Source organism: Streptomyces sp. SAI-135, assembly GCF_029893805.1.
Taxonomy (GTDB): domain Bacteria; phylum Actinomycetota; class Actinomycetes; order Streptomycetales; family Streptomycetaceae; genus Streptomyces.
The window spans coordinates 7940756-7997049 of the sequence record NZ_JARXYP010000002.1 but is presented as its reverse complement, the minus strand read 5'-3'; the positions used below and the strand labels follow the sequence as shown (position 1 = coordinate 7997049).

The following is a 56294-nucleotide window of genomic DNA, read 5'->3' as shown; positions in this document are numbered from 1 at the left end:
CGGTGCAGTGCGCGCCGACGAGGGCGGCGCCGACCGCCCGGCCCGCGTCCGTGTCGACGGTCCTGGCCGCGAGTGCCTCGCTCAACCGGCGGGCGAGCGGCAGCAGTTGCTCCTCGAACTCCGGCCGGGTCGCGGACGTCGACGTCACCGGGAACACGGCCCGGCTCCAGATCGTCGCGAACCGGCGCAGTCTGTCCTCCGGGCCGTCCGGCTCCGCGCTCACGCCGTCCGCCCCACGCCGCCGAACTGGGAGAAGGCCCACGGATCCTCGTCGTCGGGGTTCCAGTTCTCCGACTCCGGCCGCCACCGCGGCATCGGCACCAGTCCGGGTTCCACCATGTCGTACCCCTCGAAGAACCGTGCGATCTCGTGGTGCGAGCGCATGATCAGCGGGTTGCGGATGTCCTCGTACACGTCCATCGCGCCCTGGACCTGCTCCTGCGACAGCGGGATGCCCTCGTAGGCGGCATGGGTGAGCACCAGCAGGCTGCCGGGCGCGAACGCGTCGCGCAGCTCGGCCACCGCTCCCTGGGGGTCGTCCGTGTCTTCCACGAAGTGCAGTATGGCAACGAGAAGCACCGCCACCGGACGGTTCGGGTCGATCAGCCGCCGGACCTCGGCGCTCTCCAGGATCTCCTGGGGCTTGCGGAGGTCGGCCGCGACGACGTCGGCGTCCGGGTTGTCCGCGATGACCGCCCGGCTGTGCGCGACCGCCACCGGATCGTGGTCGACGTACACGACCCGGGCGCCGGGACTGGCGCTCTGGGCGACCTCGTGGACGTTGCCGAAGGTGGGGATGCCGGAGCCGATGTCGAGGAACTGCGTGATGCCCTGGTCGACCGCGAAGCGCACGGCACGGCGCATGAACGCCCGGTTCGCCTGCATGATCTTCGGCAGCCCCGGTACGTGCTCCATGGCCTTGCGGGCCGCCGCCCGGTCGGCCTCGAAGTTGTGCGAACCGCCCAGGTAGAAGTCGTAGATACGCGCCACGCTCGGCACCGAGATGTCGATGCTCCGGGGAGCCCAGGCGGGACGCTCCATGTATCTCTCCAAGGCGTAGGCGATCCGGTGTTCGAGCTGAGGCTACTGATCGCCCGCCAATGGAGCGAGCGGAAACGGAAATTGACCGTCCGTTCCCGGTCACTGCCTGCGGCACGTGCCGTCCAAACATGGCTGCGGATTCTCTACGGAACGACGGCAAACCGGTCCGACCCCTCCGTGCGGCGCGGAGGGGTCGGACCGGTGGATCGGTGGGGCCGGTGTCACTTGTCGGAGACGCCGACCATCTCTCCGTTGGGGCGGACGGCGTACCAGGTGCCGCCGACGCCCTGGCCGTTGGTGTCTCCCGGCTGCTTGTCCGCCGCGAAGGTGTAGATGGGCGAGCAGTTGACCGTCTGCTGCTTGACGCCGTCGGAACGCGTGAAGCTCATCAGGCCCTTCTTCTGCACACCCTTGGTGTCGTTCGCCGACACGGGCGCCACGGCCGGCCACTTCTCCAGGCAGGCACCGGTGCAGTTGGACACCGGCTCGGGCCAGGCCTTGTCCTTGGCGAAGCGGTAGACCGTCATGCCGTTCTTGTCGACGACGATCTCGCCCAGGTCGGGGTCGTTGCGCGTGGACAGTCCGGGCAGGCTGGCGACGGACGCCTTCTTGCCGGTGGGCGCCAGCGCGTACCACTTGCCGCCCACGCCCTGACCGGTCAGGTCACCGGCCTTGGTGTCCTTGGCGTAGCGGTAGGCCGGCCAGCCGCCGATGGTCAGCTGCTTGCTGCCGTCGGCCCGGGTCACCTCACCGAGCAGCGCCTTGTCGATCCCGGCACCGGCCGAGGCGTCGTCCGCGGGCACCGGGGGCCAGGCCGTCGCACAGTCGCCGTTGCAGTTGGACTTCGGCGGCTCGGCGGTGTCCTCGTCGAAGCGGTAGAGAGTGAGACCGGTGGCATCGGTCAGCACGTCCCCGAGCTCGGCGTTCGCGGACACCTGCAACTTTCCGGCCGAGGCCGACTGGGCGCCCAGGTTGCCCTGGCCGATCGCGGTGGACGTCGCGGTGGGGCTGGGGCTGGTGCCCGTCCCGATTCCGGAGCCGACACCGCCGTAGCCGCCCGCCGCCGCCGTGGCGCCGACGTTCTGGCTGCCCACCGACGACGTGCCGCCTTCCTGACCGCACGCCGTCGTCAGCGCCAGCACCGCCGCGGCGCTTGCCACGAGTGAGGCGTTCCGCCAGGAGGTCTTCATCGTCAACTCCCCATAATTCAAAAGGGTGTTGCAGCGCCCTGCTGCGCCGCCGCACGACCATGGATACGCAGCGGAGCAGGGGTTGTGTTCAACCGTCCCGCATATTTCTTTCCGGCAGCTGTGACCACACCCGCCCCGGACCGCACAGAGGTTCGCCTCATCGGACGGACAAGCGCCCAGGAGTCAAACATCGGGCGACCTTTCATCCCTCCTTCGGAGCAATCTCTTCGCGCCCGCGCGTGAGATCGCCCGACAGGCCTCATGATCTCCGTCGTGCATCGACCCGAATCACCCCAATCCGCCACCGCCATACGTGCGTTGGCCCTGCTGACCTTGGCGTGGGCGCTCATCGGCCCCACGGCGGGGGTGGCCGAGGCGGATGCCTGCGCCTACGCCTCGGCCGGTCCCGGCGGCGCCGAGGTGGTGGCGGTCGCCGGAAGCCTCACCTGGCCCACCCTCCCGCCCTGCCCGAAGCCCACCCCCACTCCAACCCCCACTCCCACAGAGCCTCCTTGCACTCCGACGCCGTCTCCCGACCCTCCGCCGAAGCCGCCGCCGACGCACAGGCCGCCGAAGCCCCGGCCCACTCCGACGCCGGAGCCGCCGGCTCCGCCGCCCGCACCGGTCCCCGAGCCGGCGCCACCGCGAGCGCGGCCGGCACCACCTCCCGCCCCCGCTCCGCCCCCTCCCCCCACTCCCACCCCCACACGGACGCCGCCGCCCGAGCCGGCCCCGGGTCCCTCCGCACCCCTGGTGAGCTATCCGGCCTACCGCCACGCGAAGGCGCCCGACCGGCCCACGCACAGCACGACCTCGCCCGTGATCTACGTCCTGCTCATCACCGCGCCCGCGGTGGTCGCCGTGGCCGCCCTGCGGCCCCGCTAGTGCCGATCCTGGAGGCATCCCTTGCCGGAATGGCTTGTTCTCATCCTCGCGATGCTGGCCGCGTGCGCGGTGGTGGTCGTCATCACGCTCATCCGCCACAAGGCGGCACCCGTGGACGAGGATCCCAGCGAGACCCCGGACGTCATCGAGTACATGACGATGTGGATCGGTGTGGTGTACGCCATCGTCCTGGGCCTGGCCATCGCGGGCGTGTGGGAGGCCCGCAGCGCCGCCCAGGACCACGTCCAGGCGGAGGCGCAGGCGCTGCACGAGATCTCGGAGCGGGTCCAGGTCTATCCGGCCGGCGTCCGTGACCGCATTCGCGCCGATGTCAACGCCTATGTCGGACACGTCGTCACGACGGAGTGGAAGGAGATGGCCGACCACCGCCGTATGACCGAGGAGGGCACCGAGCTCCTCGACCGCCTCCGCACGGACGTCACCTCCTACGAGCCGAGGAGCGACTTCGAGGCCCAGGCCTACCAGCCGCTCGTCGACCAGGTGGCCGCGGTGGACCAGGCCCGCAACGCCCGGGCGGACTCGGTCGAGCCCACCATGCCCGGGGTGGTCTGGTTCGGTCTGCTGGGCGGTGCCGTCGTCACGATCGGAATGGTCTTCGCGCTGCAGATCCGGCGCACGACACGCGAGCTGATCCTGGCCGGCCTGTTCTCCGCGCTGATCGCCTTCCTGCTCTTCCTGATCTGGGACTTCGACGCCCCCTACAGCCGGGGGATCACGGCGTCGGCGGATCCGTTCTTCGCCCTCTTCCCCGACGTCAAGGGCTGACGGCACGCACCGCGGACACTCCCCGGGGGACTCCGGCGCCCGACACGCCGCCGGTGTCCCCTGAGCGGCCCACATGTGTGCCCCATTCGGAGCCACAGCGATCGCGCGGACGTACCCCCGTTCCTAGCGTTTCGGTCATCGAGGCGCATTTCTGACCCAGGCGGAACAGATCCGCAGTTGCTCCTCGGGGACCGGAGGAACCACCATGCGCGCGATACGCGTCGCTTCGGCCGCACTGCTGGGCGTGACCGCCCTGACCCTGTCCGCGCCGGCCGCCGTGGCGAAGGGCGACAACATCACGCCCTTCGGCTTCAGCGTGCTGCCCTCGACCATCGCCCCGGGCGGGGAGGTGGCGCTGCTGCTGGAACGCAACCACGGCGGCTGCACGGGCTCCGCCACCGTGACGTCCGGCGTGTTCGACACCGTCGTCATCCCGCCGCACAAGAGCCAGGCGACGGTGGTGGTCGACTGGGACGCCAGGCCGGGTGCGGTCTACCAGGTGACGTTCACCTGCGACGGTGTGAGCGGCAGCACGGGCCTGGCCATCGCAGGCGGCCGCCCGGTCGGTCCCACGCCGGTGCCCCTCAACCCCGACCGGGGCGTGCACGCCGGTGAGGGCGGCAGCTTCGCCGGGCTCGACGTGAAGGAGCTCGGCATGGGCGCCCTGCTGATCACGGGCTCGGTCGGGGCGGCGTACTTCTTCGCCCGTCGCCGCACCGGCGACGACGGCGCCTGACTCCCGGGCGCGCAGACCTCCGCCCCGGGTCCTCGTCAGGCCGGGGCGGAGGTCTCCTCCGAAGGGGCGGAGATCAGATGTGGCGCTCGGACCGCCTGCGCATCCAGAACACCCCGCCGCCGATGACGGCCAGCGCCACCAGACCGCCGCCGATGGCCATGTCGGTCGGGGTGGCCCCGCTGGAGGTGCTGCCGCCGAGACCGCCCCGGACGCCCCCGATGACGGTGAAGGCCGTGGGGTTGATCACGGTGCCGTTGCCGCAGACGACGCTGATGCTGTGCGAACCCGTGGCCGCGTTCCGGTTGACCGTGGCGCGTCCCGTCGCCAGGTTGTTGGCCCCCGTCGTGAGCCTGATCGTCCGGAACGCGTCCGAGCTCGCGGTGGCGTTGCCGGTGCAGTTGTTGACGGTGATGGTCAGCTGGCCGCCCCGGGCGATGACGTTGGGAAGGGCCACGACGTTGCTCGGGTTCAGGTTCATGCCGTCCCGGGCGACGGCCGCCGGGGCGGTGAGTCCGAGCACGGCGACCGCGGCGCCGGCGGCTGCCAGGGCACGAGTAGTACGCATGTGAATCCTCCGCGGGAGACGCCCCGGGAACGGTCCCCGGTGGATCGGCGAGAGAACGCCTCCCAGAAAGACCCTCAGACGCCTTGCGCGCGCCCGCATTTCGAGAATGGTCCGTCCTGGTGAGAGGACACGCCGAACGAAAAGCGCACAATCGGATATCTTCGCAGGTCACGGACCGTCAGAAAATTCCTGTTCACGGCAACTCGGATGGCTCACCACCCGCGTTCGGGGGCCACCCGTTCGCCGTTGCCCCGTCGCCGGTTGCGCGCGCGGGACTTAGCTTTCTCGTATGCGCGAATGACGTGGCGACGGCCGCGTCGAGAGGGGAAGTCAATGTCTGCGTCCGAGCTGGCCGATCTGGCCGAAGAGGAGGAGCAGCGGAAGAAGCGCGCTCCCTGGGGCGTGATAGCGCTTGTTCTGCTGACCGGCCTCGCGCTCATCCGGAACGGTTCGGGGGAGTTCGACGTCGGGCCGCCGCAGCCCGCGTCGGCGGCCGCGGCGGACAGCCGGGTGCACGGCACCGTCTTCGGCGAGGCCCCCGCTCCCCTGCCGTTCGCCGCGCCCGACCGGGTCTCCATCCCGGCCATCCGGGTGGACGCGCCGATGGTGCCGGTCGGCCTGGACCCGGACGGCTGGGTCGGCGCGCCGCCGCCGGAGGACCCGAACCTGGCCGGCTGGTTCACCGGCGCGGTGTCCCCCGGCGAGAAGGGCACCGCGGTCGTCGTCGGCCATGTCGACAACAAACAGGGCCCCGCCGTGTTCTACGGCCTCGGGGCTCTGAAGAAGGGAAATCGCGTCGAGATCAGACGCACGGACGGAAAGACCGCGATCTTCGAGATCTACGGCATCGAGGTCTTCGAGAAGAACAATTTCCCCGGCGACCGTGTGTACGGCTCCAAGGGGACCCCCGAATTGCGGGTCATCACCTGCGGGGGCGGTTTCTCCAAGCAGAGCGGCTATGCGGGAAACGTCGTCGCTTTCGCCCGCCTGGTCGAGGTCCGCTGAGCGTTCCCCGACCCGGCGGGCGTATTCCGGCTATGCGTACTGCCGTCGCGGAACGGTGATGTGATAGCCGGAATCGATGAGGTGCGGCAGATAGTCGCGCAGGGCCCGGACGCTCTGGGAGCGGTCGCCCCCGGCGTCGTGCGAGAGCACCACGACGCCGGGGGCGGCGCCGTTCTCCACCCGGCCGACGATGCGGCGGGTGCCCGGGGTGGTCCAGTCGAGGGTGTCGACGGTCCAGGCGAGGGGTTCCATGCCGAGGTCGGCGCCCAGCTGGAACGCGGCCCGGTTCCAGGCGCCGTAGGGGGCCCGGAACCATGCCGGACGTTCGCCGTAGGCGTCCTCGATCACGTCGCTGGTGCGTTCCATCTCGGAGCGGATGCGGGAGCGGGTCAGGCGGGTGAGCAGCGGGTGGGACCAGGTGTGGTTGCCGACGACGTGTCCCTCGTCGGCCATCCGGGCCAGCAGGTCCTGGTTGTCGACCGCCATCTCCCCGCACACGAAGAACATCGCGCGGACGTCGTACTCGGCGAGCGTGTCGAGGATGTGCGGGGTGTAGCGGGGGTCGGGTCCGTCGTCGAAGGTCAGCACCATGGTCCGGCCGCGTCCGGACACCTTCAGCAACGGCTCGTGGCGGACGAGCGTCTTGCGGGGGGCGGTCTGCGGTGGGCCGTATCCGGTCAGGGGCTGGAGGCGGTAGGCCGAGGACTTGACCGCGCGACGGGCGGGCGGGCCGGCGGCGGGGAGCGCCGGGCGTACCGGGTCCCGGCCCGTGAGGGCCGCGAACACTCCGGCCGTGCCGGCGGCCCCGGCAGCGGCGGCCCCGGCCAGCAGGGCCCGGCGCCGCGTGAGCACCGCCGCCGCCTTCGACGACAGCCGTGTGAGCAACTGATCCTTCGTCATGACTCATCAGTCGCCCGGCGGAGCGCCGACGCACCTCAGCAACACCGGTGCGGCGGCACGAATACACCCGCCCGGCCCAGCGAAAGGCCCCGGAGCTGCGTGGCAGGGCGTCAGGACGACGTCGCAGGGGGGCGATCGGCGTCGGCCCCGGCCTCGTCCCCTCCGTCGAGGCCGGGGTGCCGAGGGCGGCGACGGGCCTCGGTGAACGGCCCGTGCGCAACCCGCCCTTCGGGTGCCCTTTTTCGGCAAAGTGTGCACACCGCTGCCGACGGGCCCCGAATGCCGTCCGGACCTGCGGCTTCCGATAGCCTCACAGCCGTGACGGAACAGCACTCGCACCAGTTCGAGCGGGGCACGGACGGGCCCAAGGTCATCGTCGTCGGCGTGGACGGCTCCGACTCCTCGCTCCGCGCCGCGGCTTACGCCGGTGGTCTGGCCCGGCGGCAGAACGCGCTTCTCGCCGTGGTGTACGTCCAGCCGGTGATCGCCTCGGGAGCCGCGCTCGGCGCCCCGGTCGCCGAGACGACGGACGAGATCGCCGAGGACCTGGTCGCCCAGATCCGGCTCGCGACCGAGCAGAACAAGGGGATATTCGATGTGCGCTGGGAGTTCCACACCTTCCGCGGCGACCCCTACAGCGGGCTGACGAAGGCGGCGGACGAGCTCAAGGCCGACGCGGTGGTCGTCGGCGCCTCGGAGCAGGCCGGCCACCGGATCGTCGGTTCCGTCGCGGTACGCCTGGTCAAGGCGGGCCGTTGGCCGGTGACCGTGGTGCCGTAGCGGGCGGGCCGCACCGCCGCCCCGGGCCCGCGCGGGGTCAGAGCGAGTGCAGGAAGTCCAGCACGATCGCGTTGAACTCCTCGGGCTTCTCCAGGTTGGGGAAGTGCGAGGTGCCCTCCACCAGGACCGAGCGGCCGTTTTGCGCGGTGCTCGCGAAGCGTTCGGCGTCGGCGAGCAGGTCCGGGGAGTCGAGCGTGCCGTTGACGGTGAGCACCGGTACGTCGATCTCGGGGACGCGGGCCCAGGTGTCGGTCATGGGCACGTGCCAGTTCCGTTCGCCCGGTGTGTGTTTGGCGATGGTGTGCAGGGCCATCTCGCGCAGGTGGTCCAGGATCCGCGGGTCGATGTCCCCGGCCTCGCGGAAGGGGCCCGCGACCGACCGGAGGAACACCTTCAGCCAGCCCTCGATGTCGCCCGAGTGCAGGGTCCGTTGTGACTCGGCCACGATCTGCCGGGTCCACTCGTGGGTGTACTGGAAGTCGCTGACCGAGGCGCCGCTCAGCACGATCCCCCGGACCAGTTCCGGATATTCCATCGCCGTGTCGCCTGCGACGGCCCCGCCCATGGAGACACCGACCAGGACGGCGGGGCCCGCGTCGAGATGACGCAGCAGGCCTGCGAGGTCGTCGGCCCAGCGGAAGGGCTGGGTGGCGTTGGCGCTCCAGCCGTGGCCGCGGATGTCCACGGCGATGACGCGGTGTCCGGCGGCCAGTGCGGGTGTCTGAGCCTCGAAGAGCCGGTGGTCGACGTAGCCGGAGTGCAGGAGGACGACGGGGGCGCCGGTGCCGGTGTCCAGACAGGCGATGTCCCCGTCGGCGGACGCGTGGTAGCTCAGTTCCGAAGCGACTGTCATGACAACCAAGGTGTCATCTTCGCGGGAGTTTGACAACCAGGTTGTCATGATGGATCGCGGTGCATGATGAGCGGGTGAACGACATCGACGAGCCACTGCCACCCGACGATCTCGGCCACCGGGTCAGCGAGGTGTTCGACCTGGTCGGCGCGCTCTACCGGCGCGGCCTGCGCACACTGGAGCAGGACGAGGCGGACCGCGGGATGTCCGTCGGCGTGCGTTCGGTCCTCGTCCTGCTGCACAGGTACGGGCCCATGACGGTTCCTCAGATGGCCCGGATCATGGCGCTGACCCGGCAGTTCGTGCAGCGCATGACCAATGAGGCGATCGACCGGGGCTGGACGCGGGCCGTGCCCAACCCCGCCCACCAGCGGTCCTCGCTGATCCGGATCACGGACGAGGGCACGGCCGTCATCACCGCGGTCCTCGCGCGTGAGCACGCCCTGAACCGGCAGGTCGGCGGCGGTGAGCTGACCGACGCCGAACTCCGGGCGTGCGTACGTGTGCTGAAGGAGATGCTGCGGACCTTCGACCACGGGGACGTGGACTGACCTACTGCCCCATGGTGAGCCCGTCCTTCGCCGCGCCCCGGCTCAGCACCACCTCCCGGATCCGGTCGCGGACGCCCTGGACGTCGGCGCCCTGTGCGATCGCCTGGTTGAGGTTCACCACCCGGCCGGCGTCCACGTCGAACATCTGCGGCACGAACTCGGCCTTCGCGACCCGCCAGCGCCCGCCCGGCCGGCCGGGCGGGGCGAACGTGAAACGGCCGAGGGTGGACTGGTTGCCGCGCGGGTCCTGGGCGCCCTCGTGGTTGGACATCTCGCCGGCGATCTGGTCGCCCATGCCGTAGACCACCCAGGTGCCGTTGACCTTCTCGTACGCCTGCGGGACATGGGCGTGGGTGCCGAGGATCAGGTCGACGTCGGGACGTCCGCCGGTGCGGGCGGCGGTCAGGTCGCGGGCGAGCGCCAGCTGCTGCTCGTCGGGCGCGTCCTGCCATTCGGTGCCCCAGTGCAGCGACACGACGACCACGTCGGCGCCCGCCTTCCGGGCGGCCCGCGCGTCCGCCAGGATCTTGCTCTCGTCCATCAGGTTCACCGCCCAGGGTTGTCCCTGGGGCAACGGGAAGCCGTTGGTGTCGTAGGTGTAGGAGAGATGAGCGAGCTTCGCGGGACCCGCGCGCAGGACGGTGACCGTGCGCGCCTCGCCCTCGGTCCGGGCCGAACCGGCATGCCGTACACCCGCGCGGTCCAGGGCGTCGAGCGTGCGGCGGATCCCCTCGGAGCCGTCGTCGAGGCTGTGGTTGGAGGCGGTGGAGCAGCCGTCGTAACCGGTGACGGCGAGGGCCCGGGCCACCTCGGGCGGTGACTTGAAGGTCGGGTAGCCGGTGTAGTCGCCGTTCGCCCCGTAGACGGTCTCCATGTGACACAGCGCCAGATCGGCGCGGGAGACGACGGACCGGATTCCGGCCAGCATCGGACGGAAGTCGTAGCCGTTCCCGCCCGCGTCGAAGCGGGCCCGGTCGATGATCGAGCTGTGCGGCAGGACGTCCCCGGAGGCGACGAGTGTGAAGCCGCGCGGTGCGGCCGCGGCCGGGGCCGGATGCCCGGATGTGTCGTGGTCGTGCGCCTGGCAGGCCGCTCCTGCGGCCAGAAGGGCCGTGAGGGCCAGGGCAACCTGCCGTCTGCGTGCAATCATCAGCTCACCCCACTCAGGTCATATTTACTGACGAATGGGTATGAACTTGTCCCTGTCGGCAAACGGCCTGGCCGCCTTGTTGACCCGTCCGGGGCGGAAGGGACCGTTCATCGAACCGTTCGTCGACGCGATCGACCGTCCGCCGCAGATCCTTGTGCGCGCCCTGTCCCCCGGCCCCGCACTGAGGTGCCATACGGCCATGACGGCCGGAACCACCCTCACGAACGGGACGACCGCCGAGCACGAGCTCGCCGCACTGCAGCGGGAGCACGGCCGGCCCCTCTTCGCGCTCCTCCTCCGGCTCAGCGACGGCGACCGGCAACGCGCCGAGGACCTGGTGCAGGAGACCCTCGTACGCGCCTGGCAGCACCCCGAGGCGCTGCGCGCCGACGACTTCGAGTCCGTACGGCCATGGCTGCTGACCGTGGGACGGCGGCTCGCGATCGACGCGCGGCGGGCCCGGCAGGCGCGTCCCGCCGAGGTCGGCGACGCGGTGCTGGAGAACGCCCGGGTGTGCGCCGACCACGCCGAGCGGGCCGCCGCCGCCCTCGATGTCCGCGAGGCTGTGAAGACACTCACTCCGGAGCACCGTGAAGTCCTGGTGCTGGTGTATTTCCAGGGGGCGAGTGTGGCGGAAGCCGCCGAAATACTGGGAATTCCACCCGGTACCGTGAAGTCCCGCGCGTACTACGCGCTGCGCGCCCTGCGCCGGGTGCTTCCCGGATACGCGGCCGACCTGCGGTGAAACCAATGGGAAAGTCAAACCTCCGTAAAGCGCCTTGCTGAGGACCCCGGTTGAGTAATCGGCTGTCCCTATCCGTGTTCCGGACTGGGAGCCCGGGGTCGGGCGACGCGCACGCACCGGAGGAAGGCAGGAAGGGATGCTGCACAGAGGTCAAGAGAGCACGGACGGCACCGGCGGCGGCGAACTCGTCGTTCCCATGGCCTGGTTGTACGCCGAGTACATCGCCGACGAGCTGCTGCGGTCCGGCGATCTGATGCCGCCGACGTCCTTCGAGTTCCGGGCCGGGCGGGACGCGTTGGCGCTGACCGTCTTCCTCGCCGACACCGAGGGGGAGCTTTCCGGCATCCAGGTCGTCTCGCAGCTGGAGAACTGGCTGTCCCTGACGGCGTACGACCAGCCGTGGCAGGACTGGGTGTGCGAGCGGATGGCCGCGCTGACCGCCGAGGCGGTCGCCACCGGCGAGCCCGCCGCGGACCTCGAACTCGCGGCCGCGGCCTGGCGCTGGCTGGAGGAGACGGAGCTCTTGGCACCCGATCTGAACGCCGTGCCGGGCGGCGGGGCCGGGGGCGGCGAGGACGAGGGTCCGAAGGTGTGGACACCGGCCTGGCAGCTCGGTCTGCCGCTCGGCCATCTCGCCATCCACCTTTTCTAGATTCCTTTCGATCCGGACCAATCCGCGGGGCCGACCGCTCCGAATCCCTTCATCACGATTCAGTGCATGCCTTGAGTGATTCGGCGGGCTGGTGCGTACCGGTGGGAGCAAGGAGTAACCCCACCCACACCCAACGGCACGAGGTTTCGGCATGAGGTCCTTGGAGAGGCATCGCGACGTCGGCGCGTACGCGCTCGGCGTGCTGGACGAGGCGGAGGCCTTCCGCTTCGAGGACCACCTCATGGAGTGCCCCAAGTGCGCGGCACACGTGACCGAGTTCGGTCCAGTGACCCGCCAGATGATGCTGTACCGCCGGGCCACCCCGCGGGTCGTGCACCCGATGGCCCAGCCCGGCCCGCAGCTCCTGAACCGCCTCCTCGCCGAGGTCGCGACCCGCCGCCGGGCACACCGCAGGCGGCTGTTGTACGCGGTGGCCGCCTCGGTGGTGCTGACCGTGGGCGGTTCCACCCTCGCGATGACGACGGGCGCCGACGCGGCGCGGGCCACCAGCGTCCAGGCCACCGACGCCCGGTCCGGTGTGTGGGCGCAGGTCACCACCGAGGACGAGGACTGGGGCACCCAGGTGGAGCTCAAGGTCAAGGACGAGTCGGGCCCGCGCTCCTGCCACCTCGTCGCCGTCAGCCACGACGGCACGGAGGAGACCGTCACCGGCTGGAACGCCACCGGGCACGACACCGGCGACAACACCATGATGGGCAGCTCCACCTTCCACGCCGACCAGATCGACCACTACGAGGTCAGGACCTCGGGCGGGGAGCATCTGGTGACGCTGGAGCCGGGCTGACGGCGTCCGGTCACTTGAGCAGCCGCGACAACCGCCGGTCCGCCAGCAGCTTCCCGCCCGTCTGGCAGGTGGGGCAGTACTGGAGGGAGGAGTCGCTGAAGGAGACCTCCCGGACGGTGTCGCCGCAGACCGGACAGGGGTCACCGGTGTGGCCGTGCACGCGCAGGCCGGACTTCTTCTCCGCCTTCAGCCGGCCCGCCGCCACTCCCCGCGAGCGTTCCACCGCCTCGGTGAGGGTCGTGCGCAGGGCCCGGTGGAGGGTCTCCGTCTCCTCGGGGGTCAGGGAGGCCGCCAGTTTGAAGGGGGACATCCTCGCCGCGTGCAGGATCTCGTCGCTGTAGGCGTTGCCCACCCCGGCGATGAGGGTCTGGTCGCGCAGAGCGCCCTTCAGCTGCCGGCGCTCGCCCTTCAGCAGGGCCGCGAGGCTCGCCGCGTCGAAGTCCTCGGCCAGGGGGTCCGGGCCCAGACGGGCGACACCCGGGACTTCCCCTGGGTCGGCCACCACGTACACCGCGAGGCGCTTCTGCGTACCCGCCTCCGTGAGGTCGAAGCCGGCCCCGGTCTCCAGCGCCACCCGCAGGGCGAGCGGGCCCTTGCCGGGCCGGGGCGGGCCGTCGGGCAGGCGGTCCTTCCAGTGCAGCCAGCCCGCACGGGCCAGATGGGTGACGAGGTGCGGTCCGCCGCCCGTCTCCAGGTCCAGGAACTTGCCGTGGCGGTGCACGGCGACCACCTCGCGGCCCTCGAGGGCGGAGAGCGGAGGGTCGTACGTCTTCAGGACGCTGATGGCCACCGGCAGCACACGCACCATCTCGTGGCCGACCAGGTTCTCGGTCAGGAAGTCCTTGAGCGCTTCCACCTCGGGGAGTTCCGGCATACGTCAAGAGTGCCACCGGGGGCCGCCGTGGTCAGGTCAGGTGCGCTCGGGCACGACGAACTCGCACCACACGCACTTCCCGCCGCCCCGCGCCTCCACGCCCCACACGTCGCACAGCAGGTCCACCAGGAGCAGTCCGCGGCCCGAGACCCCGGACTCGCCCGCCTCCCGGCGGCGCGGCAGGGCGCTGGAGGAGTCCTCGACCTCGACGCGCATCCGCCGGTCGGAGCCGGTCAGCACGCGCAGGGTGACGATCGCGGAGCCCTCGGTGTGCATGAGCGCGTTGGTGATCAGTTCGTCGGCGACCAGTTCGATCTCGTCGGAGCGCTCCCGTGCGCCCCAGGCGCCGACCGCGGCCCGGATCATGTGCCGGGCCTGGGTGAGGGCCTCGGGGTCCCCGGGCGCCACGTGCTGCTGGAGGCGGCCGCCGGACTGGGGGGCGTCCAGGGCGCGGCGACGCAGCAGGAGAAGGGCCACGTCGTCGTCGCCGCCGCGCTCCTCGGCGACGTCGATGAGCCGGTCGGCGAGCTCCCAGACGTCGGCAGGGCCCAGGGCGATGTGACGCGTCAGGCTCTGCATGCCGTCGTCGAGGTCGGCGCCGGGCTGCTCGACCAGCCCGTCGGTGCACAGCAGCAGGGTGCCCCCGGGATCGAGTTCGAGGGTGGACACGGGGTAGTCGAGCTGCCCGAACTCGGCGGACAGACCGAGCGGCAGCCCCCCGTGGACGGTCACCCGGCGGCAGCTGCCGTCGGCGTGCCGGACCAGCGGGTCGATGTGGCCGGCGCGGACGACCTGGACGACCCCGGTGGCGAGGTCGGCCTCGGCGTACAGGCAGGTCGCGAAGCGGTCGGTGTCGAGTTCGTGGAGGAAGACGGAGGCCCGGGCCATCACCGTGGCCGGGGTGTGGCCCTCGGCGGCGTAGGCCCGCAGCACGATCCGCAGCTGGCCCATGACGGCGGCGGCGTGGGTGTCGTGGCCCTGGACGTCTCCGATGACGGCACCGACACGGCCGCCCCCGGAGACGGTGCCCCCGGGCAGCGGGATCAGGTCGTACCAGTCGCCGCCGATGTCCCGGGCGAGGGAGCCCTCGGCGCTGGCGGCCCGGTAGCGGACGGCGACGTCGGCACCGGGGACGCTGGGGATGGTGCGGGGCAGCATGGCCTGCTGGAGGCCGGTGGCGAGGTCCTTCTCCTGCTCGTAGAGCATGGCCCGCTGGAGGCTCTGGGCGATGCTGCTGCCGAGGGCGATGAGGACGTTGCGGTCCTCGGGGGTGAAGCCGTACCGGTCGCTGTAGAGCAGGCCCATGGCGCCGATCGGGCGGGCCTCGGCGATCAGCGGGAGGTAGGCGGCCGAGGTGATCTTGAGGCCGGTGAGGTGCGGCCACAGGATCGGGTAGCGGTCCGCGAACTCCTCCGGCGACTCGATGAACCGGGGGGTGAGCGTGCGCACGGCCTCGCTCATCGGGTACGGCTCGTCGATCCGGGTGATGTCGGTGCCGGGCACGAAGCTGCCCGCGGGGCCCTCGGCGATCAGCCGGATGCGGCCCGCCTCGACCAGGCCCATGACCAGGCTGGTGGCGCCGAGGTGGGTGAGCCCGTGGGTGTCCTTGAGGACGTCGATGACGTCCTGGACGGTCCGGGCGTGGGCGAGGGCGGCCGTGGTGAGCTGGACGACGTTGGTCTGCCGGCGCCGGGCCTCGTCCTGGGCGGCCTGCTCCCGGCGGGCCTCCAGCTCGCCCATCTCCTGGGTGGCGTCTCGGAGGATCCCGATGATCCGGCGCGGGCGCCCGGTCTCGTCGCGCCGGATGTAGCCCTGGGTGTGGGTCCAGCGCAGGGTGCCGTCGCGGCAGCGGATGCGGAAGTAGGTGCCGTAGTTCTCGCTGCCGTCCTTGATCGCCTGGGAGACCAGGGCGTCGAGCCGGTGGGCCTCGGTCCTCGGCACCCGTACGGCGAGGGACACGGGGTTGTCGTCGTACTCGTCGGGGCGCAGGTCGAAGACCTCGTGGGCCTGAGCGTCCATGTGGAACAGACCGCTGTCGAGGTCCCAGTCGAAGCTGCCCATGCGGTTGAGCGCCAGGATCGGGTCCGGGTGGGCGGGCCAGTCGTCCGGGAGTGACAGGGCGCTCGCTCCCCGATCAACCATGGAGCCACCTTGCCAGGATTTGCCCGATTCTTCGACTGGGGGGCGGGGTGTTGTTCGGCCGGGGGGTGTGGGGGCAGGCCGGTGCCGGGGGGGGGCGACCGGGTGCCACCGTGGGCGAGATCGAGTGGTCCGGGACGGCCTTGGGGCCGGGGGCGGTGTCGGCGCCGGTCGGGGCAGCGGGACCTTCGGGGGTCCGGCCCCCGTTTTCAATGCCCCCGGCCCCCGGCCCCCGGATGAGCGTGGGCGGGGTGACGGCTCCAGCCGGGGGGGCACGCCGTCGGCAGCCCTCAGGTGACGCCGGCGGGGGTACCCGGGACGGCACCGGTGGTGGCCTCGGGATCGTCGGGGATCAGGCCGCCGCCGTCGGGGAGGTCGGGGGTGTCCGGGACGGTGTCGGGACCGGGTTCAGTGTCGGGGTCGGGTTTGGTGCTGGGGGCCGGGTCCGGGTCGGTCGGTGGTGCCACAGGGACCGGACAGCTCTCGTCCGTCCCGAGGACCGTCGTGGGCCTGCAGGCGGGCGCGGCCTGCCCGGGGGGCGTCTCCGAAGCGGGTGCCGGGCTGTGCGGGGCGGGTGCGCGGGGGGCGGTGCTGTCGCCCGGGAGGCCGGTGGGGGCGGGTGGGGGTGGCGCCGGTGGGCGCAGGACGTGGTCGTGTCGGCAGTCGTGGTCGATCCGGCGTTCGATCCAGGAGTGGTCGACCAGGTCGATGATCGTGATGTCGGTGATGACCTGTTCGCTGGGGGTCACCACGATCACCTGGCCGGGCCGGTACCCGGGCCACGGCCGCCCGCCCAGGACCGCGCCGCCCCGCAGCGGCACCGGCGGCGCCAGGGGGCTGCCGCCGGCGCAGCGGACGCGCGGGACGCCCCGGTCGTCGACGAGGACGGCGGTGCCCGCCTGGAGGACGGCCTGGTGGCCGCTCGCCCGGCCGCCGCGGTAGCCGTGGTCGGTGACCCGGGTGTCGGCGCGCAGGACGACCGGGGCGAGTCCGCGCAGACGGCCGGGGACCGAGGCCGGGGAGACGCCCGCGATCCGCGCGAACGCGCCCGTCCGCGACCGGTCGGCGCTCAGGTCGCCGATCAGGCGTTCCACGTCGCAACTGCCGACGCGCCCGGTCCCGCCGTAGAGGCCGGGCGTCCCGCCGGAGACGGTCCGCGGGGCGGTGGCGTCCCGCTGCGGCGTTCGGGTGACGGGCGGTGGCGCGGTCGCCGCGGAGCGGGTGAAGGGGTGCGGTCCCCGGGCCGCCGCCGGTTGCAGCACAAGTTCACCGGTCGCGTCGGCGGTGTTCCCGGGGGCACCGCCGCATCCCGTGACGAGCAGTGCCGTGGCGAGCGCGCCCGCCGTCAGGAGGGTTGTGGTGGATGTCCGCACCGCGTTCTTCCGTTCGTCCCGGGCAGTTCGTCACTACTGTCTGCTGCACTCCCCGGGGTTACGCAAGCGGAAGGAAGGTACACGGAGCGTCACGCAGGGGTCGGCTGGACAATGGAGGCAGGAGAGCACGGCCGTGGACTGGTTCACCGCACCCGAGTACTGGATGAGCCGGCTGGTCTTCCAGCGGGCTCTGGCCGGGCTGTACTTCGTCGCGTTCCTGACGGCGGCCCTGCAGTTCAGGGCGCTGCTCGGGGAGCGCGGCATGCTGCCGATCCCCCGGTTCGTCGCCCGGGTCCCCTTCCGGCGGGCACCGAGCCTCTTCCAACTCCACTACTCGGACCGCTTCTTCGCCCTGTGCGCGGGGACGGGCTGCGCGGTGGCCGTCGCGCTGGCGGCGGGCCTCGACTCCCGTCTGCCGCTGTGGGGCGCGATGCTGCTGTGGCTGGTGCCGTGGCTGCTGTACCTGTCGATCGTCAACGTGGGCCAGACCTGGTACGGCTTCGGCTGGGAGTCCCTGCTGCTCGAGGTCGGCTTCCTCGCGGTGTTCCTCGGCAACGACGACGTGGCCCCGCCGGTCCTGGTGCTGTTCCTGCTGCGCTGGGTGCTGTTCCGGGTCGAGTTCGGCGCCGGGCTCATCAAGATGCGCGGCGACGCCTGCTGGCGCAAGCTCACCTGCCTGGACCACCACCACGAGACACAGCCGATGCCGGGACTGCTGAGCTGGTTCTTCCACCATCTGCCGAAGCCCGTGCACCGGGTGGAGGTGGCCGCGAACCACGTCACCCAACTCCTCGTGCCCTTCCTGCTGTTCACCCCGCAGCCGGTCGCCACGGCGGCCGCGTCACTGATGATCGTGACCCAGCTGTGGCTCGTGCTGTCGGGCAACTTCGCCTGGCTGAACTGGGTGACGATCGTGCTGGCGGTGCCGGCGCTGGATCTCCCGGGTGACGCCCCGCGCCTGCCCGTCACCCCGCTCTGGTACGAGGTGACGGTCCTCGCCGTCGCCGCGCTCCTCCTCGCCCTGAGCTACCACCCGGTCCGCAACATGATCTCCCGGAGCCAGATCATGAACCGTTCCTTCGACCCGCTCCACCTCGTCAACACCTACGGCGCGTTCGGCAGCGTCAGCAGGATCCGCTACGAGGTCGTGGTCGAGGGCACCGCGGACGACGCGCCCCGCAGGGATTCCGAGTGGCGGGAGTACGAGTTCAGGGGCAAGCCGGGCGATCCCCGGCACTGGCCGCGCCAGTTCGCGCCCTACCATCTGCGCCTGGACTGGATGATGTGGTTCGCCGCGCTGTCCCCGGCGTACGCGGGGGCGTGGTTCGGCACGATGGTGGAACGGCTGCTGGAGAACGACCCCGCCACACTGCGGCTGCTGCGCCGCTCCCCGTTCCCGGCGGACGCCCCGCCCCGCTACGTGCGAGCCCGTCTCTTCCGCTACCGGTACACGACGTGGCGGGAGCTGCGGGAGACGGGGGCGTGCTGGGAGCGGACCTATGTGCGGGAGTACCTGCCGCCGACACGGCTGACGGAGACGGTTCAGAGGCCGTAGACACGGACAGCGGTGCCCTCGAAGATCTGCGCCCGGTCGTCGGCGCCGGTCAACTGGCCGGCCGCCTCCAGGACTTCGCCGTAGGTCGCGGCAAGCGTGCACACCGGCCAGTCCGAGCCGAACAGGAGGCGGTCCGGGCCGAAGGCGTCCAGGACCGTGTCGGCGTACGGGCGCAGGTCGTCGACCGTCCAGGCGGCGGGGTCCGCCTCGGTGACCATGCCGGAGAGCTTGCAGACGGTGTTGGGGAGGGCGGCGAGGCCGCGCACGGCCGAGGCCCAGGGTTCCAGGGAGCCGGACGCGATGGGCGGCTTGCCCAGGTGGTCGAGGACGAAGGTGAGGTCAGGCAGGGCGTCGGCGGCCTTCGCGCAGGCCGGCAGCTGGTGTGGGAGGACGACCAGGTCGTGGACGAGCCCGGCGTCGGCCACGGCGGCCAGTCCCCGGCGTACGTCCGGGCGCAGCAGCCACTCCGGGTCGGGCTCGCTCTGGACCTGGTGGCGGATCCCCTTGAGGTAGGTGCCTCCGGGCAGTTCGCGCAGGCGGGCCAGTTCGTCGGCGACGTCGGGGCGAGTCAGGTCCGTCCAGCCGACGACACCGGCGATCAGCTCGTGCTCGGCCGCGAGGGCCAGGAACTCAGGGGTCTCCTCGGGCACGGTGACCGTCTGCACGAGGACCGTGCGGCCGACTCCCGCCGCGGCGGCCTGCGGTGCCAGGTCGGCCATCGTGAAGGTGCGCCGCAGCGGGCTGTCGGCGGCGATCCAGTCCTGGTCCCGTACCGACAAGTCCCACACGTGGTGATGGGCGTCCACGACGTTCACGGCAGCTCCCACACGACGGGCAGGCCGGCGTCGGCGCCCTCGCCGGAGTAGTCGTGCACCACGTCGAGGAGTTCGGCCATGCGGGCCTGCCAGGTGACGTTCACCGGGAGCTTCTCCAGTTCGGCGAGGAGACGGCCGTAGTCCGCGCACTCCAGGACGTGGAAGAGGTCGCAGCCGCTGCGCCAGATCGTCCAGGAGGTGGCCCCGGCGGCGCGGATCGCGTCGGTGAGTTCGGCCGGGACCTCGCGGTGGGCGGCCTCGTACTCCTCGATGCGGTCGGCGCGGACCTTGGTGTGCAGGGCGACTCTCATGACGGCTCCTCGGCGCTCAGCAGTCCGGTGTCGCGCAGCTCCTGCCAGAGGGCCGGGGGCACCGGGGTGGCGAACTGGTCCGCCGCGTCGTGGACCTCGGCCGCCGAGCGGGCGCCGACGAGGACGCTCGCGACGGCCGGATGGGCCGCGCAGTAGGCGAGGGCGGCGGCCCGCAGGCTGATGCCGTGCCGCTCGGCGACCTCCCGCATGCGCAGGGCACGGTCCAGCAGGTCACCCGGCGCCTGTGCGTAGTTGTACGTCGCGTCCGGTCTCGGGTCCGCCAGCAGACCGGAGTTGAAGGCACCGCCGACGACCACCGAGACGCCCCGCTCGACGGCGGCGGGCAGCAGCTCGGTGAGCGCGCTCTGGTCGAGCAGGGTGTACCGCCCCGCGCAGAGCACCACGTCGACGTCGGTCTCGCGGACGAAGCGGGTCAGCATCCCGGTCTGGTTCATGCCGGCGCCGATCGCTCCGACGACGCCCTCCGAGCGGAGCTTCTCCAGGGCCGGATAGCCCTCGCGGAAGGCCTGTTCGGCGTGGTCGTCGGGGTCGTGCAGGTAGACGACGTCGACGTGGTCGAGGCCGAGCCGTTCGAGACTGGCGTCGAGGGTGCGCCGTACGCCGTCGGCCGAGAAGTCCCAGACCCGGCGCAGGGTGGCGGGCACCGCGAAGGCGTTGGCCAGGTCGTCGCCGCCCCCCGTGGCCGGCTCCAGCCGCCGGCCGACCTTCGTGGAGATCGTGAACTCGGCGCGCGGGCGGTCCTTCAGGGCCTGGCCCAGCCGCCGTTCCGACAGTCCGAGGCCGTAGTGCGGGGCGGTGTCGAAGTAGCGGACGCCGCGCTCCCAGGCGGCGGTGACCGCCTCGTGGGCCTCCTCGTCGGTCACCTCCGTGAAGAGGTTGCCGATGACCGCGCCGCCGAAGGCGAGTGCGCTGACCGGGACGCCGCTGGTGCCGAGCGTGTTGCTGTTCACCGGCCCACCGGCCTCGGGCGCAGGCCCTGCATGCCGCCGTCGACGGCGAGGGAGGTGCCGGTGGTGGCGCCGGACAGGGGGCTCGCCAGGTAGGCGATGGCGCCGGCGACCTCGTCCGCGGAGACGAGCCGGCCGGTGGGCTGGCGGGCCTCCAGCGCGGCGCGTTCGGCGGCCGGGTCGGGGGCCTTGGCGAGGAGGCGGCCGATCCACGGGGTGTCCGCGGTGCCGGGGTTGACGCAGTTCACGCGGATGCCCTCGCGGACGTGGTCGGCGGCCATGGCGAGGGTCAGGGAGTACACGGCCCCTTTGGTCGCGCTGTACAGCGCCCGCTGCGGCAGGCCCGCGGTGGCCGCGATGGAGGAGGTGTTCACGATCGCCGCGTGGGAGGACTCGCGCAGGTGGGGCAGCGCCGCGCGGGTCACCCGGACCATGCCGACCACGTTGACGTCCAGGACGCGGTGCCACTCCTCGTCGTCGTGGTCGGCCACGGTGCCCTGGGCGCCGATGCCCGCGTTGTTGACCAGGACGTCGAGTCCGCCGAGGTCGGCCGCGGCCGCGGCGACGGCGGTACGCACGGCGGCGTCGTCGGTGATGTCGGCGCGGTAGGCCAGCAGCGGCTTCTCGACGGAGGAGGGGTCCAGGTCGAGGACGGCGACCTGGGCGCCGCGCGCGGAAAGGAGTTCGGCCGTGGCCCGGCCGATGCCGGACGCGCCGCCGGTCACCAGGGCCCTCAGGCCCTCGAAGTCGCTCATGCCGCCTGCCCCTTCCTGGGTGTGTCCTCGGCGAGGTCTTCTGCCCAGAAGGCGCCGCCCGGGAACGTGTACCGCGCGACGGACTGCGGGCGCATGGCCGCCGAGAAGCCGGGTGCGGTGGGTGCCGTGTAGTGGCCGTCCCGGATCACCACCGGGTCGACGAAGTGGTCGTGCAGATGGTCTACGTACTCGATGACCCGGTTCTCGGTGGTGCCGGTGACGGCCACGTAGTCGAACATGGAGAGGTGCTGGACGAGTTCGCACAGGCCGACGCCGCCCGCGTGCGGGCAGACCGGCACGCCGAACTTGGCCGCGAGGAGCAGGATGGCGAGGTTCTCGTTGACGCCGCCGACGCGGGCCGCGTCGATCTGGACGACGTCGAGGGCGCCGGCCTGGAGGAGCTGCTTGAAGACGACACGGTTCTGGACGTGCTCGCCGGTGGCGACCTTCACCGGGGCGACCGCCCTGCGGACGGCCGCGTGGCCGAGGATGTCGTCGGGGCTGGTGGGCTCCTCGATCCAGTACGGGTCGAACTCGGCGAGCGCCCGGGTCCAGCGGATCGCCTCGTCGACGTCCCAGCGCTGGTTGGCGTCGATCGCCATGCGGATGCCGGGGCCGACGACCTGGCGGGCGACGCGGCAGCGCCGTATGTCGTCCTCCAGGTCCGCGCCGACCTTGAGCTTGATCTGCCGGAAGCCGTCGGCGACGGCCTCGGCGGCGAGCCGGGTGAGCTTCTCGTCGTCGTAGCCGAGCCAGCCGGCGGAGGTGGTGTAGGCCGGGTAGCCGTGGGTGAGCAGCTGCGCGGACCGTTCCCGCGCGCCTTCCCGGCCCCGCCGCAGGATGTCCAGGGCCTCCTCGGGGGTGAGCGCGTCCGTGAGGTAGCGGAAGTCGATCTGGCCGACCAGCCACTCCGGGTCGCCCTCGGCGAGCAGCCGCCACAACGGCTTCTCGGCGCGCTTGGCGGCCAGGTCCCACACGGCGTTGACGACCGCGCCGATCGCCATGTGCATCACGCCCTTCTCGGGGCCGAGCCAGCGCAGCTGGCTGTCGCCGATCAGGTCGCGGTTCAGCGTCCCCGGGTCCGCGCACAGTTCGTCGACCGACCGGCCCACCACATGCCCGCGCAGCGCCTCGATCGCGGCGACCTGGACTTCGTTGCCCCGCCCGATGGTGAAGGTGAATCCGTGCCCCTCGTGCCCGTCGGCCGCGTCCGTGCGCAGGACGACGTAGGCCGCCGAGTAGTCGGGGTCCGGGTTCATCGCGTCGGAGCCGTCGAGCTCGCGCGAGGTGGGGAAGCGGATGTCGTAGGTGTCTACCGCGCTGATGCGGGCGGGGGTCGAGGACACGGAGTGCCTTTCAGTCGGGTGCCGGGGGTCAGTCTTGGGCGCGGCCCGTGGTGAGGCGGGCGATCATGAGGGCGAGCAGGATGATTCCGCCGTAGATGGCGTCGATCCAGAAGGACGGCACCTGGGCCATGGTGAGCATGGTCTTGACCACGCCCAGCAGAAGAACGCCCGTCAGGGCCCCGAACATGGTGCCGCGGCCGCCGTCGAGGCTGATACCACCGATGACGGCGGCGGCGAACACCGTGAAGATCATGTTCTCGCCCTGGTTCGCGCCGATCGCACCGACGTAGCCGGTGTACATGAGTCCGCCGATCGAGGCGAGAACGCCGGCGACGACGTAGACCCCCAGCCGGACACGGTCGACTCGGATGCCTGCGGCGCGGGCCGCTTCCAGATTGCCGCCGATCGCGTACAACGACCGGCCGAGACGGTGGTACTTGAGCACCAGCCCGGCGACGGCGAAGGCCGCGGCGGCGAGCCAGACCGACAGGGGGACGTGCAGGAACGTGGTGGTGGCCAGCGAGAAGAACGCGTCCGGCATGCCGAAGAGCGTCTTGCCCTTGGTGGCCCCTACCAGGAGTCCCCGCAGGACGATCAGCATGGCCAGCGTGACGATGAACGCGTTGAGCTTCGCCTTCACCACGAGGATGCCGTTGAAGGCGCCGATGGCCGCGCCCACCAAGGGGATGGAGAACAGAGCCACCGCGGTGGGGAGTTCCGTGCCCCAGCCGGACTGGGCGACCGGCAGCACCAGGAGCGCGGCCACCGCCGGTGCGATGCCGACCATCGATTCGAGCGACAGGTCGAACTTGCCGGTGATGAGCACGAGCGACTCGGCGAGCACCACCATCGCCAGCGGCGCGGACGAGGCCAGAATGGAGATCAGGGTGGCCTCGGTGAAGAAGGAGTCGTTGAGCAGTGCGCCGAGCACGAGCAGCAGCAACAGCGCGGGGACCAGAGCGAGTTCGCGGGCGCGGCGCAGCAGGACCGTCCGGGCCGCCCGCGCCTCGGGCACCCGCACCTGCTTGACCGGCGGAGCCTGGGTGTCAGCCATGGTGGTCCACTCCTTCGATGGAGGCGATCAGCTCGTGGTCGCGCCAGCCGGCCGGGTGCTCGGCGACCACGCGGCCGTGGAAGAGGACGAGGACACGGTCGCAGCGGCGCAGGTCGTCGAGTTCGTCGGAGACGACGAGGACCGCGGTGCCGTCCTCGCGGGCGGTGTCCACGCGGGAGAGCAGGGACTCCTTGGACTTCACGTCGACGCCGGCGGTGGGGTTGATGAGGACGAGCAGGCGGGGGTCGGAGGCGAGGGCGCGGGCCATGACGACCTTCTGCGCGTTGCCGCCGGAGAGGTCGGAGACCGGCTGGTCGGGGCCCTCGGTGTGGATGTCGAGACGGTCGATCAGCTCGGTGGCGAAGCCGCGCCTGCGGTCGGTGCCGACGAAGCCGTGCCGGCCGAGCCGGTCCAGGACGCTGAGGGTGGCGTTGTCGCCGATGGTCATGTCGAAGACCAGGCCCTGGGTGTGCCGGTCGCGCGGCACGAATCCGACGCCCGCCTTCAGGCTGGCCTGCACATCGCCGAACGGCAGTGGCCTGCCGTCCAGCCGGGCCGTGCCGCTCGTCGGTGTGTGCAGTCCGGTGAAGGACTCGGCGAGCTCGGTCTTGCCGCTGCCGCTGATGCCGGCGAGTCCGACGACCTCACCGCGGCGCACGGTGAGGTCGACGTCCTGGTAGGCGTCGGAGGTGAGGCCGCGGGCGTCGAGGAGGACGGGGGCGTCGGCCTCTGCCGTGCGCACGGCCTGTTCCCGTTCGGTGATGCTCTCGCCGGCCATGGCCTCGATCAGGGCCGCCCGGGGCATGTCGGCGACCGGGGCCGTGGTGATCCAGCGGGCGTCCCTGAGGACCGTCACCGTCTGGCACACCTCGTACACCTCCTGGAGGTGGTGCGAGATGAACAGGAAGGTGACACCGGACTCCTGGAGTGCGCGCATCCTGCCGAAGAGGCGCTCGATCTCCCGTTTGTCGAGCTGCGCGGTCGGTTCGTCGAGGACGATGAAGCGGGCGCCGAAGCTCAACGCCCGTGCGATCTCCACCATTTGGCGGTCCTCGACCTTGAGGTCGGCGGTGCGCGCCTCCGGGTCGACGCGGACGTCCCAGGTGTCGAGGAGTTCGGCGGCCTGCGACCGGAGCGCACGCCAGCTGATGAAACTCCGCTTGAGGGGCTGCCGGTTGATGAAGAGGTTCTCGGCGACGGTCAGCTCGGGGACGACGGTGGGCTTCTGGTAGACGCAGGCGACTTTGCGGCGCCAGGCGTCCCGGTCGGTGAGCGGGGGCGCGGGCTCGCCGTCGAAGCGGACGGTGCCCTCGTCGGGGGCCTGGAGACCGGTGAGGAGGGTGACGAGGGTGGACTTGCCCGCTCCGTTGCGGCCGACGAGGGCGTGGGACTCGCCGGGCAGGACGGTGAGCCGGCCGTCGGCGAGGGCGGTCGTGGGGCCGTACCGTTTGACGACCCCCTGGGCTTCAGCCAGTGGGGTGCTCATTTGACCGTATTGCCCCACAGCTCGGGGTCGTCGACGTTGTCCTTGGTGACCAGGGGCGCGGGCAGCTGGTCCTCCAGGATGCCGCTCGGCAGCTTGACGATCGTGGAGTCGTGGTCGGTCGGGCCGGGCCGGAAGGTCTTCCCCTCCATCGCCGCCTTGATGTAGTACATGCCGTACTTGGCGTACAGGTCGGCGGGCTGGGAGACGGTGGCGTCGATCTCGCCCTTGCGGATGGCGTCGTACTCCTGCGGGATGCCGTCGTTGGAGACGACGACGATGTGGCCCGCGGTGCCCGCCTTCTTCAGCATCCCCTTGGACTTGAGGGTCTGCAGGGTCGGCGCCAGGTAGACGCCGCCGGCCTGCATGTAGATGCCCTTGAGGTCGGGGTTGGCGTTCAGGAGGGTGCTCAGCTGCGAGGCGGCGGCGTCGGACTCCCACTTGGCGGGGATCTCCAGCACCTTGAGCTTGGGGAAGTTCTTCTTCACACAGGCCCGGAACGCCTCGGAGCGGTCGCGGCCGTTGACGGAGGCCAGGTCGCCCATGATCTGCACGACCTTGCCGGAGGTGATGTGCTCACCGAGGTACTGGCAGGCCTTCTCGCCGTACGCCACGTTGTTCGCCCGGACGACCATGGCGACCTTGCCCTTGTCGGGGGCCACGTCGACCGCGACGACCGGGACGCCCTTGCGTTCGGCCTGGTCTAGGCCGGCCTCGATGGCGGCGCTGTCCAGCGGGGCGACGACCAGGCCTTTGACGCCCTGGTTGAGCTCGTTGTTGATGTCGGTGATCTGCTGGGAGGGATCGCTGTTGGAGTTGACCGTCTTCAGCACGTCCACCCCCTCGGACTTGGCCGTCTTCGGCACGTAGTCGTTGTACGACTGCCAGAACGGCGAGGTCAGCAGCGGCAGGATCACGCCCACCTTGCCGGTGCCGTCGCCTCCCGCACTGCCGGCGCTGCCGGTGTCCTTGGTGCTGCCGCACCCGGCGAGCACGAGCGAGGCGCTCGCCGCCACGGCGACCGCGCCGACGATCCGCAATCCGTTGCGCTTCCCCACTGTTCTGACGGGCATCTGGCGGCTCCTCGTTGAGCGTGTTCTCCCGTGATCGAGCACGAGCGTGTTCGAGCGATGACGGCATACTTATCAGACCACTCGCCCTTGGCAATACCCTCGGAGGGCAGATTTTCCCGTCTTCCGGCCATAGTGGTCCGACCACATCGGCGGCTAGACTCGGCGCACCCGGTGAGTGGCAGCCGGTGAGCGGAGGAGTGGCGTGGACGAGACAGCCCCCCAGAAGGGCACCGTGACGCAGCGCGCCATCGAGCAGATCAAGGCGATGATCGGCGAGGGCCGGCTGGAACCGGGCCAGCGGCTGCCGACCGAGCGTGATCTGGCGGTCCAGCTGGGCATCTCCCGCAGTTCGATGCGGGAGGCGATCCGGGCGCTGACGGTCCTGGGGGTGCTGGAGGCGCGGCACGGCTCGGGGATCTACGTCACCCAGCTGGAGGCCGGCGACCTGCTGGAGACCTTCGGTGTGGTCGCCGACCTCTCCCGGGGGCCGCGCCTGGTGGAGCTCCTGGAGGTCCGCCGGATCCTGGAGTCGACGGCGACCGCGCTGGCCGCGGCCCGGATCACCCCCGACCAGCTCGCCGAGGTGGAGAAGCACCTCACGGCCATGAACGCCACCGACGACCCGGAGCAGATCCTCGCCCACGACCTGGCCTTCCACCGCGAGATCGCGGTGGCCGCCGGCAACGACACGATGGCCGCGATCCTGGAGGGCCTGTCCTCGCGCACCTTCCGCGCCCGCGTCTGGCGCGGCTACCAGGAGGAGGGCGCCTTCGAACGCACGCGGCGCGAGCACGCGGCGATCCACCGCGCCCTCGTCGCCCACGACCCGGAGGCGGCCCGGGCGGCAGCGGCCGCGCATGTCGGCGAGGTGGAGGAGTGGCTGCGGGCACAGCTCGGGGCGTGAAGGGCGGGCGGGCGATCGGACCTCGGGGGGCCGGCCCGGTAGGCGAGCCATCGGACCTCGGGGAACCGGAACGGTGGGCGAGCCACTCGACCACGGGGACCTGCGCGGTAGGCAAGTCACCGGACCACGAGGACCCGGAACCGTAGGCGACCCGGCGGACCAAGGAACCGGAACCGTATGCGAGCCACCAGACCACGGGGGCCCGACGCCGGGCGGGCCAGCGGACCTCGGAGACCTGAACGGCGGGCGAGCCACCGGGCCAAGGACCCGGAACGGCAGACGAGCCACAAGACCACGGGAGCCCGACGCCGGGCGGGCCAGCGGACCTCGGAGACCTGAACGGTGGGCGAGCCACCAGACCACGGGAAACCGGAACGGCAGGCGAGCCACTGGACCCCGAGGACGAGGACCCGGAACCGTAGGCGAGCCGCCAGACCAAGAGGCCCGAACGCCGGGCGAGTGATCGAGGTCGGCCGGCGTCGGCTCGCCGCGGACCAGTTCGTCACCCTCGCCCGCGCCCCTGGGCACCACGCTGGATCAGCTCGTGGAGACGCCCGCCGTGGCCACCCGCGCGACGACGACGCCTCCACCCCCGGCCGGGTGACTGCACGGGCGCGCCGCGGAAATCAAGCGCCCCAGCGGGAACACCCGGTCCGGCCGGCGCGGTTGCACCGACCAGGGGACCGGCGTCGCCGGGCGGGGGACACGGAGATCATCAGGTCCTGCGCCCCGTCGGCAGCCGCGCCCCGGAATCGGGGTGCACCCGCCGCACCCGCATCCAGACGTGTTTCCGCAGGAGGACTGTTCCCATGACCGACCGACCCCTGACGCTCATGGCCGTGCACGCTCACCCCGACGACGAGGCCACCGGAACCGGAGGGGTCCTCGCGCGGTACGCGGCGGAAGGCGTCCGCACGGTACTCGTGACCTGTACCGACGGTGGATGCGGTGACGGGCCGGGGGGTGTCAAGCCGGGCGATCCCGGCCACGATCCGGCGGCCGTCGCCCTGCTGCGCCGGCAGGAACTGGAGGCGAGCTGTGAGGTGTTGAAGATCAGCGACCTGGAGATGCTGGACTACGCCGACTCCGGGATGATGGGCTGGCCGAGCAACGACGCCCCCGGATCCTTCTGGCGGACCCCCGTCGAGGAGGGCGCGGCCCGCCTCGCGGAACTCATGCGGCACTACCGCCCCGATGTGGTCGTCACCTACGACGAGAACGGCTTCTACGGGCATCCCGACCACATCCAGGCCCACCGCATCACGATGGCGGCGCTGGAGATGACCGAGCTGACACCGAAGGTGTACTGGACGACGATGCCCCACTCGATGATGCAGCGGTTCGGCGAGGTCATGCGCGAGTTCGGTGAGGACGTGCCCGAGCCGGAACCCGCCGAGGCCGCCGCGCCGGCCGAGATCGGCCTGCCCGACGACGAGGTCACCACGTGGGTGGACACGACCGGCTTCAGCGGTCAGAAGTTCGACGCGCTGGCGGCGCACGCCAGCCAGGGCGAGAACATCTTCTTCCTCAAGATGGGCAAGGAGCGGTTCGGCGAGCTGATGGGTGTGGAGACCTTCGTACGGGTGCGGGACACCACCGGAGCGGCCGTACCCGAGAACGACCTCTTCGCCGGGCTGCGCTCGGAGTAGCCGCCCGGGGCCGGCCCGTCACCCGTCGAAGCGGCGCCGGGCGGCCTCGATGTGCCCGAGGTACTGGTGGGTCCAGCCGCACATGCCGTCGACCGTGGCCCGCAGGGCCCGGCCCGGCTCGGTGAGGGTGTACTCCACCCGCGGCGGCACGGTGGGGTGCACCTTGCGGTCGACGAGGCCGTAGCGCTCCAGCATGCGCAGGTTCTGGGTGAGCATCTTGTGGCTGACGCCCTCCACCTCGTCGCGCAACTCGCTGAAGCGCAGGGTGCGCTCCCCGAGCGCCTCGATGATCAGGAACGCCCACTTGTTGGCGACGTCCGAGAAGATCTCGCGCGCCAGCGAGTCGGCGCGCCTCAGGTCCGCGTCCTCGGGCGAGCCCGTGAACTCTCTGGTCCCCATCAGGTCCCCCAGTCACCGAAAAGAGCGTTCGTCCAGGTCAAAGCGCACTCTCCTACAGTTCCCGAGTAACCACAAGTGACAGCGGGCTCCCCGTCGGGTGGGTTGGAGGGGCGGGCCGGCTGCCCGCCCCCCGCCGCTCAGGCCCGCGTGAACCGCAGCGTGACCAGTTCGAACGGCCGCAGCCGCAGGGAGACCTCGTTCCCCTCCCGCCGCAGCGCGGGAGCATCGTCCGACGGGCGTTCCAGCAGGTCCGTGGCCGTGACCCCGGTGACCTCGAAGTCCGCCCTGACGGTGGCCCGCGCCCGTCCGCCGTGCGCCTCGTGGAAGCGGACCACCACGTCGCCGCTGCCGTCGTCGGCCAGCTTCACGGCCGTGACGACGACCGCGTCCTGGTCGACGCTCACCAGCGGAGCGACCTCCGCGGAGCCGCGTACGGACCGCTCCGGCAGGTTGATCCGCCATCCCTCGCGCACCGCGTCCCCGATCCCGGCCCCCGGCACCAGGGCGTGCCGGAAGCGGTGGACGCCCTGGTCGGTCTCCGGGTCGGGGAAGCGCGGGGCGCGCAGCAGGGACGCCCGGACCGTGGTGGTCGTGCCCCGGTCGCCGTCCGTGCGCACGGTCCGGGTCACATCGTGGCCGTACGTCGAGTCGTTGACGACCGCCACGCCCCAGCCGGGCTCCTCCAGGTGTACGAAACGGTGGTTGCAGGCCTCGAACTTCGCCGCCTCCCAGGAGGTGTTGGTGTGCGTGGGCCGGTGGAAGTGCCCGAACTGCGTCTCCGACGCGTACCGTTCGGCGTGCAGGTCGAGCGGGAAGGCGAGCTTGAGGAACTTCTCCGTCTCGTGCCAGTCGACCTCGGTGTCCACCAGCAGCCGCCGCTCCCCCGGCGCCAGCGACAGGAGCTGGGTGACGCGGGAGGCGCCGAAGGTCCTGGTGATCCGCACCCCGTGCGGGCCCTCGGGGGTGATCTCGTCCACGTCGGTGAGATCGGTGACGGTGTGGCGGTAGAACTCGTCCACGTCCCACGCGTCCCACATGTTCGGGAAGTCCGGGTGGAGTTGGAGGAGGTTCCCTGCCCGGTCCGGTGCGATGGTCTCCCGGTCGGCTTCGATGTCGTACGCGGAGACGACCAGGCCCCGCGCGTCGATCTGGATCCGCAGGATGCCGTTGTCCAGGACGTGTCCGCCGCCGGGGCGCCCGGTCACCGTCGTGCGGCCCTCGACGACCGCGGTTCCGGCGCCGCCCGCCGCGACCCCGCCACGGGCGTGGGGTGCGGAGTTGAAGAGCAGCTCCTGGCCCCCCTCCCCCGCCAGTGCGCGCTGGGCCGCGTCGATGAGGGCGTTCAGCTCGTCCGCGAGCCGCTCGTAGGTGCGCCGGGCCTCGCGGTGCACCCAGGCGATCGAGGACCCGGGCAGGATGTCGTGGAACTGGTGCAGCAGAACCGTCTTCCAGATGCGGTCCAACTCCTCGTACGGGTAGGGGAATCCGGCCCGCACGGCCGCCGTCGCCGCCCACAGCTCGGCCTCGCGCAGGAGGTGTTCGCTGCGGCGGTTGCCCTGCTTCGTCTTGGCCTGGCTGGTGAGGGTGGCGCGGTGGAGCTCCAGGTACAGCTCGCCGACCCACACCGGTGGTTCGGGGTACTCGGCCTCGGCCTTCTCGAAGAACTCCGCCGGGGTCTCCCAGGCCACGGTCGCCGAGCCTTCGAGGTCGCGCAGCCGGGCCGCCTTGGCGATCATCTCCCGGGTCGTGCCGCCGCCCCCGTCCCCCCAGCCGGTGGGGGCGAGGGAGTGCCGGGCGACCCCCTTGTCCTTGAAGTTCTTCGCCGCGTGGGCGATCTCGCTGCCCTTCATGGAGCAGTTGTAGGTGTCGACGGGCGGGAAGTGGGTGAAGATCCGCGTGCCGTCGATGCCCTCCCACTGGAAGGTGTGGTGGGGGAACTTGTTCGTCTGGGACCAGGAGATCTTCTGCGTCAGCAGCCACTTGGAGCCGGCCGCCTTGATGATCTGCGGCAGTCCGGCGGCGAACCCGAAGGTGTCGGGCAGCCACGCCTCCTGATTCTCGATGCCGAACTCGTCGAGGAAGAACCGCTTGCCGTGCACGAACTGACGGGCCATCGCCTCCGAGCCCGGCATGTTGGTGTCCGACTCGACCCACATGCCGCCGGCGGGCACGAAGCGCCCGTCGGCCACGGCCTTCTTCACCCGTGCCCACACCTCGGGCCGGTGGTCGCGCACCCACGCCCACTGCTGGGCCTGGGACATGGCGAACACGAACTCCGGCTCGTCGTCGAGCAGCGCGGTCATGTTGGAGGTGGTCCGGGCCACCTTGCGGACCGTCTCGCGCAGCGGCCACAGCCACGCCGAGTCGATGTGGGCGTGGCCGACGGCGCTGATGCGGTGGGCGGAGGGCACGGCGGGCTCGGACAGGACCGTCTCCAGCCGTACGCGCGCCTGGGCCGCCGTGCCGTTCACGTCCTGGAGGTCCAGCGCGTCCAGAGCCTTCTCGACCGCCCGCAGGATCTCCCAGCGGCGCCCCGACTCCACCGGCAGTTCGGCCATCAGCTCGCCGAGCACCTCCAGGTCGAGCACCAGCTGCCACACGGTCTCGTCGAGGACGGCGAGGTCCATGCGCGCCAGCCGGTACTGCGGTTCGCTGCCCGCGGTCTCCTTGTCGCCCAACTGCGTGGGCAGGAAGGGGTGGTAGTCGAGGATGACGGGGTTGGAGGCGGCCTCGACGTGCAGGCGGACCTCCTCGCCGCCCTCGACGGGTGCGCCGATCCGCACCCACTGGTTGCGCGGGTTCAGGCCCTTCACGGGGGTGCCGTCGGGCCGGTAGACGAGGCCCTCGCACTGGAAGCCGGGCATGTTCTCGTCGAAGCCGAGGTCCAGGATCGCCTCCACGGTCCTGCCGGCCCACTCCTTCGGGACGGTCCCGGTGACGCGGAACCAGCTGGTGCCCCAGGGAGCACCCCACCGGGCGCCCACCGCGATGGGCTCCGGCTCGGCCGCCAGGCCCTCGGCGACGGGCACCGGTTCGTCGGGCGCGTGCCACACCGCCACCTCAAGCGGCACGGACTCGGGGTACACGGCGGGGCGGAGGCGCTCGTCGAGGACGCGCTTGAGGCGGGCCTCGACCAGGCTGCGGTCGTCATGCATGCGGGGTGCTCTCCAGGATTCCGGGGGTTACCAGAGGTGGGTCACGCGGTCACCAGGGATGGGTGACCGTCACGGGGGCCGACGAGGTGTAGAGCTCCCCCACGGCACGCAGCTCCAACCGCGCCCGCCGCTCGCCCTGTTCAGGGCGCAGGCCGGGGACGAAGAAGGCGCGCTGGCAGGTGCCGCCGAGGAAGCGCCGGGTGCCGTCGGGCAGGAGCCGGTGCAGGGTGTAGTGGCGTACGGCACCCGGGGCGGGGTTCCAGGCGAGGCGCAGGTCGCCGCCACTGGCCGCGGTGACGCGCAGGCCGGTCGGCGGGCCGGGGGTGCGGGGGGTGTCGTACACCGCGATGGAGCCGAGCCGCCACTTCAGCGTGCCGGTGCCGGTGAGCCGCACGCCGAGCGCGTGGACGGACCCGGCGAGCCCGGTCAGCCGTACGGTCGAGGTCCGCCAGCCGTCGCCTGCGGCCACGGGCAGATAGGTGTACGGCGGTGTCTCGCCCGGCGCGCCGGGCTCGGCGGTGGCCACGGCGAGCTCGACGCCCACCTCGCCCTCGTCGGTCCGGTGGGTCAGTTCGACCACGGTGTCACCGCTGACCGGCAGCCGTACGGCGTACAGGTCCACGGTGACCGGCTCGTCCAGCACGCCGTCCACGAGCACGCTGCTGCCGCCCCGCCAGGCGTCCGCGAAGTCGAAGGAGACGGCCGGCCGCGTGCCCCGCGTCCGCACGATCCATTGCCGCGAGGGCAGCCGGTCCTGCAGCCCGAGATGGTTCCAGGGCGTGTCCGAGGTGACCACGCCCTCCTCGTACCACCGCAGCCCGTGCCCGGTGTTGAACACGCTCGCGAACGGCACCGCCGTGACCGTCGACCGGTCGGCGACCGACACCGCCGGGGCGTGCCAGGGGTCGGTGGCGTCCGGGCGGGACGGGTCGAGCGACCTGCCGGTCCAGAAGCGGTCGTCGGCCGCGTGGAAGTCGCGCGGCGACCGCTGGTCGGCGGGCAGGTGGTTGCGGGTCCACTCCGGCCGGTACAACCCGATCGAGGTCACGTGCGGGCTGTCCCCCGGCACGATCGCGTCCCAGTTCTCGGAGGTGTTCCAGCCGTTCGCCTCCACGTCCACGCCCGCCCACAACTCGTACCGGTTGCGCCCGAGTTGCTGGGCGAGGGTGCCCGACGAGGCCAGACTGGACGCCGTCCACCGGAAGTCGACGAACATGTCGTCCGCGGCCTCGAAGAACGCCTGGTTGCGGCTGTTCAGCGCGCCCTGCCAGCTCACCGTCCCGTTCACGGTCATCGAGTCGTACCAGGTGACCCGCTGCCCCCTCGCCGCGGACAGGGCCTTCAACTCCCGTACGAAGCCGAGCATGTCCGCCCCGAGAGCCGCGTCCCCTCCGCCGGTCTCCGCGTTGACGAACCATCCGTCGAAGCCGTACGCCGTGGCGACCGCGACGAGCCGGTCCGCCAGCGGGTACCGGCCGGCCGCGTCCTTCTGCACCAGGTCCCGGGTCCACTGCAACTGTCCGCCGTAGGCGGCCGGTGGCAGGAAGATGTTGCCGAGGACGGGCACGCCGTGCCGGTGGGCGGCGTCCACGATCGGGGCGTTCGGCGCGAGGATCAGCCCCTCGCCGGACGAGCCGCCCCAGAAGACCAGTTCGTCGACGTAGGCCCAGTGCCCGAAGGCGTAGTAGTCGGACGTGGCCGAGCCCTGCGAGGGGTTGCCGGCCGTGGGCCCGAAGGAGACCAGCGACTGGATGCGTGCCTGGTCGGCCCGGGCCGTCGGGTTGGCGGGCGTCGGGGTGAAGCGGCCGGCGAGCGGCACGGCGGCCGCGTTGAAGGCGAGGTCGGCGTCCTCGGCCGCCCGCCAGGTCTTCAGGCTGCGCCAGGTGATGCCGGTGCCGGGGCTGCCGGAGGGCAGGGAGTCCGGGTACCAGTAGGTGGCGTACGGCTGGAGCGCGGTCGCCGTCGCCGCCTTCGCGGGCAGCGCGGGGAGCAGCGCCGCCGCGGTCGCGGCGAGCAGGACGGTGCGTCTGGTGGGGTTCACGAGCGGGTGCCTCCTAGTGGTCCTTGTGGGGTGGGAGTACCTGATCGGATGTGACGACCTCGGTGATGGAGCGCGCGGCCAGGTGGTCCCGGTCGGTGGCGCGGGTGTCGAGGACGGTGGTGGGGCGGACGCCGTCGGCGACCAGCCGGAAGTACGCGTCGAAGACGGGCCCGCCGGGCGCGCAGAGCGAGCGGGAGGCGGGGTCGGCGGGGACGACGAGTGCGGTCGTACGGCGTTCGGGTGCGGCCGAGCCCGCCCGGGCCGCACGTTCCAGGACCCGGGCGGTGTCCTTCGGTCTGCGGTCGTTGGTCAACAGGCCGAGTCCGTACTCCAGTTCCGGGAAGTCGGCCAGTTCCCGGGACACGTCGTGGGAGCACCACCAGGTGATGCCCCACAGGTCGGGGCAGTCCAGGGCGTTGGCGATCGTGGCCTCGGTGAAGGCGGCCGCGTGCTCGGGCGGGACCAGGGGTGCGGGGGCGCCGACCTCCTGGAGCCAGACCGGCCGGTGCGGGTCGTCGGCCCAGGCCTTGCTGAGTTCGACGAGGTAGGCGGCGTGGTGCTCGGCCGGGACGGAGGTGCGGCCGTGGCGCTGGGCGGTGCCGTTGAAGACCCAGGAGTGCACCGCGGTGACGGCGCCGTGGCGGGCGGCCTGGGCGGGGGTGAAGGGCTGGTCGTCCTGGTACCAGGTGGCGTCGTACTCGGCGTGCAGGTGCAGCCTGCCGGGAGCGCCCTCCTCGCAGGCGGCCAGCATGCGGGTGAGCCAGGCGTCGATCTGCTCGGAGGTGGCCCGGTCCGGGTCGGGGTGGGGGCCCGCGGAGAACTGGTTGACCTCGTTGCCGAGGGTCATGCCGAGGAAGTTGGGCCGGTCCGCCAGTGCCGTCGCGAGGGTGCGCAGATAGGCGGCCTGGCCCTCGATGACCTGCGGGTCGGTGAAGAGGTTGCGGCGGTGCCAGGTCCGGGTCCAGGCGGGCAGGAAGTCGAAGCTGCTCAAGTGCCCCTGGAGGCCGTCGACGTTGACGTCGAGACCGCGCTCGGCGGCGGCGTCGACGAGCCGCACGAGGTCCGCCACGGCCCGCTGCCGGATCAGGGCGCGGTTCGGCTGGAAGTACGGCCACAGCGGGAAGACCCGGATGTGGTCCAGGCCCAGGGCGGCGACGGAGTCGAGGTCGGCGCGGACGGAGTCGAGGTCGAAGTCGAGCCAGTGGTGGAACCACCCCTGGCTCGGGGTGTAGTTGACGCCGAAGCGCACGGCAGAAGGCATACGGGGATCCTTGGCTCTGGGGGTTCGTTCAGCCCTTGACCGCGCCCTCGCCGACCCCGCGGAAGAAGTACCGCTGGAGGCAGGCGAAAAGGGCGATCAGCGGGGCCACGGCGATGACCGTGCCGGCGGCTACGAGCCGTTCGTCGTTGGCGAAGGTGCCGTGCAGGTAGTTGAGTCCGATGGTCAGCGTGAACTTCGACGGGTCGCTCAGCACGATCAGCGGCCACAGGAAGTCGTCCCAGGCACCCATGAAGGCGAAGATCGCGACGACGGCCACCGTGCCCTTCACCGACGGCAGGGCGATCCGCAGGAACCGCTGCCAGACGTTGGCGCCGTCGACGTAGGCCGCCTCCTCGATCTCGTAGGGCAGGTTGAGGAAGGCGTTGCGCATCAGCAGGACGTTCATCGCTCCGATGCAGCCCGGCAGGACCACACCGATCAGGGTGTTGTTGAGGCCGAGCTCCCGCATGGTGGTGAACTGGGCGATGATGATGCCCTCCACCGGCACAAGCATCGCCAGGACGAAGGCGAGCGTGGCCGCGCGGCGGCCCCGGTAGCGCAGTCGGGCCAGGGCGTAGCCGGCGAGGGCAGAACCGGCGCAGTTGGTCACGACGTTGGCGGTGGCGACCTTCAGGGAGTTGAGGGCGTAGTCCCAGACCGGGATGGTGTCGGAGACCCGCTCGTAGTTGTGCAGGGTGGGGTGCTGGGGCAGGAAGCTCGGCGGGGAGCTGTAGATGTCCTCGGTGGGTCCTTTGAGCGAGGTCGACAGCTGCCAGAGGAAGGGGCCGGTGGTCAGGGCGAGGACGGCGAGCAACAGGGCGTACCGCAGCACCAGTTCGCGCTTGCGCACCCGGGTCACGACTCCGCCCTCCGGTCGGCGCGCAGCACGAGCAGCATCAGTGCCACGGTGACGACGAAGACCACGATCGAGATGGCGGACGCGTAGCCGACCCGGCCGGTGAGTCCGGTGCCGGTGCGCTGGACCAGCATCACGAGGGTGGTGTCCTCGCCGGCCGGTCCGCCGCTCGGGCCGGCCATCAGGTAGACCTCGGAGAACACCTTGAAGGCGGCGACCGAGGACAACGCCCCGACGAGCGCCATGGTCGAGCGGACCGCGGGCACCGTCACCGTGACGAACCGGCGGACGGCTCCGGCCCCGTCGACCGCGGCGGCCTCGTGCAGCTCGCGCGGCACGTTCGCCAACGCGGCCAGATAGATGATCATGTAGTAGCCGAGGCCCTTCCACACCGTGACGGCCATGGCGCTCAGCAGGAGCAGCCACTGGTCGCTCAGGAAGCCGATCCGGCCGACTCCGACGGACTCCAGCAGCGAGTTGATCAGGCCACGTTCGTCGAGGAGCCACACCCAGATGAGTCCGACCACGACGATCGACGCGACGACCGGGGTGTAGAAGGCGGACCGGAAGAAGGTGATGCCGGGGATGTTCTTCTGGACCAGCAGGGCGAGCAGCAGCGGCAGGATCACCAGCGCGGGCACGACTCCGAGGACGTAGAGCGTGCTGTTGCGCAGACCGATCCAGAACATGTCGTCGTGCAGCAGCTCACGGAAGTTCGCGAGGCCGACGAACTCGCCCGGGATCAGGGTGCGCTTGTCGGTGAAGGCGTTCACCAGCGTGGAGACGAACGGGTACAGGATGAAGGCGCCGATGACGATCAGCCCGGGTGCGGCGAACAGCCAGGGACTGGTCGGCAGTTGGCGCCGCACCCGACGCCCGCGGGGGACGTCGGGCGCGCGGCTGTCGGGCCGGACCCGGGGGACGGTGGACGAGGACATTGGTCATCCCTGCTGCTGGAGCAGCGTGTCGCACGCCTTGACAGCGTTGTCGAGAGCTTCCTTGGGGCTTTCCTTGCCCTGGAGCGCCTTGGCGACCTCGTTGCGCAGGGCCGTCTTCATCTGCTCGCTGAACAGCACGGGCGTGTAGTTGACCGCGTTCTTCAGGGACTTGGCGGCGGCGATCCGCACCCGCGTCTCGTCCGTGCCGTCCTCCTTGGTGAAGTACGGGTCGTCCAGCGATCCGGCGGTGCTCGGGAAGATGGCGACCTTCTTCGCGAAGGACATCTGGTGCTCGGCGTCGGTGACGTAGTGCGCGAAGGCGACGGAGGCGGCCTTCTTCTTGGTCTGCGCGTTCACCATCACGCCCATCACGTACATGTTGACGTGCCCGGTGCTGGTGATCTGGTCGGTGATGCCGATGTTCTTGTACAGGTTCGGCGCCTGCTTCTTGAAGTTGCCGAGGTCCAGGGCGCTGCCGGGGTTCATGGCGACTGCTCCGGTGAGGAACTTCTTGCCGGAGGACTCGGGCGTGGCGGTGAGCGCCTGCGGGTCGAGCGCCTTGGCGTCGTACAACTCCTTGTACTTGGTGAGGAGTTCGACGCCCTTGCTGTCGTTGAAGGCGAAGGCGGTGCCCTCGTCGTTCATGAGCGGGACCCCGTAGCGGCCGAAGTCCTCGATGGTGGGCACGTTGGCGAGGGTGGCGACCTTGCCGTCGCTCTTCTCCGCCAGTTCGAGCGCGTCGGTGAAGAGGTCGTCGTACGTCTTCGGCGGCTGGTCGGGGTCGAGGCCGGCCTGCCTGAAGAGGGTCTTGTTGTAGAAGAGCGGGCCGGTGTTGAGGTACCAGGGGAAGGCGTACGTACCGGTCATGCCCGGTATCTGATGGCTGGCCCAGGCGCCGTCCAGGTACTCCTTCTTGTACTGTCCGGCCGCCTGGTCGAGGTCGAGCGCGAGGCCGGCCTTGGCCAGGGGTGCGACCAGGTCGGGGGAGACGTTGACGACGTCGGGCAGGGTGCCGCCCGCGGCGTCGGCGCTGATCTTGTCGGCGTAGCCCTCGGCGGGCTGGTCGACCCACTTGACCTTGGTGCCGGGGTACTTCTTCTCGAAGTCGGTGATCAAGCCCTCGAAATAGTCCTTGAAGTTCGCCCGGAGGTTCCAGGTCTGGAAGGTGATGTCGCCCTCGATCTTTCCGGAGGCGTCGGACGAGCCTGTGTCGTCGCCCCCGGAGCCGCACGCGCTCAGCGGCACGAGGAGACAGGCGGCGGCAGCGGCGGCGAGGGTTCTGCGGGAAATGGGCACGGCGAACCGTTCTCCTTTGCGGCGGAGTTGGTCAACGACGGAGACCCTGCACGCCCCTCCACAGGCCCGTCAATGCATATCGCACAGCTAATTTGTTTAGTGACTAATGCGCATTAGGTTGACGGAGCTGAACCGCATTAGTGCATACTGTCCGGACGAACCTGCGGAGATGGGGGAAACAGCGTGTCAGGCAAGCGGTCACCGGTCCGCAGACCCACGATGAAGGACATCGCGCGGCGGGCCGGGGTCTCCCAGAGCGCGGTCTCCTTCGCGTTGAACGGCCGCCCCGGGGTGTCCGAGGACACCCGCGACCGGGTGCGGCAGGTCGCCGAGGAACTCGGCTGGCGCCCCAGCACCGCGGCCCGCGCGCTGTCCGGCGAGGGCGCGGCCACGGTCGGCTTCGTCCTGGCCCGCCCCGCCGAGACGCTCGGCGTCGACTCGTTCTTCCTGCAACTCGTCTCGGGGATACAGGAGGTGCTGGCGGAGCGTCATCTCGGGCTGCTGTTCCAGGTGGTGGAGGACGTCGAGGACGAGTGCGCGGTCTACCGGCGCTGGTGGGCCGAGCACCGGGTCGACGGTGTCCTGGTGGTCGACCCGCGCACGGACGACCCCCGCACCGGAGTCCTCAACGAACTGGGACTGCCGGGTGTGGTGATCGGCGGCGCCCCCGACGAACGCCATCCGGGGCTGTCGACCGTCTGGGCGGACGACGCCGGAGCGATGGCCGCAGTCGTGGACGAGCTGTACGCGCTCGGCCACCGGCGGATCGTGCACATCGCGGGCCTGCCGGGTCTCGCCCACACCGAGCGCCGCATCCGCACCCTGCGCACGGAGGCCGGGCGGCGCGGGCTGACCGGGGTGAAGTCGGTGACCACCGACTACTCCGACGCGGAGGGCGCGGCCGTGACCCGCCGGGTCCTGGAGGCGCCCGCTCCCCCGACCGCGCTGATCTACGACAACGACGTGATGGCCCTCGCCGGAGTGGCCGCCGCGACCGAACTGGGCCGCTCGGTGCCCGGGGACGTGTCGGTGGTGGCCTGGGAGGACTCGGCACTGTGCCGCATGGTCAAGCCCTGGCTGTCGGCGCTGTCCCGGGACAGCGTGGAGTTCGGCCGCACGGCTGCCAGGGAACTGACCGCCCTGCTGGACGGCGGCCCGGCCCGGACCGTACGCGTGCCGGTGCCGCGGCTGATCGTGCGGGACAGCACCGGAGCTGCGCGGGGCGCCTGAGCCGGGGGCGACGGCAGGCGCCGGGGCGACACCGCCGACACGGCCTGCGTCGATGAACATGACCGTGGAGTTCTGCGGGAAGCGCCTGCGCCGACACCTGCGCGTGAGGCGGTGTCCGCGTCCGCGCAGGAGTCCTTCCCGCCCCCCTCAGACCTCCGACCGGTACAGCCCGAACCCCGCGGGCCGCACGGCGCCGCGGGACCGGGTCACCCGCAGCCGCCACTTCCGGGCCCGCACCGGAACCGGCAGCCGCAGGATGCGGCTCGCGCCGATGGTGCCGGCGGCCGTGACCTGCGTCCACGTGCCGTCGCGGAAGGCCTCGACGACGAAGTTCTCCACCTGCTGGCCGTGCCGGATGTCCTCCGCGAGACGGATCCGGTCGGCCTCCGTCTCGCGGCCCAGGTCCAGCGTCACGCGGTCCGGCGCCGAGGTCCTGCGGGCGCCCTGCGCCAGGTCGCGGGGCAGCTCGCGGTCGATGCGCTCACGGAACTCGCGCAGCCGGACGACGTCCGTGGCGTGCAGAAGACCGTCGGTGTCCGGCGGGACGTTCAGCAGCAGCACCGCGTTGCGGCCCACCGAACCGAAGAAGATCTCCGTCAGGTCGTCGACCGACTTGGGCTGCTGGCCGGCATGGTAGAACCAGCCGTCGCGGAGGGAGACGTCGCACTCGGCGGGCCACCACTGGAGGTAGTCGGTCGTCGGCTGCGCCTTCACCAGCGCGGCCCGGCTGCCCTCGTCGGGGGTGTCGTACGACAGCGCCCAGTCGGTGCGGCCGTACTGGTTCTCCTTGACCGGGATCACGCTCCACTCGTCCTCGCGCGCGATGCCGCTCTCGTTGCCGACCCAGCGCAGGTCGGGACCGGTGACGGCGATGGCCGCGTCCGGGGCGAGGGCCCGCACCAGGGTGTACCAGCTGTCCCAGTCGTAGCTCTCCACCTTGTCGGACGGGATGTGCCCCTGGGCGCCGTCGAACCACACCTCGTCCACGGGACCGTACTCGGTGAGGACCTCGTACAGCGTGTTGAGCATGTGGGCGCCGTAGTCGGTGGCGTCGAGGGTGTGGAAGCGGTCCGGTGCGCGGTCGTCGCCCGGCACGAGGGTCGGGATCGTGCGCGGGGAGCGGGCGCTGCCGTTGGCGTACACCCCGTGCAGGTACTGGTTCTCGTCGGCGGGCGAGATGTAGACGCCGACCTTGAGGCCGTAGCGCCGCATGGAGTCGGTGAAGGACCGCAGTACGTCCCCCTGGCCGTTGCGCCAGCTGCTCGACGCCACCGAGTGGCCGGTGTAGCGGGAGGGGTGGAGGACGAAGCCGTCGTGGTGCTTGACGGTGAGGACGGCCAGTCTGAAGCCGCCGTCCTTCAGGGCCGCCGCCCACTGGTCGGTGTCCAGGCGGGCCGGCTGGAAGACGTCCGGGTCCTCGTCGCCGGTGCCCCACTCCAGGCCGGTGAAGGTGTTCACGCCGAAGTGCAGGAACGCGGTGCGCTCCAGGCGCTGCCAGGCGATCTGCCGTGCGGTGGGCCGGACTTGGGACGCCTTGCGGACGAGGTCCGCCTCGGTGTCGTCCGGCGAGACGGGGATGCGCCGGCCGCGGTCACCGGCCAGGGCCGCCGCCGGACCGGGAACACCGGTCACGGCGAGTCCGGCGGCGGCGGTGACGAAGAGGCGTCTGGAGAGGGTCATGGGTCTGCTCCTCAGCTCAAGTGCCAGACTGCGGGGGCACGTTGGTCGGGCGGGTACTGCACGAGCCGGCCGTCGTCCGTGACGGTGAGCGCCATCCGGGTGATCGCGTTGACGAGCAGGTGGCCGCCCGCCGCGGGCTTCAACTCCCAGCGCTGCAGGGTGTTCGCGGCGTCGCAGCTGTCCCAGGTCGCCTCGACGCCGGGCTGGAGCGGCACGTTGAGCGTGAGCCTTCCGCCGCTGACCGCGAGACAGCCGGCCGCCGACCGCAAGGTCACGTACCCGTCCGCGGTGCGCCGGACCGTGGCCGTGAAGGACCGCCCGAAGCGGTACGTCCCGTCCGCGACCGGCACCCGGGTCAGGTCCCGCCGTCCGGCCGCGTGTCCGACCGCCGTACCTCGCGCCACGAACTCGGCGTAGGTGGCGTCGGGGTGCGGGTCGCCCCAGGTGGCCTGGGCGACATGACGCAACGCGGGCCACAGCCGTACGGCGACCTCGTTCTCGGTCTCACCCCGCCCGTTGTCCGGCCACAGGCTGATCTTGGCGCCCGTGACGCCCCGGGAGGAGGCCAGTTCCTCGCCCTCGAAGCTGCGCGGGTCCCAACTCCGTTCGTACAGCGACCCGGTGTCGCTGTGGAAGCCGCCCCGGATCAGGTAGAGCGAGTAGGCGGAGTTCATCACCGAGTAGCCCTGCGCGATGAGCCGGCTCGGCGTGACCGCGACGTTCAGCCAGTGCTCGACCGTGGTGTCGGTCCGCACCGGCACGGTGTTGGCGCCGGTCAGCCCGTCGTTCCAGATGCGCAGCCGCACGCCCTGGTCCGCCGCGTGGTCGTGGACGCGGTTGACGAAGTCGACGAAGGCGTCCTGGGGGGTGGCGCCGGAACCGTACTTCTCCCGCGCGTACTCGAGAACCTGCGGGTACTTCGCGAAGTCCGAGCCGAGCATGTACTCGTCGGCGCCCATGTGCCAGGACTTCGCCGTGAAGACCTGGGCGTACTCGTCCATCAGGCTCGTGTAGTAGTCGAAGGCCGCCTGCCGGGTGATGTCGAGGCGCGAGGGCTGCCTGACGCCGTCGGAGTCGGTCAGCTGGAGGTCCGGGCGGTTCTCGATCCACGGGTCGATGTGCCCCGGGGAGTTGATCTCGGGGATGATCTCCACGTGGTACTTGTCGCCGAGGGCGACGAGCCGGCGTATCTCGTCCTTGGTGTAGTAGCCCCAGGTGTTGGCCTCGGGGTGGGTGTCGCTCCTGACCTTCAGTTCCACGAGCAGCTGGTTGAGCTTGTGGTAGGCCATCTCGCGGACGAGGTTCTCCAGCCAGGGCAGCGAGATGTGGATGTAGCAGGCGCACACGCCCACGCCCCGCTCCTTGTAGCGCGGCACGTCGACCGTGCGTCCGGCGGGGATCCGGTCGCCTTGGGCGAGGAGCTGGAGGAGGGTCCGGGTGCCGTAGAAGGCGCCGGTCTCGGTCGCTCCGGTGATCGACAGGCGTGTGCCGGAGTGCAGTTCGTAGCCCTCGGTGCCGAGGGAGGCCCGGGACGGCCGTATGTCGACAACGATGTCACCGGCGCGGGCCCCGCCGCGTACGACGGGGACCGAGCCATGGCCGGCGGCCCGCAGATCACCGGAGAGCGTGGCGGCGACCCGGCGTTCGGCGGGGCCGTCCGCTATCAGGCGGGCCCCGGGCCGGTAGACGTAGGCGCCCGGCTCCGGAGTCCACCGGGCCAGGGCCGGCACGGTGACCGGTGGTCCCGCGTCCGGGCGGGCGACCGCCGGCACGGGCGCCAGGAACAGCGTCAGCAGCGCCACGACGACGGCGAATCCCAGCCGTTTCCTCATGAGCGACTCCCCATTCATCGGATGGCTGATGATTGAGGTCACCAGTAGCACTGTCAACGGGGCTGAACCGAAGCCCAGTTGGGCCAGAGATCGGATGACCTGCACGTCAGCGAGCCCCTTCAGGGCTTCCGTGCCGTGAAAAGTCCAAGAAGACCGACACGAATGTCCAAGCCCGGACGCTCTCGACGTGACGTCCGCAGCCGGGCAGAGTTCTCCTTACGTACTCGCCAGTAGCCCCGAGGAGCGCCACGTGACCAACTGGGTCGGCCGTACCGCCGCCGAGATCGCCGCAGCCGTCCGTGAGAAGCGGGCCACCCCCCGGGAGGTGGTGGCCGAGCATCTCGCCCGGATCGAGAGGCTCGACGGGCGGATCGGGGCGTTCCGGGTGGTCCGTGCCGAGGCGGCACCGGCAGAGGCCGACGAGGTGGGCGCCCGCGGCGACCTCGGCGAACTGCCCCTGGCCGGGGTGCCCGTGGCCGTCAAGGACAACCTCGCGGTGCGCGGCGAGACCAACCGGGTCGGCTCGACCGCGACCCCGGACACGCCCGCCGACGCCGACCATGAGGTCGTGGCCCGGCTGCGGGCCGCGGGCGCGGTGGTCGTGGGGCTGACGAACGTCCCGGAGCTGTGCGTCTTCGGCACCACGGAGGGCGTCCACGGCACCTCCCGCAACCCCTGGGACACCTCGCGCACGGCCGGCGGCTCGTCCGGCGGCAGCGCGGCCGCGGTCGCCGCGGGCCTGGTCCCGATCGCCCTCGGCAACGACGGCATGGGCTCCCTGCGCATCCCGGCGGCCAACTGCGGCCTCGTCACGCTGAAGCCCGGCTCGGGGGTGGTGCCGGCGGGCATCAGCGACGGCGACTGGTTCGGCATGTCCGAGAACGGCCCCCTCGCGACCACCGTCGAGGACGCCCGCCTGCTGCTCTCGGTCCTCGCCGACACCGAGTTCGTACGACGGGACGCGTCCGCCACTCTCGACATCGCCGTGTCCCTGCGCAGCCCGCTCGCCGGGGTCACCGTCAGCGCGCCGTACGCGCAGGCGGTCCGCGAGGCGGCCGGGCTGCTGATCAAGGCCGGGCACCAGGTGCGGCGCGCCGACCCGCCGTACCCGCTGTCGCTGGGCGTCACCTCGCTCGCCACCTGGACGGCGGGTACGTCGGTGGACGCCCAGGGGCTCGACCCGCGTCTGCTGGCCCGGCGCACCCGGGTGCACGCGGCGATCGGCCGGCGCTTCGTGAAGAGCGTGCGCAAGGGCGGGGCCCGGCAGGAACTGCGCGAGCGCCTGGAGCCGTTCTTCGCCGAGCACGACGTGCTGGTGCTTCCGGCGCTGGCCCGCCGCTCCCCCAAGGCCGAGGCGTGGCACGAACGGGGCTGGCTGCGCAACGTCCTGGCCAACACCGCCTACTCGCCGCTGACCCCGCCCTGGAACCTCACCGGCTGGCCGGCGATGTCGGTCCCGTTCGGCACTCTGCCCTCGGGCGCCCCCACCGCCGTACAACTGGTGGGCCGGCCGGGGTCGGAGGCGGTGCTGCTGGGGGTCGCGGAGGAGCTGGAGCGGCGGCGGCCGTGGCGGCGGACGGCACCGCTCGACTGAACACCGTGCTCTAGAGGGCCTTGTACATGACGTGCAGGCCGACCCGCCCGTGCCGGGGGTGCTCGAAGGCGTCCGGCACGGTGCCGAGGATCGTGAAGCCGAGCGAGGTCCACAGCCGCACGGCCGGGTTGGTCTCCACGACGGCGTTGAACACCATGCCCCGGTAGCCGTCCGCCGCGGCGGTGGCCAGGACGTGCTCGGCGAGGGCGCGGCCGATGCCGCGGCCGCCCTGGTCGGGGTCGACCATGAAGCCGGCGTTGGCGATCCGGGCTGCCGGACCACCGTAGTTGGGGGTGACGTAGGCGGAGGCGACGACCGCTCCGGTCTCGTCCTCGACGACGTGGACCCGCTTGGCCGGGTTCATCCACAGGGCGCGAGCGGCCTCTTCGGAGGTGTCGGGGTCCCAGGCGTAGGTCTCGCCGGCGGCCACGATCCGGTGCCAGAACGGCCAGATCCGTGGCCAGTCGTCGGCCACGGCTTCTCTGATCAGCATGGGCGTGAGTCTCGCACGCCCATGCCGTCGGCGATCGCGAAGGTCCTGCCGTCAGTCCACGCTGGGCAGGATGTGGGGCTCGGCGAGGTCGTCCTCGTAACCCGCGAGACGGATGGGGGCGGACCGCGCCCACACGTCGAGGCTGCCGATGTCTCCGGGCCGTCGGCCCGCGCGCTCCGGGCGTTCCTTGGGGCGCTGTTCGCGATTCGTCTTCTCCGGTGTCACCGCGCACTCCTTATGTGTCGGGCTCACCCTCGGGACGTACCTGGCCAACCTACGGTCGGTGCCTGGACGTCCGCTCGGGTCTGGGTCGAGATCGGTTCGGACGCGGTGGCGCCGTGCAACTCATGTGAGAGCAGGCCGTGGTGACCGGCTTGTCCCGGGACGGACTGTGGGTGTGGGTGGGACCCCGTACTGCCGTCCGTCGGCTACAGATTAACCAGATGAGCGGGGGGCCGCTCGATAGCGAGTGAAAACAAGGTGTAACCATTGCAATTCACTGTGGCTTGTCCGCCCCGTTTTTCGCCTGATTTATCACTTTAAGAACCTTTCTGGAGTCACTCGTTCGGCCTACCGGTCGACCGGTCCTCCGACCCCTCGGGCGCGCAGTTCAAGTCCCGTTGGCCGATTCGCAAGGCGCCCATGTTCTGCTGACCCGTGGCAACGGCCGGACCGGCGGGAGGTCTGACGTATGGAACTGCGCAGTGTCGACGAACTGATGGATCTGCTGCACGCCTGCGGCAGCGAACACGCCCTGCGGACCGCGGCACTGCTGCGCCGCAGCCGGCCCGCCGACAAGGAACTCCAGGTGGCGGGCCTGGTGATGGACACCGGGCAGCCGGCCGGGGTGATCCGCACCCTGCTCGGGGAGCGGGTCCACCGCCTGGTGTGCCGCCTCGGCCCCGCCCCCGACGACGAACTGCTGCGCCTGGCGTCCGAGGAGAGCCGGACGGCCCGCTTCGACGCCGGCGTCCTGGAGGACTGGCGTGCCGTCCTGGAGCTGGTCGCGGCACGCAACTCCCGTCTGGAGACTGTCGACTGACGGCTCGTCATGAGACGGTACGGCGATGACGTCCCCGTACGGACTGCACGGCAGAGCCGCCCTGGTGACCGGCGGCACCCGCGGGATCGGGCGCGAGGTGGCCCGGCAACTGGCCGACGCCGGCGCGCTGGTGTGCGTCACGGCCCGGGACCGGGAGGAGGTCCGGCGCACCGCCGCCGAGCTCGGCGGCATCGGACTCGAGGGCAGCGTCGCCGACCCCGCGCATCACAGCGCCCTCGTGGACCTCGCCCTGCGCGAGTTCGGCCGGATCGACATCGTGGTCAACAACGCGGCAACGAATCAGCCGTACGGACCGCTCATGGACGTGGACCCCCGGGCGTGGCGCGAGGCCTTCACCGTCAACGTCGAGGCACCGCTGCGGCTGGTGCAGGCGGTGTGGCGCGGATGGATGCGGGAGCACGGCGGGTCGGTGGTCAACGTCTGCACGGAGGGCGCAGGTCACGTCGGCCCGAACGTCGGCGCGTACGGCACCAGCAAGGCGGCCCTGCTGCACCTGACCCAGCAGCTCGCGGGCGAGCTGGCGCCGCGGGTACGGGTCAACTCCGTCTCGCCCGGTCTGGTACGCACGGAGATGGCCAGGTTCGTGTGGGAGAAGGGGCCCGTCGGGCTGCCGCTGGGCCGCATCGGCGAGCCGGCGGACATCGCGCGGGCCGTGGTGTGGCTCGTGTCCGACGCGGCGGAGTGGATCACCGGGGCGGATCTGCTGGTGGACGGGGGCACACGGGTACGGGCGGCGCACCCGGGCGGGTACGCCGTCCACGACCGGCTGCGGTCGCACGCCCCGCCGGACTCCTGAGGGCGTCACGGGAAAAGGGCGATGCCCATGAGGACGATCAGACACACGAAGACGACGAACGCGATCATGCCCCAGCTCCAGGGGTGCCTGAGCGGGTCGGAGGCCCCACCGCGGGGCCGGTCCTCGGGGAGCTCGGGGTGGACCGGACGGTCGCTCGCGTAGAACTCCTCGTCGGTCGGGTAGTGGTTGCGCGGATCGTTGAAGGCGCGCGGATCGATGCTGTGTGGACGTGGCATGACAACTCCCGGCGGAGAATCCTCGCGGTCCGCGTTCCCCGCAGGAAGCGGCCCACACACGGGGCCGCCGCCGACGGTCAGGGCAGCCCGCTCACCACTTCCCGGGCGCGTAGTCCTTCAGGAAGACCCCGTACACGTCCTCGCCGTCCTCGCCGCGCACGATCGGGTCGTAGACGCGGGCCGCGCCGTCGACCAGGTCGAGGGGGGCGTGGAAGCCCTCCTCAGCGAGGCGGAGCTTGTCGAAGTGGGGGCGCTCGTCGGTGATCCAGCCCGTGTCGACCGAGGTCATCAGGATGCCGTCGGTCTGGAACATCTCCTGGGCGCTGGTTCGCGTGACCATGTTCATGGCGGCCTTGGCGGCATTGGTGTTGGGGTGGCCCGCGCCCTTGTAGCCGCGGCCGAAGACACCCTCCATCGCGGAGACGTTCACGACGTAGGCGCGTCCGCTGGCCGCCTTCTTCGCGGCGTCGGCCATGGCCGGGCGCAGCGCGCTGATCAGGATGAACGGGGACGTGTAGTTGCAGAGCTGGGTCTCCAGGAGCTCCACCGGGGAGATCTGGTCGATGGTCTGGACCCAGGTGTTGCTGTCCACGACGTCGGGGACGAGGCCGCCCGCGTCGATGGCGGTGCCGTCGAGGTGCCGGGCCACGCTGGCGTTGCCCGCGACCAGGGCGAGGTCGGCGACCTGCTGGGCGTCGAGGCCGGAGATCCCGGCGGGCAGGGAGGCGAGTCCGTCGACCGCGCCGGAGCCGAAGGCGCCGATGACGTGGTGGGCGGGGAGTTCACCGGCGGGCAGCGGGGCGCTCTCGCCGTCGACCAGGGCGGCGTAGGCGGAGGGCAGCCGGCGTACGGTCTGGGTCGCGTTGTTGACGAGGATGTCGAGCGGGCCCGCCTCGGCGACCTGCTCGGCGAGGGCCACGGCCTGCGCCGGGTCGCGCAGGTCGATGCCGACGACCTCCAGGCGGTGCAGCCAGTCCCCGGAGTCGTCCATGGCCTTGAAGCGGCGGATGGCGTCCTTCGGGAAACGGGTGGTGATCGTGGTGTGCGCGCCGTCGCGCAGCAGCCGCAGCGCGATGTACATGCCGATCTTGGCACGGCCGCCGGTGAGCAGGGCCCGCTTGCCGGTGAGGTCGGCGCGGGCGTCGCGCTTGTCGCGGTTCAGGCGGGCGCAGTCCGGACAGAGCTGGTGGTAGAAGTAGTCGACCTCGACGTACCGGGTCTTGCAGGTGTAGCAGGAGCGCGGGCGCTGGAGTATCCCCGCGATCCTGCCCTCCTCGGTCCGCGACGACGGCAGGATGCCCTCGGTCTCGTCGTCGATGCGCTGGGCCGAGCCGGTCGCCGTGGCCTCGGTGACCGCCTTGTCGTGGGCGGTCTTGGCGGCGCGGCGCTCCTGCCGGCGGCGCTGCTTGACGGTCCGGTAGATCCCGGCGGTGGCCCGGCGCACGGCGATCGCGTCGGGGTGGTCGACCTCCAGCTTGTCGAGCTCGTCGAGCACGCTGAGGCAGACGGCCAGCCGCTCCGGGTCGATGCCGGGGCCGAAGTCGCCCTCGCCACCGGGCTCGCGCACGACCTCGTCCATGGTCGTCGCCGAGCCGTCCTCTGTCACCGTCATCGCGCTGCCGCTTCCCTGGTCACCCGTGCGGCTGTGGCCGCGTCCGCTGGTCGAACGCGGAATTTTACTTCAGCGCGGGGCCCCGCCCGAAACCGGAAACGATCAAGAACCGCAGGCGACCAGCAGCTCCTTCACCTCCTCGGTCAGCGCTCGGGCCAGCAGGTCCAGGTCAGGCACCGCTTCCGCGTCGGCGACGAGGCCGTAGTGGACCTGTCCGCGGTAGGTCGAGACGGCGACCGCGAGGGACTGGCCACGGGCGAGCGGAGCGAAGGGATAGACCTCGGTGACCGGGTTGCCGCCGAGCTTCAGGCCGATGCCGGGCAGCGGGACGCTGGTGACGAGGATGTCGAACCACAGCCGGGCGCCCTGGCCGGCCAGGGGCCCGCCGAGCCGGTGGCCGAGAGCCGGGACGTGGTCGGCGAGCAGGGCGACCGCGCCCGCGCCCCGGTTCGGCCCGGCGTCCTTGTTGCGGTCCATGGCCGTGCGGACGGTGTCGAGGCGGCCCAGCGGGTCGGGGTCGTGCACCGGGAGCCTCATCAGGTACCCGGAGAGCCGGTTGCCCTGCGGGTGCGCGGTGCGCGGACGGCGTCTGGAGACGGGGATCAGGGCACGGGGGGCCACACCCTCGCTGCCGTCGCCGCGCTCGTCCAGCCAGCGGCGCAGGGCGCCCGCGACGACCGCGATCAGGACGTCGTTGACGGTGCCGCCCCGGCTCTTGCGGACGCGGTGCACGTCGTCGAGGTCGACGACGACCCCGGCGGTGCGGCGGGTGCCGCTCGGCTCGGAGGTGAGGGCGGCGCAGGGCTGCGCGCCCAGGGAGGACAGGGCGACGGAGGCGCCGATGTCGAGGGCGCGGCCCAGGTCGGAGACGGCACCCCGGACCAGCCCCGGCAGCTTGCGGACGTCCGGGAGCAGGCTCTTGGCGGGCTCCTCGGGGCGTGGCCGGCGGGTGGGCATCTCCATCGGGTCCAGGACGGCGGCGGCGAGCGTCAGTGCCCGCAGTCCGTCGGCCAGGGCGTGGTGGAACTTGAAGAGCACGGCGAAGGAGACCCCGTCCTCCCCCGGCAGGACGTGCGCCTCCCAGGGCGGGCGTTCGCGGTCCAGCGGCCGCTGCATGAGGCGGCCGGCCTCGGTGTGGAAGTCCGCGGTCGGGGCGTGCAGCAGGACGTGGCGGAGCGGGTCGAAGCCGGGGTCGGGGACGCGGGCGGCTCCCCCGAAGGCGTAGGGGAAGCCGAGCGGCCACACGTCCCGGATCCGCATCCGCAGTCCGGGGACGGCGGCGGCGCGGCCCGCGAGCAGGTCGGCCGCGTGGGCGCCGGCGGTGGGCGAGTGTGCCGAGAAGACGCCGAGCGCCCCCAGGTGCATCGGGTGCTCGGCGGACTCCATGTTCCAGAACGCCAGGTCGAGAGGGGCCAGCAGGTCAGAAGTCAATGGCTTGCCTCGCGTCGACAACGGGTGGACCAGCAGTCAATCGCCCTCCGGCGATTACGGTCAAGTACGATCAAGCTACGCTCAGTTAACAGCAGATTACGTCCCGCCCCTGGTGAAAGGGGCGGGACGCCTGGTGCGGATGGGCTCATCCGTGGCGGATCAACACCCTGTCGGAGTCGCCCGGGAGGCGTCACGGATGAGGGCCGCGTGTGCGGCCCGGACCCGCTCGGCATCCGGTTTCAGGATCGCGCGGTCGTAGGTGAGCAGTCCGTTCAGCTCGCCCTCGACGTCCGAGATCTGGGTGTAGACGGCTCCGTTGCCACCGCGGCAGGCCAGGGCCCGCACCTCGTCGAGTCTGGCCAGGTAGTCGTCGGTGTAGGTCGCCGGATCGACGTCGACGTACGACTGCTGGACCGACCAGGCGTGTCCGGGCACGGCCAGGCCGAGGCCGCCGTACTCGCCGCTGACCAGGGCACGTCTGCCGTCCGGACGGGGCGGCAGGGCGGGGCTGGGGTAGCCGTGCTCGTCCATGATGTCGCCGGCGTTCCCGTCGGCGCCCAGGTTGAGCCCCGACTGGTTGTTGACCAGGCGGGTCGGGTCCCAGGTTTTGGCCTGTTCGGCGACCCGGCCGACGTCGTACTGCCCCCAGCCCTCGTTGAAGGTCACCCACATGACGACCGACGGGCTGCTGATGTGTTCGTCGATCATCTGTTTCATCTCGCGCTCGTACTCCGCGCGAGAGGCCGGGCTCGGGTTCACTCCCGCGGTCATGGCGGGCATGTCCTGCCAGACCATCAGGCCCAGCCGGTCGGCCCAGTAGAACCAGCGGTCGGGTTCGACCTTGATGTGCTTGCGCACGGCGTTGAAGCCGAGCTGCTTGTGCACCCTCAGGTCGTACGCGAGGGCCTCGTCGGTGGGCGCGGTGTGCAGGCCGTCGGGCCAGAAGCCCTGGTCGAGAGTGGCCATCATGAAGACCGGCTCGCCGTTGAGGACCGTGCGCGGGGTGCCGTTCACGTTCTGGACGGCGATGGAACGCATCCCGAAGTAGCTGCCGACGCGGTCGGCGCCGACGGTCACCTTCAGGCCGTACAGGAAGGGGTCCTCGGGCGACCACAGGTGCGGGTCGGCGAGGGTCAGGGTGAGCGGCCCACCGGTCCGGCCGCGGGCCGTGGCGACCTTCCGCTTCCCGTCGTACGCCGTCGCCGTGACCGGTACGCCGTCGCGGACACCCCGCGCCTCGACCGTGAGCCGTCCGGTGGGGACGTCGGGGACCAGCTTGAGGGAGTCGACGTGGTCGCGGGCGACAGGCTCCATCCAGACGGTCTGCCAGATGCCGGAGGACGGGGTGTACCAGATGCCGCTCGGGTCCAGACGCTGCTTGCCGAGGGGCGGGTTCTCGCCGTCGGCCGCGTCGGTGGGGTCGTACACGCCAACGATCAGTTCCTGGGTGCGGCCCGGCTTCAGCGCGTCGGTGATGTCGGCACTGAACTTGTCGTAGCCGCCGGTGTGTTCGGCGACCCTGGTCCCGTTGACGTACACCTCGGAACGCCAGTCGACCGCGCCGAAGTTGAGCTTCAGGCGCTTGCCGGAGCCGATCTGCCAGTCGGCCGGGACGGTGAAGGTGCGGCGGTACCACATGCGGTCCTCGTGCCGTTCCAGACCGGAGAGCTGGGACTCGACCGGGTACGGGACGAGGATGCGCTCGGCCAGGTTCCGGCCCACGGGCGGCTGCTCACCGGCCTCGGCGGCGGCGAACTGCCAGCGCCCGTTGAGGTTCTGCCACTGGTCGCGGGTCAACTGCGGCCGCGGGTACTCGGGATGGGCGTTGCCCGGGCCCACGTCGTCCGCCCACTTCGTACGCAGCTCGTACGTCGAGCGGTTGGGGCCGCTGCTCCAGAACGCCTTGACAACGTTGCCGTCGGCGCCGGTGAGCCCGCCCTGACCGTCGTAGCGCAGATCGGCGGTGCCGCGGGCGGTGCCGGTCCTGTTGCCCACGACGGGTTCGGCTAGGTCGACCAGGAGCACGCGGGGGTCCCCCGGGTCCTGTTTCACCGCTCCCAAGGGCCACTTGGCGCCGCCGATCACCGCCTGGAGGTGGTCGGTGAGGCCGGCCGGGGGCGCGGCGAGCGGCTGGGCGAAGTCGAGCTTCAGGGTGCGACCGGTGCCGAGGACGGTGGTCGCGACCGGCCCGTCGTAGTCGTAACCCTCGGGGAGCCGGAACGCCGACTGCGGGACCGCCTCCTTGGTGCCGCCGGGCGGGAGCCAGCGCAGGTGGAGGTTGGAGCCGCCGTAGTGCTCGAAGTACTCGACCTTGATGTCGTAGGACTGTCCGGCGGTCAACTCGACGGGCTGCGCGGTCTGTTCGCGGTCCCAGTCGTCGACCCAGTGGTCGATGAGGAGCTGTCCGCCGAGCCACAGGCGGAAGCCGTTGTCGCCGATGACGGAGAAGGTGTGGGGGCCGGACGCGGTCGGGACGAGTCTGCCGGTCCAGCGGACGCTGACGTCGTCCGAGCGGCCGGTCGCGGCGGCGAGCCGGGGTTCGAGGTTGTCGAAGTCGAGGTTGGGGTCGAAGGTGGTGGCCTTGAGCTCGTGGAAGTCGAAGGCGCCGGGGGCGGACTGGGTCCAGTACTCGCCCTTGAGTCCGCGGGCCTGGACGGGGTCGTCGGCCAGGGCGGGTGCCGCGGTCAGGCCGGCGAGCCCGAGCAGGGCGGCGAACAGTAACGCCAGCCGGTCTCTGAGACGGGTGAGGTGCCTGCTGTGCACGGAAGCCTCCATAACAACGTTGTCATGGGCAGGAGTTGGCATGACAACACGGATTCCGCCCCGCCGTCCAGGGACATGACAAGTCTGTCTCCGCACGCCCTGGACGGGCCGCACGCGGACCATGGCCTGAAGAACCCTCCGCCGCCGGAAGAAGGAGACGGAGTTGCCGAAGGTTTCCCGCGACGGCCCCCCACGCCCCGGAAGACGCAGCCCCGCTGCGGGTACCGGAGCTGCGCCGGACCAGTGAGGTGATCGTGAAGAAGTTCGGGTCCCTGCGGGGCGGGGCGGACCCGGCCGGCGCCTAGGACACCAGCTGGCCCTTCCCGAGCGCGATCACCCCGCCCTTGGACACCGTGTACAGCTCCGCGTCCCGCTCCGGGTTCACGCCGATGGTGGCACCCGGCGGGACCTCGGTGTTCTTGTCGAGGACGGCACCGCGGACCACCGCGCCCCGGCCGATCTTGACGTTGTCGTGCAGGACCGAGCCCTGGACCACGGCCCCCGGGTCGACCAGGACGCCGGGTGAGAGCACGGACCGCGTGACCTGGCCGCGGATGAGGCAGCCCGCGCTGATGATGGACTCGCTGGCGATGCCGCCGGCGTTGAAGCGGGCCGGGGAGAGCTGGCCGGAGTGGGTGTAGATGGGCCACTGCCGGTTGTAGAGGTTGAAGGCGGGGCGCTCGGCGATCAGGTCCATGTGGGCGTCGTAGTAGGCGTCCAGGGTGCCGACGTCCCGCCAGTAGCCGCGGTCGCGGGTGGTCTCGCCGGGGACGTGGTTGGCGCTGAAGTCGTACAGCTGGGCCTCCCCGCGGTCGGTGAGCTGCGGGAGGATCGAGCCGCCCATGTCGTGCACCGAGCTCTCGTCCTCGGAGTCCCGCTGGAGCGCCTCGATGAGGGCCTTGGTGGTGAAGATGTAGTTGCCCATCGAGGCGAACACGGTCTCCGGGTCGTCCGCGAGCCCGGGCGGGTCGGCGGGCTTCTCCAGGAAACGCTCCACCGTGAGGCCGTCCGAGCCCGGGGAGATCACCCCGAAGGACGGGGACTCCGAGCGCGGGACGCGGATCCCGGCGACCGTGACCCCGGCTCCGGACTCGATGTGCTGCGCGAGCATCTGGCGCGGGTCCATGCGGTAGACGTGGTCGGCGCCGAACACCGCCACGTACTCGGGGCGTTCGTCGTAGATCAGGTTCAGGGACTGCAGGATCGCGTCCGCGCTGCCCAGGTACCAGCGCGGTCCGAGGCGCTGCTGGGCGGGCACCGGGGTGATGTAGTTGCCGAGCAGGCTCGACATCCGCCAGGTGGTGGTGATGTGCCGGTCCAGCGAGTGCGACTTGTACTGCGTGAGCACGCAGATGCGCAGGATGTCGCCGTTGACGAGGTTGGACAGGACGAAGTCGACCAGGCGATACGTTCCTCCGAAGGTGACCGCCGGTTTGGCGCGGTCCGTGGTCAGGGGCATCAGGCGTTTGCCCTCTCCACCCGCGAGTACGATGCCGAGCACCGAAGGTCCGCCACGACGCATGGCCGCTCCCCTCACCTGGTTTGTGACCGATGCCTGCCCTTGCCGGGGGCTCGCTACGCCTGTTTGACGATCTCCTCGTAGAGCCGGACCGTGCGCCGTGCGACCGCGTCCCAGCCGAACTCGCCCACCGCGCGCTCCCGGCCCGCCTCGCCCATCCGCCGTGCCGTGTCCGGATCGCCGATCACGGAGTCGAGTGCCCGCGCGAGGGCCGTCTCGAACGCGTCGTCCACGGTCACGAGAAGTCCGGTCCTGCCGTCGTCCACGACCTCCGGGATACCGCCCACCCGGGACGCCACCACGGGGGTCCCGCAGGCCATCGCCTCCAGGTTGACGATCCCGAGGGGTTCGTACACCGAGGGGCAGACGAACACGGCCGCATGGGTGAGCAGCTGGATCACCTCGGGGCGCGGCAGCATCTGCGGGATCCAGTGCACGCCCTCGCGGACCCGGCTCAGCTCCTCGAAGAGCTCACGGAACTCCCGGTCGATCTCCGGGGTGTCCGGAGCTCCCGCGCACAGGACGACCTGCGCCGACGGGTCGATGTCCCGGACCGCGCGCAGCAGGTGCGGCACACCCTTCTGGCGGGTGATGCGGCCGACGAACAGCACGAACGGCCGGTTCCGGTCCAGGCCGATCCGGTCCAGCACCTCGGTGCCGTGGTCGGGTCGGTACAGGGCGGTGTCGATGCCGTTGTGCACGATGTGGACCTTGGCCGGATCCAGTGCCGGGTAGCAGCCGAGGATGTCCTCGCGCATGGCTCCCGACACGGCGATCACCGCGTCGGCGGACTCGATCGCGGTGCGCTCGGCCCAGCTGGACAGCGCGTAACCGCCGCCGAGCTGCTCGGCCTTCCAGGGACGCAGGGGCTCCAGGGAGTGGGCGGTCATCACGTGCGGAATGCCGTGCAGCAGCTTGCCGAGGTGGCCGGCGAGGTTGGCGTACCAGGTGTGCGAGTGGACCAGCTCACGGCCTTCGAGGCCCGCGGCCATGGAGAGGTCCACGGAGAAGGTGCGCAGCGCGTCGTTGGCGGTGTCCAGCACGGGCCAGGGCCGGTGCCGGGCCACGCCTTCCGCGCGGCCCTCGCCCCAGCAGTGCACGTCCAGGTCGACGAGGGACCGCAACTCCCGGGCGAGGAACTCGACATGGACACCCG

General features: G+C 71.4%; 51 protein-coding genes (2 of these 51 running past the window's edge). 16 read left to right on the top strand and 35 right to left on the bottom strand.

All coding sequences use genetic code 11. The annotated features are described in order from the left end of the window. The 3 genes from M2163_RS40570 to M2163_RS40560 all read right to left on the bottom strand — a co-directional run. On the bottom strand, positions 1-223 hold the 5' portion of the coding sequence (locus M2163_RS40570; protein ID WP_280847878.1) for an EAL domain-containing protein. Its footprint begins 1922 nt before the window's first position; the window shows 223 of its 2145 coding nt (coding positions 1-223); its start codon is at positions 221-223; its stop codon lies off the left edge, out of view. Continuing rightward, positions 220-1041 (bottom strand): SAM-dependent methyltransferase, encoded by an 822-nt coding sequence (locus M2163_RS40565; protein ID WP_280847879.1) that lies wholly within the window; start codon positions 1039-1041, stop codon positions 220-222. Before M2163_RS40565 ends, M2163_RS40570 begins: the two co-directional genes overlap by 4 nt. A gap of 221 nt (positions 1042-1262) precedes the next feature. Continuing rightward, positions 1263-2231, bottom strand: coding sequence for an SCO0930 family lipoprotein (locus M2163_RS40560; protein WP_280847880.1), 969 nt, complete (start codon positions 2229-2231; stop codon positions 1263-1265). Positions 2232-2984: 753 nt separating this feature from the next. On the opposite strand from M2163_RS40560, the gene M2163_RS40555 reads away from it, so the two are divergent. The 3 genes from M2163_RS40555 to M2163_RS40545 all read left to right on the top strand — a co-directional run bounded on the left by M2163_RS40555 (position 2985) and on the right by M2163_RS40545 (position 4638). Next, the gene (locus tag M2163_RS40555) at positions 2985-3116 is read left to right on the top strand and encodes a hypothetical protein (protein WP_280847882.1); all 132 of its coding nucleotides are present in this window, start codon (positions 2985-2987) and stop codon (positions 3114-3116) included. 21 nt (positions 3117-3137) lie between these two features. Next, the gene (locus M2163_RS40550) at positions 3138-3902 is read left to right on the top strand and encodes a DUF4239 domain-containing protein (RefSeq protein WP_280847883.1); all 765 of its coding nucleotides are present in this window, start codon (positions 3138-3140) and stop codon (positions 3900-3902) included. 205 nt (positions 3903-4107) lie between these two features. Continuing rightward, positions 4108-4638: a hypothetical protein gene (locus M2163_RS40545; protein ID WP_280847885.1), complete on the top strand. Its 531-nt coding sequence runs from the start codon at positions 4108-4110 to the stop codon at positions 4636-4638. 73 nt (positions 4639-4711) lie between these two features. Here M2163_RS40545 and M2163_RS40540 read toward each other — a convergent pair whose 3' ends face one another. Continuing rightward, the gene (locus M2163_RS40540) at positions 4712-5203 is read right to left on the bottom strand and encodes a hypothetical protein (protein ID WP_280847886.1); all 492 of its coding nucleotides are present in this window, start codon (positions 5201-5203) and stop codon (positions 4712-4714) included. Between the two features lie 333 nt (positions 5204-5536). Here M2163_RS40540 and M2163_RS40535 point away from each other — a divergent pair, with 333 nt between their 5' ends. Beyond that, positions 5537-6208: a class F sortase gene (locus M2163_RS40535; RefSeq protein ID WP_280847887.1), complete on the top strand. Its 672-nt coding sequence runs from the start codon at positions 5537-5539 to the stop codon at positions 6206-6208. A gap of 30 nt (positions 6209-6238) precedes the next feature. On the opposite strand, the gene M2163_RS40530 is transcribed toward M2163_RS40535, so the two are convergent. Continuing rightward, on the bottom strand, positions 6239-7108 hold the full coding sequence (locus M2163_RS40530) for a polysaccharide deacetylase family protein (RefSeq protein ID WP_280896510.1): 870 nt from the start codon (positions 7106-7108) through the stop codon (positions 6239-6241). A gap of 318 nt (positions 7109-7426) precedes the next feature. On the opposite strand from M2163_RS40530, the gene M2163_RS40525 reads away from it, so the two are divergent. After that, a complete protein-coding gene (locus M2163_RS40525) occupies positions 7427-7888 on the top strand; it encodes a universal stress protein (protein WP_280847889.1) in 462 nt (153 codons plus the stop codon). A 37-nt stretch (positions 7889-7925) separates the two neighbouring features. On the opposite strand, the gene M2163_RS40520 is transcribed toward M2163_RS40525, so the two are convergent. Beyond that, complete coding sequence (locus M2163_RS40520; RefSeq protein WP_280847890.1) at positions 7926-8741, bottom strand: alpha/beta hydrolase; 816 nt, start codon at positions 8739-8741, stop codon at positions 7926-7928. Between the two features lie 74 nt (positions 8742-8815). Between M2163_RS40520 and M2163_RS40515 the strand changes: the two genes are divergently transcribed. Beyond that, positions 8816-9292 (top strand): MarR family transcriptional regulator, encoded by a 477-nt coding sequence (locus M2163_RS40515; protein WP_280847891.1) that lies wholly within the window; start codon positions 8816-8818, stop codon positions 9290-9292. A gap of 1 nt (position 9293) precedes the next feature. On the opposite strand, the gene M2163_RS40510 is transcribed toward M2163_RS40515, so the two are convergent. Further along, on the bottom strand, positions 9294-10442 hold the full coding sequence (locus tag M2163_RS40510; protein ID WP_280896509.1) for a CapA family protein: 1149 nt from the start codon (positions 10440-10442) through the stop codon (positions 9294-9296). A gap of 199 nt (positions 10443-10641) precedes the next feature. On the opposite strand from M2163_RS40510, the gene M2163_RS40505 reads away from it, so the two are divergent. From M2163_RS40505 to M2163_RS40495, 3 genes are all read left to right on the top strand, one after another. Then, complete coding sequence (locus M2163_RS40505) at positions 10642-11187, top strand: sigma-70 family RNA polymerase sigma factor (protein WP_028807581.1); 546 nt, start codon at positions 10642-10644, stop codon at positions 11185-11187. Between the two features lie 136 nt (positions 11188-11323). Continuing rightward, a complete protein-coding gene (locus M2163_RS40500) occupies positions 11324-11839 on the top strand; it encodes a hypothetical protein (protein ID WP_280847893.1) in 516 nt (171 codons plus the stop codon). A 151-nt stretch (positions 11840-11990) separates the two neighbouring features. Further along, positions 11991-12644, top strand: coding sequence for a zf-HC2 domain-containing protein (locus M2163_RS40495; RefSeq protein WP_280847894.1), 654 nt, complete (start codon positions 11991-11993; stop codon positions 12642-12644). Between the two features lie 10 nt (positions 12645-12654). On the opposite strand, the gene M2163_RS40490 is transcribed toward M2163_RS40495, so the two are convergent. The 3 genes from M2163_RS40490 to M2163_RS40480 form a co-directional block, all read right to left on the bottom strand. After that, a complete protein-coding gene (locus M2163_RS40490) occupies positions 12655-13518 on the bottom strand; it encodes a DNA-formamidopyrimidine glycosylase family protein (protein WP_280847895.1) in 864 nt (287 codons plus the stop codon). Positions 13519-13554: 36 nt separating this feature from the next. Then, positions 13555-15660, bottom strand: coding sequence for a SpoIIE family protein phosphatase (locus M2163_RS40485; RefSeq protein WP_280847896.1), 2106 nt, complete (start codon positions 15658-15660; stop codon positions 13555-13557). 287 nt (positions 15661-15947) lie between these two features. Next, on the bottom strand, positions 15948-17030 hold the full coding sequence (locus M2163_RS40480) for a DUF6777 domain-containing protein (protein ID WP_280896508.1): 1083 nt from the start codon (positions 17028-17030) through the stop codon (positions 15948-15950). A 133-nt stretch (positions 17031-17163) separates the two neighbouring features. On the opposite strand from M2163_RS40480, the gene M2163_RS40475 reads away from it, so the two are divergent. Further along, positions 17164-18585, top strand: a complete 1422-nt coding sequence (locus M2163_RS40475) for a lipase maturation factor family protein (RefSeq protein ID WP_280896507.1) — start codon at positions 17164-17166, stop codon at positions 18583-18585. On the opposite strand, the gene M2163_RS40470 is transcribed toward M2163_RS40475, so the two are convergent. The 8 genes from M2163_RS40470 to M2163_RS40435 are packed head-to-tail and all read right to left on the bottom strand — an operon-like array spanning position 18573 to position 26390. After that, positions 18573-19400, bottom strand: a complete 828-nt coding sequence (locus M2163_RS40470; protein ID WP_280896506.1) for an amidohydrolase family protein — start codon at positions 19398-19400, stop codon at positions 18573-18575. The genes M2163_RS40475 and M2163_RS40470 overlap by 13 nt on opposite strands. Further along, positions 19397-19711 carry an L-rhamnose mutarotase gene (locus M2163_RS40465; RefSeq protein WP_280847900.1) on the bottom strand — a complete coding sequence of 105 codons (315 nt, stop codon included), beginning with the start codon at positions 19709-19711 and terminating at the stop codon, positions 19397-19399. The genes M2163_RS40470 and M2163_RS40465 overlap by 4 nt, the downstream gene beginning before the upstream one ends. Further along, complete coding sequence (locus M2163_RS40460) at positions 19708-20682, bottom strand: aldo/keto reductase (protein WP_280896505.1); 975 nt, start codon at positions 20680-20682, stop codon at positions 19708-19710. The genes M2163_RS40465 and M2163_RS40460 overlap by 4 nt, the downstream gene beginning before the upstream one ends. After that, positions 20679-21434: an SDR family oxidoreductase gene (locus M2163_RS40455; protein WP_280847902.1), complete on the bottom strand. Its 756-nt coding sequence runs from the start codon at positions 21432-21434 to the stop codon at positions 20679-20681. The genes M2163_RS40460 and M2163_RS40455 overlap by 4 nt, the downstream gene beginning before the upstream one ends. Then, positions 21431-22780 (bottom strand): L-fuconate dehydratase, encoded by a 1350-nt coding sequence (locus tag M2163_RS40450; protein WP_280896504.1) that lies wholly within the window; start codon positions 22778-22780, stop codon positions 21431-21433. The genes M2163_RS40455 and M2163_RS40450 overlap by 4 nt, the downstream gene beginning before the upstream one ends. A 28-nt stretch (positions 22781-22808) precedes the next feature. Next, a complete protein-coding gene (locus M2163_RS40445) occupies positions 22809-23834 on the bottom strand; it encodes an ABC transporter permease (RefSeq protein ID WP_280847904.1) in 1026 nt (341 codons plus the stop codon). Further along, positions 23827-25320: a sugar ABC transporter ATP-binding protein gene (locus tag M2163_RS40440; RefSeq protein ID WP_280847905.1), complete on the bottom strand. Its 1494-nt coding sequence runs from the start codon at positions 25318-25320 to the stop codon at positions 23827-23829. Before M2163_RS40440 ends, M2163_RS40445 begins: the two co-directional genes overlap by 8 nt. Continuing rightward, on the bottom strand, positions 25317-26390 hold the full coding sequence (locus tag M2163_RS40435) for a sugar ABC transporter substrate-binding protein (RefSeq protein WP_280896503.1): 1074 nt from the start codon (positions 26388-26390) through the stop codon (positions 25317-25319). The genes M2163_RS40440 and M2163_RS40435 overlap by 4 nt, the downstream gene beginning before the upstream one ends. 202 nt (positions 26391-26592) lie before the next feature. Here M2163_RS40435 and M2163_RS40430 point away from each other — a divergent pair, with 202 nt between their 5' ends. Both M2163_RS40430 and M2163_RS40425 read left to right on the top strand, forming a co-directional pair. After that, positions 26593-27294, top strand: a complete 702-nt coding sequence (locus M2163_RS40430; protein WP_280847907.1) for a FadR/GntR family transcriptional regulator — start codon at positions 26593-26595, stop codon at positions 27292-27294. A gap of 809 nt (positions 27295-28103) precedes the next feature. Further along, positions 28104-28943: a PIG-L family deacetylase gene (locus M2163_RS40425; RefSeq protein ID WP_280896502.1), complete on the top strand. Its 840-nt coding sequence runs from the start codon at positions 28104-28106 to the stop codon at positions 28941-28943. Between the two features lie 18 nt (positions 28944-28961). Here the strand turns inward: M2163_RS40425 and M2163_RS40420 are convergent, their stop codons facing one another. The 7 genes from M2163_RS40420 to M2163_RS40390 form a co-directional block, all read right to left on the bottom strand. Continuing rightward, a complete protein-coding gene (locus M2163_RS40420; protein ID WP_280847909.1) occupies positions 28962-29342 on the bottom strand; it encodes a helix-turn-helix domain-containing protein in 381 nt (126 codons plus the stop codon). Between the two features lie 137 nt (positions 29343-29479). Continuing rightward, positions 29480-32497 carry a glycoside hydrolase family 38 C-terminal domain-containing protein gene (locus M2163_RS40415; protein WP_280896501.1) on the bottom strand — a complete coding sequence of 1006 codons (3018 nt, stop codon included), beginning with the start codon at positions 32495-32497 and terminating at the stop codon, positions 29480-29482. A gap of 49 nt (positions 32498-32546) precedes the next feature. Continuing rightward, entirely contained in the window at positions 32547-34538 is a 1992-nt protein-coding gene (locus M2163_RS40410) for an endo-beta-N-acetylglucosaminidase (protein ID WP_280896500.1), read from the bottom strand. 13 nt (positions 34539-34551) lie between these two features. Then, a complete protein-coding gene (locus M2163_RS40405; protein WP_280896499.1) occupies positions 34552-35799 on the bottom strand; it encodes a cellulase family glycosylhydrolase in 1248 nt (415 codons plus the stop codon). Positions 35800-35827: 28 nt separating this feature from the next. Further along, positions 35828-36658: a carbohydrate ABC transporter permease gene (locus M2163_RS40400; RefSeq protein ID WP_280896498.1), complete on the bottom strand. Its 831-nt coding sequence runs from the start codon at positions 36656-36658 to the stop codon at positions 35828-35830. Then, positions 36655-37593, bottom strand: a complete 939-nt coding sequence (locus tag M2163_RS40395) for a sugar ABC transporter permease (RefSeq protein WP_280896497.1) — start codon at positions 37591-37593, stop codon at positions 36655-36657. The genes M2163_RS40400 and M2163_RS40395 overlap by 4 nt, the downstream gene beginning before the upstream one ends. A gap of 3 nt (positions 37594-37596) precedes the next feature. Then, positions 37597-38889 carry a sugar ABC transporter substrate-binding protein gene (locus M2163_RS40390; RefSeq protein ID WP_280847916.1) on the bottom strand — a complete coding sequence of 431 codons (1293 nt, stop codon included), beginning with the start codon at positions 38887-38889 and terminating at the stop codon, positions 37597-37599. Positions 38890-39108: 219 nt separating this feature from the next. Between M2163_RS40390 and M2163_RS40385 the strand changes: the two genes are divergently transcribed. Beyond that, entirely contained in the window at positions 39109-40119 is a 1011-nt protein-coding gene (locus M2163_RS40385; protein ID WP_280897393.1) for a LacI family DNA-binding transcriptional regulator, read from the top strand. 147 nt (positions 40120-40266) lie between these two features. On the opposite strand, the gene M2163_RS40380 is transcribed toward M2163_RS40385, so the two are convergent. Together M2163_RS40380 and M2163_RS40375 are read right to left on the bottom strand one after the other, a co-directional pair. Continuing rightward, positions 40267-41799: an alpha-L-fucosidase gene (locus M2163_RS40380; RefSeq protein ID WP_280896496.1), complete on the bottom strand. Its 1533-nt coding sequence runs from the start codon at positions 41797-41799 to the stop codon at positions 40267-40269. 11 nt (positions 41800-41810) lie between these two features. After that, the gene (locus M2163_RS40375; protein ID WP_280896495.1) at positions 41811-43631 is read right to left on the bottom strand and encodes a family 20 glycosylhydrolase; all 1821 of its coding nucleotides are present in this window, start codon (positions 43629-43631) and stop codon (positions 41811-41813) included. Between the two features lie 250 nt (positions 43632-43881). Between M2163_RS40375 and M2163_RS40370 the strand changes: the two genes are divergently transcribed. Beyond that, positions 43882-45225, top strand: coding sequence for an amidase family protein (locus M2163_RS40370; protein ID WP_280847919.1), 1344 nt, complete (start codon positions 43882-43884; stop codon positions 45223-45225). 10 nt (positions 45226-45235) lie between these two features. Here the strand turns inward: M2163_RS40370 and M2163_RS40365 are convergent, their stop codons facing one another. Both M2163_RS40365 and M2163_RS40360 read right to left on the bottom strand, forming a co-directional pair. Further along, complete coding sequence (locus M2163_RS40365; protein WP_280896494.1) at positions 45236-45718, bottom strand: GNAT family N-acetyltransferase; 483 nt, start codon at positions 45716-45718, stop codon at positions 45236-45238. Positions 45719-45769: 51 nt separating this feature from the next. After that, complete coding sequence (locus tag M2163_RS40360) at positions 45770-45943, bottom strand: hypothetical protein (RefSeq protein WP_007386357.1); 174 nt, start codon at positions 45941-45943, stop codon at positions 45770-45772. A 466-nt stretch (positions 45944-46409) separates the two neighbouring features. Between M2163_RS40360 and M2163_RS40355 the strand changes: the two genes are divergently transcribed. Together M2163_RS40355 and M2163_RS40350 are read left to right on the top strand one after the other, a co-directional pair. Then, positions 46410-46760, top strand: a complete 351-nt coding sequence (locus M2163_RS40355) for a hypothetical protein (protein WP_280847921.1) — start codon at positions 46410-46412, stop codon at positions 46758-46760. 25 nt (positions 46761-46785) lie between these two features. Continuing rightward, entirely contained in the window at positions 46786-47577 is a 792-nt protein-coding gene (locus M2163_RS40350; protein WP_280896493.1) for an SDR family oxidoreductase, read from the top strand. Between the two features lie 5 nt (positions 47578-47582). On the opposite strand, the gene M2163_RS40345 is transcribed toward M2163_RS40350, so the two are convergent. From M2163_RS40345 to glgA, 6 genes are all read right to left on the bottom strand, one after another. Beyond that, a complete protein-coding gene (locus tag M2163_RS40345; RefSeq protein ID WP_280847923.1) occupies positions 47583-47813 on the bottom strand; it encodes a hypothetical protein in 231 nt (76 codons plus the stop codon). Between the two features lie 91 nt (positions 47814-47904). Beyond that, entirely contained in the window at positions 47905-49425 is a 1521-nt protein-coding gene (locus M2163_RS40340; RefSeq protein WP_280847924.1) for an SDR family NAD(P)-dependent oxidoreductase, read from the bottom strand. Positions 49426-49527: 102 nt separating this feature from the next. Beyond that, the gene (locus M2163_RS40335) at positions 49528-50856 is read right to left on the bottom strand and encodes a wax ester/triacylglycerol synthase family O-acyltransferase (RefSeq protein ID WP_280847925.1); all 1329 of its coding nucleotides are present in this window, start codon (positions 50854-50856) and stop codon (positions 49528-49530) included. A 159-nt stretch (positions 50857-51015) separates the two neighbouring features. Next, positions 51016-53631, bottom strand: a complete 2616-nt coding sequence (locus tag M2163_RS40330) for a PA14 domain-containing protein (protein ID WP_280896492.1) — start codon at positions 53629-53631, stop codon at positions 51016-51018. 289 nt (positions 53632-53920) lie between these two features. After that, positions 53921-55141 (bottom strand): glucose-1-phosphate adenylyltransferase, encoded by a 1221-nt coding sequence (gene glgC, locus M2163_RS40325; RefSeq protein ID WP_280847927.1) that lies wholly within the window; start codon positions 55139-55141, stop codon positions 53921-53923. Between the two features lie 53 nt (positions 55142-55194). Next, positions 55195-56294, bottom strand: partial view of a glycogen synthase gene (gene glgA, locus M2163_RS40320; protein ID WP_280896491.1) — the 3' portion only. 52 nt of this gene lie beyond the right edge of the window; 1100 of the gene's 1152 nt are visible here — the last part of the coding sequence; its start codon lies beyond the right edge, outside the window — the gene reads right to left on this strand; it ends in the stop codon at positions 55195-55197.

What these genes read in the sequence shown, in the direction of transcription:
- M2163_RS40340 (WP_280847924.1), bottom strand. Translation starts at nt 49,425, where the DNA reads ATGACGGTGACAGAGGACGGCTCGGCGACGACCATGGACGAGGTCGTG.
- M2163_RS40490 (WP_280847895.1), bottom strand. Translation starts at nt 13,518, where the DNA reads ATGCCGGAACTCCCCGAGGTGGAAGCGCTCAAGGACTTCCTGACCGAG.
- M2163_RS40420 (WP_280847909.1), bottom strand. Translation starts at nt 29,342, where the DNA reads ATGGGGACCAGAGAGTTCACGGGCTCGCCCGAGGACGCGGACCTGAGG.
- M2163_RS40465 (WP_280847900.1), bottom strand. Translation starts at nt 19,711, where the DNA reads ATGAGAGTCGCCCTGCACACCAAGGTCCGCGCCGACCGCATCGAGGAG.
- M2163_RS40560 (WP_280847880.1), bottom strand. Translation starts at nt 2,231, where the DNA reads ATGAAGACCTCCTGGCGGAACGCCTCACTCGTGGCAAGCGCCGCGGCG.
- M2163_RS40380 (WP_280896496.1), bottom strand. Translation starts at nt 41,799, where the DNA reads ATGACCCTCTCCAGACGCCTCTTCGTCACCGCCGCCGCCGGACTCGCC.
- M2163_RS40395 (WP_280896497.1), bottom strand. Translation starts at nt 37,593, where the DNA reads ATGTCCTCGTCCACCGTCCCCCGGGTCCGGCCCGACAGCCGCGCGCCC.
- M2163_RS40425 (WP_280896502.1), top strand. Translation starts at nt 28,104, where the DNA reads ATGACCGACCGACCCCTGACGCTCATGGCCGTGCACGCTCACCCCGAC.
- M2163_RS40435 (WP_280896503.1), bottom strand. Translation starts at nt 26,390, where the DNA reads ATGCCCGTCAGAACAGTGGGGAAGCGCAACGGATTGCGGATCGTCGGC.
- M2163_RS40510 (WP_280896509.1), bottom strand. Translation starts at nt 10,442, where the DNA reads ATGATTGCACGCAGACGGCAGGTTGCCCTGGCCCTCACGGCCCTTCTG.
- M2163_RS40455 (WP_280847902.1), bottom strand. Translation starts at nt 21,434, where the DNA reads ATGAGCGACTTCGAGGGCCTGAGGGCCCTGGTGACCGGCGGCGCGTCC.
- M2163_RS40545 (WP_280847885.1), top strand. Translation starts at nt 4,108, where the DNA reads ATGCGCGCGATACGCGTCGCTTCGGCCGCACTGCTGGGCGTGACCGCC.
- M2163_RS40445 (WP_280847904.1), bottom strand. Translation starts at nt 23,834, where the DNA reads ATGGCTGACACCCAGGCTCCGCCGGTCAAGCAGGTGCGGGTGCCCGAG.
- M2163_RS40355 (WP_280847921.1), top strand. Translation starts at nt 46,410, where the DNA reads ATGGAACTGCGCAGTGTCGACGAACTGATGGATCTGCTGCACGCCTGC.
- M2163_RS40345 (WP_280847923.1), bottom strand. Translation starts at nt 47,813, where the DNA reads ATGCCACGTCCACACAGCATCGATCCGCGCGCCTTCAACGATCCGCGC.
- M2163_RS40505 (WP_028807581.1), top strand. Translation starts at nt 10,642, where the DNA reads ATGACGGCCGGAACCACCCTCACGAACGGGACGACCGCCGAGCACGAG.
- M2163_RS40535 (WP_280847887.1), top strand. Translation starts at nt 5,537, where the DNA reads ATGTCTGCGTCCGAGCTGGCCGATCTGGCCGAAGAGGAGGAGCAGCGG.
- M2163_RS40405 (WP_280896499.1), bottom strand. Translation starts at nt 35,799, where the DNA reads ATGCCTTCTGCCGTGCGCTTCGGCGTCAACTACACCCCGAGCCAGGGG.
- M2163_RS40375 (WP_280896495.1), bottom strand. Translation starts at nt 43,631, where the DNA reads ATGAGGAAACGGCTGGGATTCGCCGTCGTCGTGGCGCTGCTGACGCTG.
- M2163_RS40500 (WP_280847893.1), top strand. Translation starts at nt 11,324, where the DNA reads ATGCTGCACAGAGGTCAAGAGAGCACGGACGGCACCGGCGGCGGCGAA.
- M2163_RS40485 (WP_280847896.1), bottom strand. Translation starts at nt 15,660, where the DNA reads ATGGTTGATCGGGGAGCGAGCGCCCTGTCACTCCCGGACGACTGGCCC.
- M2163_RS40415 (WP_280896501.1), bottom strand. Translation starts at nt 32,497, where the DNA reads ATGCATGACGACCGCAGCCTGGTCGAGGCCCGCCTCAAGCGCGTCCTC.
- M2163_RS40540 (WP_280847886.1), bottom strand. Translation starts at nt 5,203, where the DNA reads ATGCGTACTACTCGTGCCCTGGCAGCCGCCGGCGCCGCGGTCGCCGTG.
- glgC (WP_280847927.1), bottom strand. Translation starts at nt 55,141, where the DNA reads ATGCGTCGTGGCGGACCTTCGGTGCTCGGCATCGTACTCGCGGGTGGA.
- M2163_RS40440 (WP_280847905.1), bottom strand. Translation starts at nt 25,320, where the DNA reads ATGAGCACCCCACTGGCTGAAGCCCAGGGGGTCGTCAAACGGTACGGC.
- M2163_RS40520 (WP_280847890.1), bottom strand. Translation starts at nt 8,741, where the DNA reads ATGACAGTCGCTTCGGAACTGAGCTACCACGCGTCCGCCGACGGGGAC.
- M2163_RS40350 (WP_280896493.1), top strand. Translation starts at nt 46,786, where the DNA reads ATGACGTCCCCGTACGGACTGCACGGCAGAGCCGCCCTGGTGACCGGC.
- M2163_RS40530 (WP_280896510.1), bottom strand. Translation starts at nt 7,108, where the DNA reads ATGACGAAGGATCAGTTGCTCACACGGCTGTCGTCGAAGGCGGCGGCG.
- M2163_RS40365 (WP_280896494.1), bottom strand. Translation starts at nt 45,718, where the DNA reads ATGCTGATCAGAGAAGCCGTGGCCGACGACTGGCCACGGATCTGGCCG.
- M2163_RS40385 (WP_280897393.1), top strand. Translation starts at nt 39,109, where the DNA reads ATGAAGGACATCGCGCGGCGGGCCGGGGTCTCCCAGAGCGCGGTCTCC.
- M2163_RS40495 (WP_280847894.1), top strand. Translation starts at nt 11,991, where the DNA reads ATGAGGTCCTTGGAGAGGCATCGCGACGTCGGCGCGTACGCGCTCGGC.
- M2163_RS40565 (WP_280847879.1), bottom strand. Translation starts at nt 1,041, where the DNA reads ATGGAGCGTCCCGCCTGGGCTCCCCGGAGCATCGACATCTCGGTGCCG.
- M2163_RS40330 (WP_280896492.1), bottom strand. Translation starts at nt 53,631, where the DNA reads ATGGAGGCTTCCGTGCACAGCAGGCACCTCACCCGTCTCAGAGACCGG.